Below are 56,788 nucleotides of genomic sequence, written 5' to 3'. Positions count from 1 at the left end.
CGTCTACCGTGACAGCGGAAGACGGTTTGAACCCCAGCCGGATGGCTGGGGTTTCTTTTTTTGTGCGCTCCGCTGGGCCGGTGGCCTGACGGCGTGACAGAGCGGTGTCGACCCTGCTAGTCTGCCGGCCGCCAAGGGTGGCGTAGCGGAGCGGGCATGGCGGAGTTGACGGTCAACGGCAAGCGGATGCAGTACGAGGCGGAAGCCGACACGCCGCTGCTCTGGGTGCTGCGCGAGCAGCTGGGCCTGACGGGCACCAAGTACGGCTGCGGGGTGGCGCAGTGCGGGGCCTGCACCGTCCACATCGACGGCGCGCCCGTGCGCAGCTGCGTGATGCCGGCCTCGGCGCTGACGCCCACCCAGAAGGTGACCACCATCGAGGGCCTGGCGCCGAACGCCTCGCACCCGCTGCAGAAGGCCTGGGATGCGCTCGACGTGCCGCAGTGCGGCTTCTGCCAGAGCGGCATGCTGATGGCCGCCGCGGCGCTGCTGAAGGCCAAGCCCAAGCCCACCGACGCCGACATTGATGCAGCGATGACCAACATCTGCCGCTGCGGCACCTACAACCGCGTGCGCGCCGCCATCCACCTCGCCGCCGGCCAGGTGCAGCGCAAGCAGATCCCCATCGTCATCGACGGAGCCAAAGCATGAGCGCCGCCGTTCTGAATCGGCGCGGTTTCCTGCATGCCACCTCGGCGGCGGCCGGTGGGTTGATGGTCGGCTTCCATGTGCCTGGCCTCGCGCAAACGGCGGCTGCCGACACGCCGGAGCTGAACGCCTGGGTGCAGGTCCTCCCGGACGAGACCGTCGTCATCCGCATCGCGCGCTCGGAGATGGGGCAGGGCACGCTGACCGGCCTGGCCCAGCTGGTGGCCGAGGAGCTGGAGTGCGACTGGACGCGCGTGAAGACCGAGTACCCGACGCCTGGCCAGAACCTCGCCCGCAACCGCGCCTGGGGCAGCATGAGCACCGGCGGCAGCCGCGGTGTGCGCGAGTCGCACGAGTACGTGCGCAAGGGCGGCGCGCTGGCGCGGGCGCTGCTGATCCAGGCAGCGGCCAACCAGTGGGATGTGCCGGTGGTGGCGTGCACGACGGCTGCGGGCTGGGTCCAGCACGCGGGCAAGCGGCTGAGCTACGGCCAGCTCGCCGCCGAGGCTGCCAAGCTCGCGGCCCCCGCCGACATCCAGCTCAAGCCCGTCAAGGACTGGCAGCTGGCCGGCCGCCCGATGAAGCGGCTGGACACCAAGCCGAAGCTCGACGGCTCGCAGGTCTACGGCATGGACCTGCCACTGCCCGGCATGCTGAACGCGGCCATCAAGGACTGTCCGGTCTTTGGCGGCAAGCTGAAAAGCTTCGATGCCACCGAGGTGGAGAAGCGGCCGGGTGTGAAGAAGGTCGTCAAGGTGGGCGACTCGGCCGTGGCGGTCGTCGCGGACACCTGGTGGCGCGCCAAGACCGCGCTGGATGCACTGGCCATCGTTTGGGACGAGGGCGCCAATGCCACGCAGAACAGCGTCGACACGGCGGCCACGCTGAAGGCCGGGCTGGACGCCGCCGATGCGGCCGTGGGCAGCAGCCAGGGCGATGCCCGCACGGCGCTGGCCAGTGCGGCGAGGACGGTCGAGGCGATCTACAGCTACCCGCACCAGAACCACGCCACGATGGAGGTGATGAACGCGACCGCCCTCATCACGGCTGCAACGCCCGGGACGCCCGAGCGTTGCGAGGTCTGGACGCCGACGCAGAACGGCGAAGCGGCGTTGGCCGCCGCGGCCGAGGCCTCGGGGCTGCCGCCGTCGCAATGCGAGGTCTACAAGCTGCACCTGGGCGGCGGCTTCGGGCGGCGCGGCGCCGTGCACGACTGGGTGCGCCAGGCGGTGGCCATCGCCAAGGAGCTGCCCGGCACGCCGGTCAAGCTGATCTGGAGCCGCGAGGAAGACATGACGCATGGCCGCTACCACCCGGTCACGCAGTGCAAGCTGACGGCGGGCCTGGACGCGGCCGGCAAGCTCACCGCGCTGCATATGCGCATCTCGGGCCAGAGCATCGTCGCGGGCATCTTTCCGCAGAACATCAGGGACGGGAAGGACCCCGCCGTCTTCCAGGGCCTGAACGCCAGCGGCGCGGAAGGCGTGCTCGGCTATGCGGTGCCCCACCTGCTCATCGACCATGCGATGCGCAACCCGACGGTGCCGCCGGGCTTCTGGCGCGGCGTGAACCTGAACCAGAACGCGGTCTACCTGGAATGCTTCATCGACGAGGTGGCCCACGCCGCCAAGCGCGACCCGCTGGAGCTGCGCCGCGAGTTGCTGGCCGGCTCGCCCAAGCACCTCGCCGTGCTGAACGCGGTGGCGGCCAAGGCCGGCTGGGGCAAGCCCAGAGCCAAGGGTCGGTCCCTGGGCCTCGCGCAGATCATGGGCTTCGGCAGTTATGTGGCGGCCTGCGCGGAGGTGTCGGTCAGCAAGGCGGGTGAGCTGAAGATCCACCGCATCGTCGCCGCCACCGACCCTGGCCATGCCGTCAACCCGCAGCAGATCGCGGCTCAAGTGGAGGGCAGCTTCGTCTACGGCCTGTCGGCGGCGCTGTTCGGCGAGATCACGGTCAAGGAAGGCCGTGTCGAGCAGCAGAACTTCGACACCTACCCGGTCATGAAGATGGAACACATGCCGGCCGTCGAGACGATCTGCATGCCGTCGGGCGGCTTCTGGGGCGGCGTCGGCGAACCGACCATCGCGGTCGCGGCACCGGCGGTGCTGAATGCCATCTTCGCCGCGACCGGCAAGCGCATCCGCGACCTGCCGCTGGCCAGGCACAAGCTCGCCTGATGCGCGCGTGGCCGGCCCTGCTGCTCGTCGCAGCCAGCGCTCATGCAGGCGACGTGGAGCGCGGCCGGGCGCTGGTGGCCGACCGCACGCAGACGCTTTGCCTGCTGTGCCATGCGCTGACCGCCGCGGGCGATGCCAACCAGGGTAACCTCGCGCCACCGCTCGCCGGCATCGCGACGCGACTGGATGCGAAGGACCTGCGCGATCGCATCGCCGACATGCGCCGCTTCAACCCGGCCACCGTCATGCCGCCGTTCCGCTCGACGGCAGGCTTGCGCGACGTGGCGCCGGCCTGGGCCGGCAAGCCGGCGCTGACCGAGCAGCAGCTCGACGACATCGTGGCCTACCTCGGCACGCTGGCGAAATGAAACGGCGCGAATTCATCGTCGCGAGCGCGGTGTTCGCGGCGCTGCCCGAGGCGCAGGCCAGCGACGACGCGATGCGGGCGGCCATCCGCGCCTGGGCCGGCCGTGAGCCCCAAGTCCAAGGAAACGGCGCGTTGAAGATCGAGATCGCCGAGCTGGTGGAGAACGGCAACGCGGTGCCGGTGCGCGTCGTCGCCATCGAACCGGTCACCGGCCTCGCGCTGTTCACGCCACTGAACCCTGAGCCCGAGGTCGTGCATGTCGCCTTCAGCACCGCCAGCGGCAAGCCGGAGTTCAGCACCCGCATGCGCCTGGCGCGCAGCCAGCGCATCGTGGCGGTGGCCCAAGCGGCCGATGGGCGCTGCTGGCAGACGGGTGTCGAGGTCGTCGTGACGCTCGCCGCCTGCGTGGAGCCCTGAGCCATGACGCGCCCACGCTCGCTTCGCGCACTGTCCCCCGCGGCGGACAGCGCGCTCTTGGCGCGATCCGGCGGGCGCTGATGGTCACGCGCGCCGTCATCACGCTGCCCACGGTCATCGTGGCGGGCGAGCCCTTCGAGGTGCGCGCCACTGTCGCCCACGCGATGGAGACCGGCTACCGCACCAGCGACGGCGGCGCTCGCCTGTCGCGGGACATCGTGCGGCGCTTCGAATGCCGGCTCGATGGTGAACTAGTCTTCGCGGCCGACCTGTTCGCCGCGATCTCGGCCAACCCCTATCTCGCCTTCTGGCTGCGCGCCAGCAAGTCCGGCGAGCTCGCCTTCAGCTGGCGCGGCGACAACGGCTTCGAACACCGCGAGACGCGCCCGCTCACGGTCACATGAAAGCCGCGCTGCTGCTTCTCGCCGTCGCGCTGGCGGCCCATGCCGACGAGCGCCGCTCCGGCCGCGACACCATGAGCCCGGCGCTGCGCACACTGCAGGCCGACGACGCCCAGCACCCCGCGCAGCTCGCGTTGGCCCTGGGCCGTGAGCAGTGGCGCGCCGGCCCCAAGGCCTGCGCCAGCTGCCATGGTGAGCCCGAGACCTTGCGCGGTGCCGCCGCGCGCTACCCGGCCTGGGACAACGGTCTTGTCGATCTGCCCGCCCGCATACAGCGCTGCCGCGTGCGGCACCAGCAGCAGCCGGCGTGGGCGCCCGAGGCCGAGCCGCTGCTGGCGCTGTCGGCCCTCGTCGCGCAGCAGTCGCGCGGCCTGCCGTTGCAGCCGCCGCGTGGCCCAGAGCTGGACGCGGCGGCCAAGCGCGGCGAGCGTCTCTACACGACCCGCATCGGCGCGCTCAACCTGTCGTGCGCGCAGTGCCACGACGAGCGTGCCGGCCTGCGCCTGGGCGGCAGCCTGATCCCGCAAGCGCATGTCGACGACTATCCGGTCTATCGCCTGGAGTGGCAGTCGTTGGGCAGCCTGCAGCGCCGCCTGCGCGGCTGCCTGAACGGTGTGCGCGCCAAGGTGTGGGACTGGGACAGCGCCGAGCTGCTGGCGCTGGAGGTGCACCTCGCACGCCGCTCGGCCGGCATGGCGATGCAGCCGCCCGGCGTGCGCCCTTGACGCCTTCAAGTCAGTCGCTTCCGCCCAGGTCCATGACCGCTGTCTCAAGCTGCTGATCGAGCACGCCGCTCGGTCGCCGCTGCCTGGGACCTTGAACTCCGCCTCAGCGCTGTTGCGCCTGCCGCTGGCCGAACAGCGCTTCCCGCGCCTTCTCGTCCGTCAACGGCTTGCGCGCCCGCGCCAGCACCTCGACACCGCGCTGCACCGCCGGGCGCTTGGCGATCTCGTCGAACCAGCCGCGCAGGTGCGGGTAGTCGCCCATCTCCACGCCCTGGTTCTTCCAGGAGCGCAGCCAGGGGAAGACGGCGATGTCGGCGATGCTGTAGTCGCGCCCGCCGAGATAGGTCGAATGCGCGAGGCGCTTGTTGATGACCGAGTACAGGCGCCTGGCCTCGTTGGTGTAGCGGTCGATCGCGTAGTCGATCTTCTCGGGAGCATAGATGCGGAAGTGATGCGCCTGCCCGAGCATCGGTCCGACGCCGCCCATCTGGAACATCAACCACTGCAGCACCTCGTATTTGCCGCGCACGTCGGTGGGCAGCAGCTTGCCGGTCTTGCCGGCGAGGTAGAGCAGGATGGCGCCGCTCTCGAACAGCGAGATCGGCGCGCCGTCGGGCCCGTCGGGATCGGTGATGGCCGGGATCTTGTTGTTGGGGCTGATCGCGAGGAAGTCCGGCGCGAACTGGTCGCCGGCGCCGATGTCCACGGGATGCACCCGGTACGCAAGGCTGCACTCCTCCAGCATGATGTGCACCTTGTGCCCATTAGGTGTAGGCCATGAATACACTTCGATCATTCGTCGCCTCCATCCGGTGCGCCGCAGCGTAGACCCCATTCTCAGACTTCTCACGACTCATGGTGGTAAAGCAGGTCAAGCACTGGCTCGTGACGCGCGCCAACGCAGCACGCTGGCGTCCGATCCAGGAATGGGCCGAGGCGCGCGGCGCCGAGTTCACGCTGACACGGGACGGCCTAGGCTTCCAGATTGATCAACCCACGGCCCAGCCCGGCCGGCTGCGCATCGAATGGGGCGTGTCGCAACGCAGCTATCTGCCCGGCTTCGAATTGCGCATGCGCTGCGAGATGGGGCTGCACCAAGACCTGCAACTGATGGTGTTGTGCCGCGCGCTGATGGAGAACCTCGAGCGCGCCGTGTTCGAGGCCTACACCGACACGCTCAAGACCCGCGTCGACACCGACACGCCCGAGGAGATGCGCTGGCTGGTGATGTTTCCGAAGTTCAACAACGCGACCTCACAGATCGTGCGCCAGCGCTACGGCATCGTCGGCGTGACGAAGGACCTGGCCGGCGCCTGGATCGACGGTGAACTCAGCGAGGCACTGGCGCAGGCGAGCCAGGACCTGCTGCCCGAGGGCCATCCCTTCGTGCTGATGAGCATGCGCGGCAACCTCTACCTGCGCACCGAGATGGCCGAGGCCGACCTGCCCAGGCTGCAAGCGCTGGTGCGCCTGCTGGAGATCGCCGCGCGCGAGGCGCTGCGCGTGGCTGCGCGGCTGTCGGACAACGGTGTCTGGCCGACCACCACCTCGATCGCCTGGACACCGTCCACCCGCCCGGGGGACGCGAGTTAGGCCTTCTGCGCGAAGCTCCAGGCCAGTTGCGACAGCGGCCTGGCGCTTGCCGCCGTCTCCCTGGCCTGCGAGCTAGAGGCCGTGCCGTCCTCGACGCGCTTGGCGATGCCCTGCACGATGGCCGCGATGCGGAACATGTTGTAGGCCATGTAGAAGTTCCAGTCGGCCATGACGGCCTCGACATCCGCGCGCCCTGTGCGCTCGCAATAGCGCTGCACATACTCGCGCTCGCCCGGGATGCCCAGCTCGACGAGGTCCTTGCCGCCCAGGCCGCGCGCAGCGCCCGAGGTCTGGATGTGCCAGCTCATGCAGTGGTAGCTGAAGTCCGCCAGCGGATGGCCCAGCGTCGACAGCTCCCAGTCCAGCACCGCGATGATGCGTGGCTCCGTGGGGTGGAAGACGACGTTGTCCATGCGGTAGTCGCCATGCACGATGCTGATCTCGCGCTCGTCACGCGCGGTTGCGGGGATGTGTGCCGGCAGCCAGGCCAGCAGCGCGTCCATCGCCGCGTTGGGCTCGGTGACCGAGGCGAGGTACTGCTTGCTCCAGCGGCCGATCTGGCGCTCGAAGTAGTTGCCCGGCTTGCCGTAGTGCGCCAAACCGGCAGCGTTGAAATCGACCTGGTGCAGCGCCGCGATGACGCGGTTCATCTCGTCGTAGTGCGCGCGCCGTTCGGCCTGCGTCATGCCCGGCAGGCTCTGGTCCCACAGCACCCGGCCCGGCATGAATTCCATGACGTAGAAGGCGCGACCGATGACGGCCTCGTCCTCGCACAGCGCCCGCATCGCCGGCACCGGCACGTCGGTGCCGGCCAGCGCGCCCATGACCTGGAACTCGCGCTCGATGGCATGCGCCGACGGCAGCAGCTTGGCCACCGGCGCCGGCTTGCTGCGCATCACGTACTTGGCGGCCGGTGTCGTCAGCAGATAGGTCGGGTTGGACTGGCCACCCTTGAACTGCTCGATGTCCAGCGGCCCGGCAAAGCCGTCGACATGCACGCGCAGCCAGGCTTCCAGCGCCGCAGTGTCAAGCGGCTGGGCGAGGGGGCGGGTGCCGGTGAATGCTTCCATGGATGTCGTTCTCTGGGGCGCAAACTCATCCATTGTGAGAGCCGGCCGCCGCGCGCCGTGTCGCGGCAGCGTCAGCGGGCGGCGGCGGCGAGCAGCTTGTCGCGGCTCAGCACGACCAGGCGCGTCGGCTCCACGCGCACCGCGCCTTCGCGCTCGAAGGCCTTCAGCTCCTGGTTGACGCGCTGGCGCGAGGCACCAAGCAGCTGGGCCAGGTCTTCCTGCGCGAGCTGCAGGCCGATGCGGATCTCGTCGCCTTCCTGCACGCCGTAGGAGCGCGCCAGCAGCAGCACCTGCTTGGCCAGGCGCGCGGCCAGCGGCCGGGTGTTGAGGTCCTCGATCATGTCGAACATCAGGCGCAGGCGGCGGCAGTTCAGGCGCAGCAACGCGTCATACAGCTCAGAGTGCGCCTGCAGCAGGGCGCGGAAGTCGGCCTTGCGCACGCACAGCAGCGTGGTCTCGCCATGCGCATAGGCATCGTGCGTGCGCGGCAGGCCGTCGAAAAGGGCGATGTCGCCGAACCAGGTGCCGGGCTCGACATAGGTCAGCGAGATCTGCTTGCCGGCCAGCGACACCGAGCTGACGCGCACCGCGCCCTTGGCGACCGCGCTCCATTCCTCGGCGGGCTCGCCGCGGTGGGACAGCATGGTCTCGTCGGGCAGGCGGCGCACGTAGGCGCGCTGCAGGATGTCGTTGCGCAGCGGCTCGGACAGCCTGGAAAACCAGGGGCCCTGGTCGATCTGCTGCCGTTCGGCGGGGGTGAGGCTGAGTGCATTCATGGCGTGGGCGGCATTGTGCCGCTCGCCGCCGCACTGGCCGCGCATATCCCCATGCTAGAGTGATCCGCGCAGTCACAACCCCTCTCTCAACCGCATCTCTAGCCGCCCGCCGTCAATGCCCTTCACGGCCCTGCGCCCGACGTTGCTGGGTGCCTTCACTCCCGCCTTGGCTCTGCTGCTTGGCCTGGCGTCTTCCGGCGCCGACGCCCTCGGACTGGGCCGGCCGCAGGTCCACTCCGCGCTCGGCAAGCCGCTGGATGCCAGCGTGCCGCTGACCCTGGCCGACGGCGAACAGCTGACGGACGCTTGTGTGCGCGGCGAGGTGACCGCGGGCGAGGCCCGCGTGCCGGCCGGCTTGTTGCAGCTGCGGCTGGAGGGCGACGCCGGCCAACGGCGCATCCGGGTGCAAAGCCTGGTACCCATCGACGAGCCGGCCTTGCGCATCACGCTGGCGCTGGGCTGCCCGCTGCGGTTGACCCGCGAGTTCAGTGCCTTCGTCGACCCGCCGGCCAATGCGGCGGCGGTGTCGATGCCGGCACCTGTGCCTGCGCCGCCGCAGGCGGCCGAGCCTGCATCTCGCCAGCTCGCCGAGGCCAGCCCGCCGCCCGCGCCGGCCGCCAAGCCCCGGGCGCGCCCGAAGCCGCGTGCGACGGGGCCGCGTCTGGTCTTGGAGCGGCCCGAGGTGCTCGTGGCCGAAGCGCCGCGCCCGGCCAAGCCGGCCGCCAGCGCGCCCGAGTTGGAGTTGACGCCGGAGCTCGAAGCCCAGATCGCGCAGCTCGAGCAGACCGTCGCCCGGTTGCGCGCCGATATCGAGGCGCGCCAGCAGGCGGAAGCTGCTGCGGCCGCAATCCCTCCCGCAGCTGCGCCGTCCCAGGCCGTGCTGCCGCCCGCCCCGGTGCAGGCCACGCGGGCTTCGCCCTACCGTGACCCGATGACCTGGCTGCTGACGCTGGGGCTGAGCCTGCTGGCCGGCGCGGCGGCCTTTTACTTCAGCGGCTGGCGTGACCAGCGGGCCCGCCGCGAGCTGGCCTACTGGCGTGCCTTGCACGCGGCAGAAGGCGCCGGCGTGCCGCCCCCGCAGCAGCCCGTGTCCCCCGGCATGGCGCCACCGGTGGTGGGCAACGCTGCGGTGCTGCCCGACGAGGGCCAGCACCAGATCACGCGGCCGCAGCCGCGGCCCTTGCCCTGGCCGCCCGGGTCTCCGCCGCCCGTTGCGCCAGCGCCGTTGTCCATGCAGGCGACGCAGCCCTTGCCGGTCCAGGCGACGCCGCTGCCGTCCGACGAACTCACGGTGGCCGACGAATTGCTGGACCTGCAGCAGCAGGTCGACTTCCTGCAACTGCTCGGCCAGCATGAGGCCGCCGCCGACCTGCTGGCGACGCAGGTGGCGCGGGGCGGTGGCGGCGCCATGCCTTATCTGCTGCTAATGGAAATCTGCCAGCAGCGCAGCGAGCCCGACGTGTTTGCCGAACTCGCCAAGCAGTTTGAACAGCAGCTGCGCACGATGGCGCCGCAGTGGACCCAGAGCCTGACGCGCGGCCGCGGCCTGGATGCCAGCCCCAGCGTCATTGCGCACCTGCAGGTCGTCTGGTCCGACCCGGCGTCGGCGATGCACATGCTGCAGGAGCTGCTGGCGCGCGGCGCCGGCCCCGGCACGCCGCATTTCGAGCTGCCGGCCTACCGGGACCTGCTGATGCTCTACAGCGTCGCGCGCGACCTTTTCGAGGCCGGGCTGCGCAGCGACGAGGTGGACCTGATGCTGCCGATCGATTGAGCTTCGGCACCTGGCCCAGCCGGGCTACATGCCGAAGTCTGTGGCGTCGCCGTTCATCGCTTTTTCGATGAGCTTGCGGCTCAGGCGCTCCGACAGCAGCTCGGCAAAGCTGTACACGTAGTTGCGCAGGTAGGCGCCGCGCTTGAAGGCGATGCGGGTGACATTGCTGCCGAGCAGCGAGCCCAGGGGTCGGGCGACGAGGTCGCTGCCTGGCGGCTCCTCGCGCATCGCCATCTCGGCGACGATGCCCACGCCCATGCCGAGCCGCACGTAGGTCTTGATGACGTCGGAGTCGATCGCTTCGAGCACGACGTTGGGCGTGAGGTGACGCGCGGCGAACGCCTTGTCGATGCGGGTGCGGCCGGTGAAGCTGGGGTGGTAGGACACCAGCGGCTCGGAGGCGATCTGCTCGAGGCTGACGCGTTCGACGCTGGCCAGGGGATGGTCGCGCGGCACGACCATGACGTGCTGCCACTCGTAGCAGGGCAGGGTGACCAGCTCGGGATACTGGGCCAGCGATTCGGTCGCGAGCCCCAGGTCGGCGCTCTCGTCGAGCAGCATCCGGGCGACCTGGTCGGGGCTGCCCTGGTGCAGGCTGATGCGCAGCTGCGGCAGGTTCTTGCGCAGCTGGGCCACCGGCGCGGGCAGCACGTAGCGGGCCTGCGTGTGCGTCGTCGCGATGGAGAAGGTGCCGCTGTCCTGGCGCGAATACTCCTCGCCGATGCGCTTGAGGTTGCCGACCTCGCGCAGGATGATCTCGATGCAGGCCAGTACCTGCAAGCCCGGTTCGGTGATGCGGCGCAGCCGCTTGCCATGGCGCGAGAAGATGTCGACGCCGAGCTCCTCCTCCAGCTCGAGGATGGCCTTGGAGACGCCCGGTTGCGACGTGAACAGCGCCTTGGCCGTCTCGGTCAGGTTGAGGTTGCGGCGGGCGGCTTCCTGGACGAAGCGGAACTGATGCAGATTCATTCGAGGACGGCCAGGCAGGCCAGGCTGATCGCTTGGAGCACGGCTTCCTGCTCGCCGAGCGGCGCATGCAGCAGCCACTCGATGGCGTCGCCATGCTGTTCGCGCAGGCGGTCCAGCAGCACGGGCACGTCGCGCCTGACGTGGCCGCCGGTGCCGAGGAAGAGGGGTAACACGTGCACGCGCGTGCAGCCGGCGGCGGCAAGCTGGGCGGCGGCCTCGTCCATGTCGGGCGACATGAACTCGAGAAAGGCCATCGCCAGCGGCGTGTCGGGCCGCGCGGCGCGCAGGCGCTGCGTCACGATCTCGAAAGGCCGTGCCCAGGCAGGGTCACGGGCGCCATGGGCGAACAGCAGCAGGCCTTCGGTCATCGGTATCTCACCAGCCAAGTGAAGGCCGCCATCGACAGGCCCAGGTAGATCAGGCTGGGCGTCGCCGCGACGGCCCAGGGTGTCCAGTCCTTCAGCAGGCCGAGGTGGCCCGCCACGTTGTTCAGCAGCACGAAGCTGATGCCCAGCATGATGCCGCCGAAGACCTTGATGCTGATGCCGCCCGAGCGGCCATGCAGGTAGGCGAAGGGCAGGGCCAGCGCGACCATGACGAAACAGGCGAACGGGTAGAAGGCCTTGCGCCAGAACTGGATGTTGTGCGCCTGGGCCGACTGCTCCTGCGCGGACAGATGTTCGGTGTAGCGGTAGAGCTCCAGCGTCGACATCGACATCGCCGGCAGCACGGCCGCGGCGATGACGCCGGCATGCAGGGAGCTTTGCCAGTCCAGCTTGTCGAGCTGCTGCTCGCTGACGACGATCTCGCCCACCGAGCCGGCCGCCGTGGCCGCGCCGGGGTTCCAGACGGTGCGCCGGACGGCCTGCAGATGCCAGACGCCCTGGCCGTCGACATCCACCTTGCCGGCCTCGGTGCGCGACATCAGCCGGCCCTCGGGGTCGAATTCATAGATGCGGACGTCCTCCAGCTCGCCGCTGGTGCCGACGCGGCCGACCTTGACCGAGTAGCTGCGCTCCTGGCCGTCGACGGTCTGGTGGTCCTTGAGCCAGGCGCCACGCTGTGGTGCGTTGGCGCTGCGGCTGAAGCGGGCGCGCATGTCGTCGCCGTGGCGCTCGAACTGGGGCGCGACGTAGTCGCCGATGACGAAGGTCATCACCGCGAACACGGCAGCCAGACCGGCGAGCAGGCTCAGCGCCCGCGCCGGGCCCAGGCCGCCGGTGCGCAGGATGGTGAACTCGCTGCTCTGGGCCAGGCGGGCCAGGGCCATGATCGAGCCGATCAACACGGCGATGGGGAAGAGCTCGTAGAAATGGCCGGGCAGGTCCATCACCGCAAGCAGCGCGGCCTGGGCGCCGCCGGCACCGATGCGCGTCATGCGGTCCAGCTCGTCCACGAAATCGATGAAGAAGAACAGCGACAGGAAGGCCAGCGCGACGAGCACGACCGAGCCGGCGATGTCCTTGTAGAGCAGGCGGCGGACGGTCCTCATGCGGGCGCTCCCGTCAGGCGGCGCCGCAGGCCGAAGCGGTTGGCGTTGTCGCGCAGCCAGATGATGGCCAGCGACAGCACCAGCGCGCTGCCGTGGACGCTGAGCAGCGCGCGTGCCAGCGAGGTGCGGCCGTTGCCGACCCAGGACTGCGACAGGTTGATCAGGTTGAAGTAGACGATGAAGGCCAGCAGCGCAAAGAGCAGGTTCCAGTTGTTGGCACGGCGCGGGTTGGACGCCGCCAGCCCCACGCCCAGCAAGGCCATGTTGATGCCGCCGAGGATCATGCCCAGGCGCCAGGCCAGCTCGCCCTGGTTTTTGGGCGTCGGCAGGCGCAGCAGGTCCAGCGTCGCCATCGCCTTGGGCGGCAACTGGTTGGCGTTGGCCAGCACCTGGGTGTCGGTCAGCACCTTGTACTGCTCGAAGCGCGCCAGGCTCTTCTCGCCGGTCTTGAGCTGCGTCTCGTTGCGCTGGCCATGGTCCAGCACGAGGAAGCGGTCGTCGCCGTCCATCTGCAGGTGGCCGCGTGACGAGGTCGTCACGGACTCACGGTCGTTCTGGTTGGCCAGGATGAAGACGTTGCGGCCGGTTGCGGGGTCCTCGCCACGCTCGATGAAGAAGACGCGGCTGCCGTCGCGCGAGCTCTGGAACTGGCCGGGTGCCACCCGCGACAGGTCGCTGCGCTTCTGGTAGCGGTCGCGCAGCTCGGCGCTGTTCTGGTTGCCCCAGGGCCAAACGACGAGTTCCAACACGACGACGGCCAGCAGGATGGGCCAGGCCATGCGCAGCACCGGCCGCACGAAGCGCGACAGCGGGATGCCGCTGGCAAACCAGATCGTCATCTCGGACTCGCGGTAGGAGCGCCCCAGCGTGATGACGACGGCGATGAAGAGCGACAGGATCAGCATGGTCGCCAGGTGGGCGATGGTCGCGTAGCCCATCAGCAGCACGACGTCCTGCGGCGCGACATTGCCGCCAGCCGCCTGGCCCAACGTGCGGATCAGCGTCGACGTCAGCATGATGGTCAGCATGACCACCAGCGTGACGCCGAAGCTCTTGGCCAACTCTGACCGCGTGGACGAATCGAATAACATCAAACGCACTTCTATCTACTTCTGGTCATTATGGACTTCAAGGTTCAAACCACAGAGCTGAACGCACTCGCTACCGCGGGCACGGATGCGCTCATCGTGGTGCTGGGCGGCGACTCGCTGCCCCAAGGTCTGGATGCGGTCGTCGCAAAACACGCGCAGGCCGCGATCAAGCTCGGTGACTTCGCGCTCAAGGCCGGCCAGGCGCTGACGCTGACGCATCCCGACGGCTTGAAGGCGGCGCGCCTGGTGCTTGCCGCCAGCGGCAAGACCTCGCTGGCGGCCGCGCGGGCGGCACTGTCGGCCGGACTGGCGCAAATCAAGTCGCGCGGCGTGGCCAACGCCGCCGTCGTGTTTGCCGGCTTTGACGCCGGGCTGGCCGAGTCGCTGGCCGAGCAGGCGGCGCTCGCCGGCAGCGACGCGGTCTACCTCTACCGCCACACCAAACCCAGTGCACCTGCGGCGCCCAAGCTGGCGCGGTTGACCCTGCTGGTGGACAAGGCGGCGCAGAAGGCGGTCAAGGCCGGCCTGGCGCGCGGTGAAGCGATCGCGGCCGGCGTCGAGCTGGCGCGCGAATGCGCCAACCGCCCCGGCAACCACGCGACGCCAACCTACCTCGGCCAGGTGGTTCAGGAGTTGGGCAAGACCCACGGCCTGAAGGTGGAGGTGCTGGACCGCAAGGCCGTCGAGAAGCTCGGCATGGGCAGCTTCCTGGCTGTGGCCCAAGGCTCGGACGAGCCGCTGCGCTTCATCGTCGCTCGCTACGAAGGCGCGGCCAAGACGGTCGCGCCTGTCGTGCTGGTCGGCAAGGGCATCACCTTCGACACCGGCGGCATCTCGCTGAAGCCGGGTGCCGAGATGGACGAGATGAAGTTCGACATGGGCGGCGCGGCCAGCGTCATCGGCACGCTGCGCGCGGTGGCCGAGTTGAAGCCCAGGCTCAACCTCGTCATGATCGTCGCCGCCTGCGAGAACATGCCCAGCGGCCGCGCGGTCAAGCCCGGTGACGTGGTCACGTCGATGTCGGGCCAGACCATAGAGATCCTGAACACCGACGCCGAGGGCCGTCTCATCCTCTGCGATGCGCTGACCTATGCGGAGCGCTTCAAGCCGGCGGTCGTCGTCGACGTCGCGACGCTGACCGGTGCCTGCGTCATCGCGCTCGGCGGCGTGCGCAGCGGCATGTATGCCAGCGACGATGAACTGGCAGCCTCCCTGACTGCGGCCGGAGATGCCGCGCTCGACCCCTGCTGGCGCATGCCGCTCGACGACGACTACGCCGAAGGCCTGAAAAGCAACTTCGCCGACGTGGCCAACATCGCCGGCCGCGCGGGCGGTTCCATCACGGCGGCCAAGTTCTTGCAGCGCTTCGCGGGCAAGTACCGCTGGGGCCATCTCGACATCGCCGGCACGGCCTGGAAGGGCGGCGGCGCCAAGGGCGCGACCGGCCGGCCCGTCGGCCTGCTGACGCACTTCGTGCTGAGCCAGGCCAAGTAGGCGTGGCGGTTCAGGTCAGCTTCTACAGCGACGCGGCAGACCCGCTGCATTTCGCGTGCCGGCTGATCCGACGCGCCCTGGCGTCCGGCAAGCCGGTCGGCGTCTGCGTGCCGCCAGCCGAGGCGGCACGGCTGGATCAACTGCTGTGGAGCTTCGATGCGGCCGAGTTCATTCCCCATCGGCGCTGGGATGGCACGACGCCACCCGCGCCGGGCGAGGTGCTGTTGGTCGACGAGGCCGCGCAACTGCCCCACCGCGGGCTGCTGCTGAACCTCGGCGATCCGATGCCGAGTGACGCTACCGCATTCGAGCGGGTGCTCGAGGTCATCGGAAGCGACCCCGCGCGCGTTCAGGCAGGGCGTGCGCGTTACCGCGTCTACCAACAGTCCGGTGCCAAGCTGGACCACTTCTCTGCGGCCGGTTGACAACTTTGCGTCCACGCTTTCCCGAATGAGAGCCCCCCGGATTTCGGGTATGTTCATTTGGTTGAAAACTCAACGGTTGTTTGTTTTTCTTTCTCTTCCAAACTGGAGTTGATCCATGCAAGTCAAGTTGAATGTGGTAGTGGGTGCAGTCGCTGCGCTGCTCAGCGGTGCCGCAGTGTCCCAGGACATGGTGGTCAAGATCGGTCACGTCGGCCCGACCAGCGGCCAGATCGCTCACCTGGGCAAGGACAACGAACTCGGCGCCCGCCTGGCCATCGAGGACCTGAACGCCAAGGGCCTGAGCATCGGGGGCAAGAAGGTCAAGTTCGAACTGCTCGCTGAAGACGACGCCGGTGATCCGAAGCAAGGCACGGCTGCCGCCCAGAAGCTGGTCGACGCCAAGGTCAATGGCGTCGTGGGTCACCTGAATTCGGGCACTTCCATCCCCGCCTCCAAGGTTTACAGCGATGCCGGCATCCCCCAGATCTCGCCGTCGGCCACCAATCCGAAGTTCACCCGCAACGGCTATAAGACCACCTTCCGCGTCGTCGCTGACGATGTGCACCTGGGTGGCACGCTGGGCAAGTACTCGGTCGCACAACTGAAGGGCAAGTCCATCGCCGTCATCGACGACCGCACCGCTTACGGCCAGGGCGTTGCCGACGAGTTCGAGAAGGGCGTCAAGGGCGCCGGCGGCAAGGTCGTCGGCCGCGAGTTCACCAACGACAAGGCCACGGACTTCACCGCCATCCTGACCTCCCTGAAGAGCAAGAAGCCCGACGTCGTGTTCTTTGGCGGCATGGACGCCGTCGCCGGCCCGATGCTGCGCCAGATGAAGCAGCTCGGCATCGAGGCCAAGTTCATGGGCGGCGACGGCATCTGCACGGGCGAGCTGCCCAAGCTGGCCGCTGGCACCATGGGTGACGGCCAAGTCGTCTGCGCCGAAGCCGGCGGTGTCGAAGGCGAAGCGAAGAAGTCCATGGACGACTTCCGGGCCAAGTTCAAGTCCAAGTTCAACGTCGACGTGCAGATTTACGCGCCGTACGTCTATGACGCGGTCAATGTGCTGGCTGCCGCGATGGTCAAGGCCGGTTCCGCCGAACCCGCCAAGTACCTGCCGGTGCTTGCCAAGACGGCCGGCTACAAGGGCGTCACGGGCACCATCACCTTCGACGAGAAGGGTGACATCAAGAATGGCGCGCTGACCCTCTACACGTACAAGGGCGGTGCCCGCGAACAGATCGCCGTCGTGCGCTGATCGCCACGGTTCGCTGCAACGCCCGCCATTCGGCGGGCGTTTTTTGTTTTTGGATGCCAATTGAATTAGGCATAAATGGCCGGAAAATGAAATTGACCCGCGGAGGCGCGAATCGAAAATAAAAGCGCGGCGTCAATAATCGGCCGTGCAATATTCACGTCCGCGCCGACCACGGCCGCGATGAGGTGCGGCGGGACGTGCCCATCGAGCGGGTTTCGTTGGATTTCAAAGAAAGGCTCGTGCACTTCGCACGCTTTGCCCTGGCATGTCACCGGCGTGTCGCTGACTTTCGGGTCTACTGCCGGCCGGTTGTGAAAATGACCGTCAGCGCCGGCTTCGGAAGTCGCTGTTGGGCGAGGCAGATTCAAGGGTCATGCACCCTCTAAACGGGGGGCTTTCAAGCCCAGGGGCCGAAGGCATGATGCCGGCGCGATCAAGGCCGGGTCAGCATTGTTCATGGCGGATTTGTGTCCTCCCGAACAGGCAGCCGGCCCCGCGGTCTCAACCGACCCATGGTGACCAGACCGGCGGTGGACAAGGCGATGTGGCGGGCGGCCTCTGCGCCAGATGAACGGAGTATCGAAACTGATTCGAATTTCGTTGATCGGATTGAAATGCGGAAAAAGCGCCAGGCACAAGTGATCGGGGGATGTCAATGATTCGAATATTCAACCATTACCTGCACAAGCAGACCCTGCTTCAGGTCTTCTTTGACCTTGGGCTCATCGTTTTTGCCGTCATCGCCGTCGTGCTGAGCCAAGGCGAGGCCGCGCAAACCGTGTTGCCGTTTGCTGCCTCGCATGGTCTCTCCCTGGCTGGCTGCATGTTCGTCATCAACTCCGCCACGGGCTTCTATCAGCACGTGCACAACCGTTCCATCACCGAGTCCTGCGCCCGCGCGCTCTTCGGGCTGCTGTTCGGTCTGCCGCTGGCCTACGCGATCTTCAGCCTGGTGCCTTCGGACACCAGCCATCGCGACCTGCTGACCCTGGTCGCAATGGCCGCCGTTGCTGCCGTCATGGTGCATCGCGTGTATGCGGCGCATTCCGGCACCCAGGCCCGCCTGCGCAGCCGCATCCTCATTTTCGGCACGGGGCCGGCTGCACGCACGGTCGCCAACACGTTGCGGGCTTCCGACCCGCTGGCGCAGATCGTCGGCTACTACGCCGGCCCGAACGAGGAGCAGCACGAGGTGCCGGCCGCGGAGATCATCAACGACGGCGCCAACCTGACCGAGGCGGCACTCCGGCACAACGTGGACGAGATCGTGGTGGCCTTGAGTGAGCGCCGCGGCGGCAGCATGCCACTGCGCCAGTTGCTCGACTGCAAGCTGTCGGGCGTGCGTGTCGTCGACATCGCGACGCATTTCGAGAAGACGCTGGCCCAAATCAACATCAAGCATGTCAACGCCGGCTGGCTGGTCTTCGGCGATGGCTTCAGTCAGGGCATGGCGCGCGCGGCGGTCAAGCGCGTGTGCGACGTGATATTCGCAGCCTTGATCCTGGCCGTCTCCTGGCCCGTCATGCTGGCCACGGCCTTGTTGATCCGCCTTGAATCGCGCGGCCCGGTGCTGTACCGCCAGGAGCGCATCGGTTTGAACGGCGTGCCCTTCAAGGTCATCAAGTTCCGCAGCATGCGCACCGATGCGGAGAAGGATGGCAAACCGCGCTGGGCAACCAAGAACGATGACCGTGTCACCCGCGTGGGGCGCTTCATTCGCAAGGTGCGCATCGACGAATTGCCGCAGCTCTTCAATGTGCTGGGCGGTGAGATGAGCATGGTGGGCCCGCGCCCGGAGCGCCAGTTCTTCGTGGACGAGCTGACCACCAAGATCCCGTACTACGCGGTGCGGCACAGCGTGAAGCCGGGCGTGACGGGCTGGGCCCAGGTGCGCTACGAATACGGCTCCACGATCGAGGACTCGGTCGAGAAGCTGCAGTACGACCTCTACTACGTCAAGAACCACTCCCTCTTCCTTGATCTTTTGATCATGCTGGAGACCGTGGCCGTCGTGCTGACCGGCAAGGGCGCCCGCTGACGGTGCCGTCTCGGCGTAAGCGCCGATGCCGCGGGCGGGTGGGGCATGCTTGAATCTCCCATGCCCCGAGCCGAAATGGACTCCGTTTCAGGTGCCTTGCTGCAGGCGCTGGTCCCCTTTGCATCCTTGAGCACCCTGGGCGACGTGATCTGCTGCGCAGCCTATGGGCTGTTCGCGATCTTCTTCGCGCAGCGCCTGCTGCGGGGCCGCTTGCCTGTGACGGCGCTGGCCCTGGTATTCCTGGCGGCGCTGGCGACCAGTGCGGTCTGGGCCGGTGTCGCGCTGCTCGATGGGCTGAGGCATTGGTCCGACCATCTGCCAGCCTGGGTCGTGCTCAGTATCGACCTGCTGCGCTTCGCGCTCTGGTTCGCCTTCCTGGCGATGCTGCTGCCGCCAGCGCGCGGAGGGGGCGGGCTGGGTTGGGTGCGCCCGGTGGCCAGCATGGCGGTGCTCGGCCAACTGGCGCTGATCTGGGTCAGTGAGGGCGAAGCGCCCGGCAACATGACTCGACCGCTGGCTTTCGGCGCACTCATCCTGGCGGTGATCGGTCTGGTGCTCGTCGAGCAAATGTTGCGCAACTCGACGGCGGATGCGCGCTGGAATGCCAAGCCGGTCTGCCTGGGGCTTGGCGGCATTTTTGTCTTTGATCTTTTCATCGGCTCACAGGCAGCGCTGTTCCAGAACTTCGACGGCGACGCGGTCAGCGTGCGCTCCCTCGTGCATGCGGCTGCGGTGCCATTGCTCTTCGTCGCATCGCGTCGGCAGGGCGACTGGCTGGGCAAGCTGCATGTGTCGCGCGCGGCGGTCTTCCATTCCGCCGCGTTGCTGCTGGTCGGTGCCTATTTGCTGATGGTTGCTGGCGTGGGCTATTACGTGCGCTACACCGGCGGCCATTGGGGACGGGCGCTGTCGGTGGCGCTGGTCTTCGTCGCGCTGGTGGCGCTTGCGCTGCTGGTCGCGTCGGGCTCGATACGCGCCCGGTTGCGGGTCTACATCAGCAAGAATTTCTTCAGCTATCGCTACGACTACCGTGAGGAGTGGCTGCGCTTCACGCAGCTGCTGTCGAGCAGCGCCGAGCCGCAGCACACGGCGGAAACGGTGGTGCGGGCCCTAGCCAACCTGGTGGAGAGCCCCAGTGGCATGTTGTGGCTGCAGCGTGCCGCGGATGCCGATTTCATCCAGGCTGCGCGCTGGAACCTGCCGGCCCAGCCGGGCAGCGAGCCGCGGGACGGCACGCTGGCCACGTTCTGGCGCGAGCGTGCCTGGATCATCGACGTGGATGAGTGGCGCGAGCGGCGCGAGGCCTATCCGGGGCTGGAGCTGCCCGCCTGGCTGTCGGACGAGCCGCGCAGCTGGCTCATCGTGCCGTTGCTGGTGCGCGAGGCATTGATTGGCTTTGCGGTACTGGGCCGGCCGCGCACGGTCGTTGAACTGAACTGGGAGGTGCGCGACCTGCTGCGCACCGCAGCCAGCCAGGCCTCCGGCTATCTGGCGCAGGCACAGGCGACCGAGGCGCTGCTGGAGGCTCGCAAGTTCGACGCCTTCAACCGCATGTCCGCCTTTGTCGTGCACGACTTGAAGAACATCGTCACGCAGTTGTCGCTGATGATGAAAAACGCCAAGCGTCTGCGCGACAACCCGGAGTTCCAGCAGGACATGCTGGACACCGTCGAGAACTCGCTGGAGAAGATGCGCCAGCTGATGCTGCAGCTTCGGGAAGGCGACAAGCCCCATGGCGTCACCAGCGGCGTCGACCTCGAGCAGATCGCCAGGCGCCTGGCGGTGGCGGCATCGAGCAAGGGCAGGGCACTGGAACTGGAACTGCAGCCCGGCGTCAGCACCCGTGGCCACGCCGAGCGCGTCGAGCGCGTGCTGGGGCATGTCGTCCAGAACGCCTTCGATGCCACGCCGGCCAGTGGCAGCGTGCGCCTAACGCTCGATGCCCAGGGCAGCCAAGCCCGCGTTCGAGTGCAGGACAGCGGCTGCGGCATGAGCGAGGATTTCATACAGAATCGGCTATTCAAGCCGTTCGAGACCACCAAGGCCAGCGGCATGGGCATCGGTGCCCACGAGAGCTATCAATACGTGCAGGAATTGGGAGGCAAGATCAGCGTGCAAAGCGAATTGAACCGGGGCACCACGGTGACCCTGCTGCTGCCCTTGTTCCACGCCCAGGCCGATGCGCCGCGGGCTGCGCTCGAGGTTCGATGAGCACGCCCCGCCACGCGCCGTTGCTGATCGTCGAGGACGATTTGGCGCTGCAGAAGCAGCTCAAGTGGTCGCTGGATCGCTTCGAGTCGGTCACGGCAGACGACGTCGCCAGTGCCGTGTTGCAGTTCCGCCGCCATAACCCTGCCGTCGTGACGATGGATCTCGGTTTGCCGCCCGACCGGGACTCGGTCTCGGAAGGCTTCAAATGCCTTGAGAAGCTGCTCGAACTCGACCCCGGCGCCAAGGTCATCGTGCTGACCGGCCAGAACGACCAAGAGAACGCGCTGCGCGCCATTCGCATGGGGGCTTACGACTTCCTCGCCAAGCCTGTCGATCCGGACGTGCTGGCGCTCACGGTGGAGCGTGCGTACCGGCTCTACGAGCTGCAACAGGAGAACCGCCGCCTGCAGATGCAGCAAAGCAGCGACGTGTTCTCGGGGCTCGTCACGCGCGACCCGGGCATGCAGCGCGTGTGCCGCATGATCGAGAAGGTCGCGCCGAGCGACGCCACCGTGCTGCTGCTCGGCGAGAGCGGCACCGGCAAGGAGGTGCTGGCCCAGGGCCTGCACGATGCGTCCAAGCGCAAGGGCCGCTTCGTCGCGATCAACTGCGCCGCCATCCCCGAGACCCTGCTGGAGAGCGAGCTCTTCGGATACGAGAAAGGCGCCTTCACCGGCGCCAACAAATCGACGCTGGGCAAGATCGAGACGGCCAACGGCGGCACGCTGATGCTCGATGAGATCGGCGACCTTCCTATGCCGCTGCAGGCCAAGCTGCTGCGCTTCCTGCAGGAGCGGGTCATCGAACGGGTCGGCGGCCGGCAGGAGATTCCCATCGATGTGCGCGTCGTCGGTGCGACCCACCAGGACCTCAAGGCCCGCATCGCCGATGGCCGGTTCCGCGAAGACCTGTTCTACCGTCTCGCCGAAATCGTCGTCGACATTCCACCGTTGCGCGACCGCGTGGGTGATCCGGTGCTGCTGTCGCACGCCTTCGCGCGGCGCTTCGCGACCGACATGCGCCGCCCCGTGCCGACGCTTGCCGACGACGCCGTGCGCGCGCTGGAAACCCACCGCTGGCCCGGCAATGTGCGCGAGCTCCAGAACATCCTCAAGCGCGCAGTGATCATGGCCGAGGAGGATCGCATCACGGCGGCTGACCTTGGCCTGCGCGCTGCGCCGGAGGCTGGTGGCGATGCGACGACGCTGGACCTGCGCACGGTGCGCGAGAGCGCGGAGCGCCAGGCCGTGCTCACGGCGCTGGCTCGCACCGACGGCAACATCGTGCGTGCAGCTGAATTGCTCGGTGTCAGCCGGCCCACTCTTTACGACTTGATGAGTCGCTTGCAGATCAAATCATGAGCAATATTTCCAAGTCGACCCTGCTGGTCTGCGCCTTGGCGGCTTCCGTCGCATTGACGGCTTGTTCCGGCAAAAGTCCGGCCCAGTTGCTGGCGTCCGGCAAGGCGTCGATGCAGAAGAGGGACTTCAACGCCGCGACCATCGAATTCAAGAATGTGTTGCAGCAGGACGCGACGAACGCTGAGGCGCGGTTCCTGCTCGGCAAAAGCCTGTTCGAGATGGGGCGTCCGTCCGAAGCGCTGGTCGAGCTTGGCAAGGCTCGGGAGGCCGGTTATCCGGTTGGCGAGCTGGCGCCCATGGTCGGTGCGGCCATGATGCTGCGTGGCGAGGCTGACAAGTTCATCGCGGAATACGCTGCGGCAGAGGTGTCTGAGCCCAAGGCCAAAGCCGAGGTGAAGGCGGCATTGGCGACGGCCTATGGCGTGAAGGGCAAGTACCAGCAGTCCCGTGAGGCGGCTGAGGCTGCCTTGCAGGCCGATCCAGGCAATGTCACGGCACAGCTGCTGATCGCGCAATTGCTGCGCGTTGCTGGTGATTACGCGGGCGCGATGGCGCAGATCGAACGGACGATTCAAACCGCCCCGAAATCTGGTGCGCCCTGGTTGGCCAAAGCGGAGCAATTGGTCCAGACCAACGGGGACGCGACCAGCGCTGTCGCGGCCTATCGTGAAGCGCTTCGGCTGATGCCCGACAACCTGCGGGCGCATCTGGGGCTGATCCAGGAGCTGATCCGCCAGCGCGATTTTGACGGCGCACAGCGTCAACTGGCGCTGCTGGAAAAGCTGCAGCCCAAAGGCTTGCAAGGACGTTACTTCGCGACGATGTTGGCTTATGAGCGTCGCGACCTGAAGACGGCATTCGAGTCGGCGCAGGAATTGCTGCGGGTCGCGCCAGACAACGCGCGCTTCCTTCAGCTCGCGGGCGCGATCGAGTACGAGCGCGGCAGCTATCTCCAGGCGATCGCCCATTTGGGCAAGGCCTTGCCCAGCTCCCCCTCGCCCGTCGCGGTGCGCGTGTTGATGAGCCGCGCCCAGCTGCGGGCCGGCGACCCGGCGAAGGCATTGAGCTTCCTGCAGCCCCTGCTCGATGGCGACCGTAGGGCGCCGGCTGAGGTCTATTCGCTGGCTGCGGACTGCTATTTGCAGCAGAACGATGGCGAGGCTGCAAAGAAGATGTACGCCAAAGCCGTCGAGCTCAACCCGGACGACGCGCGCGGGCGGACGGTGCTGGCTTTGTCGCAGCTGAACGAAGGGCGTTCCGAGCAGGGCATGGCCGACTTGAAGTCGATCGCCGGTTCGACCGCGGGTGGCGAGGCAGAGGTCGCGATGATCACCGCCCATATCCAAGGCAACCGCCTGGATGAGGCGCTGACTGTCATCGACGCTCTGGAACGCAAGCAGGCGGACAAGCCTCTGGCGCCGTATTTCCGCGGGCGCGTCCAACAACTGCAGGGGCAACGCGACAAAGCGCGCGCGTCCTTTGAACAGGCGGTCGCGCGTCAGGCCTCCTATGCGCCGGCCGTCACCGCACTGGCCCTGCTCGACCTGGATGACGGCAAGCCAGCCAACGCCGCCGCCCGCTACGAAAAGCTGGTCGCGGCGGCACCTCAGGACGTGGGCGCGCGGCTCGGGCTGGTTGCCGCTCGCGCGCGTGCAGGCGCGAAGCCGGAGGAAGTACGCAACCAGCTCGAAGAGGCCGTCAAGCTCTTCCCGGAATCCGATTTGCCGCGTCTCACGTTGGTGGGCACGCTGCTGGATCGCGGGGATTTCAATGCGGCGCTGAAGGCGGCCCAGGATGGCGTGGCGCGGTTTCCCAAGAGCGCCGGACTGATACAGGCGCAAGGGTTGGCTGAGCTTGCGCTGGGCAGCCACAACCAGGCCGCCCAGTCCTTCTCCAAGGCGGCCGCGCTGCAGCCGAACTCGGTCGACCCGCTGATGCACATGGCCAATGTGCAGATGGCTCGCAAGGACATGCCCGCCGCGATCGCCCAACTGCGAAAGGTGCTGGCCATGAAGCCGGACCACCTGCCCGCGCAAGCGCGGCTGGTGACGCTGCTTGCCCGTTCAGGCAAAGCCGACGAAGCCATGAGCGTGGCCAAGAACGTGCAGAAGCAGCTGCCCAACGAACCCAGCGGCTGGCTTCTCGAAGGCGACCTGTTGGCGATGAAGGGCAACCGGACCGGCGCCGTCGTGGCGCTCAAGACCGCGTTTGCCAAGCGCGCGTCCGACGAGACAGCCATCAAGCTCCACAACGCGCTGATGGCCGCGAGCCAGACGGCAGAGGCCGACAAGCTTGGTGCCGACTGGTTGGCGAAGCGGCCCCAATCGCCGGCATTCAACTTCTATCTGGGCGAGCAGTCCATCGGCCGTCGCGACTACGAACGTGCCGAACAGTACTACCGCACGGTGATGGCGACGCAGCCCGACAATGCCGTCGTGCTGAACAACCTCGCATGGCTGCTTCACCGGTCCGGCAAGCCGGGGGCGCTGGAGATGGGCGAGAAGGCATTGGCCCTGGCGCCCGATTCCGAGGCGGTGCTAGACACGGTGGCCGAGATCCACGCTGGCGCCGGGCGGATGGACAAGGCGCTCACGCTGCAAAAGCGTGCCGTGGAGCGCAGTCCGGCCATGCCGGTGCTGCGCCTGCACCTGGCGCAGTACTTGATCAAGAATGGGCATAAGAGCGAGGCGCGCGCAGAGCTGGACCGCTTGACTGCCATGGGCAGCGGCTTTGCAGCTCAGGAAGAAGTGCAGAAACTGCTAGCCTCTCTCTAACCCATCAATCGAGCGGCGAGCTACTTTCACGAGCCAATCTGATGCAGATCAAGCAAGCGAGCCTCCGCAAGCGGATGCACCAGGGACTCAGGACGGTCTTTTCCTGGCTCCCTCGGGACGTTCGCTTCAGCATCTTTCGGGAGATGATCGATTGCGATCCGGCGCCGGACCCGCGCCTGGAGCTGAAGGTCGCAGAGACCCAGCAAGACCTCGAGGACTGCTTCCGGATCTTGCACGACGCCTACGTCGCCAGCGGCTTCATGAAGCCGTCGCCCTCGAGCCTGCGCGTCACCATCTATCACGCATTGCCGACGACGACGACGTTGTGCGCGAAGTATGACGGCCGGGTCGTCGGGACGATGTCGATGATCCGGGAAGGCGTCTTCGGCTTCCCACTGCAGTCGGCGTTCGACCTGACCGACGTTCGCGCGAGGCAGGGGCAGATTGCCGAGATCTCCGCGCTGGCGGTGCACCCGGACTTTCGCAAAACGGGTGGCGCAATCCTGTTCCCGTTGATGAAGTTCATGTACGAGTACTGCACGCGGTATTTCGATACGCGGCACCTCGTCATCGCGGTCAACCCGAACAAGATCGAGTTGTACGAATCGCTGTTGTTCTTCGAGCGCCTGCAGGAGTCGGTCGTCGACAGGTACGACTTTGCCAACGGCGCGCCGGCGGTGGGCGCCACGCTCGACCTTCCTGTGGCGAAGGAGATCTTTCGCCGTGTCTACGGCCGCCGCAAGCCGCGCAAGAACCTGCACGACTATTTCGTCAACCTGCGGCTGCCGAACATCCGACTGCCACACCGACGCTACTTCACCACCAATGACCCGGTGCTGACGCCGGCGACGCTGGACTACTTCTTCAATCAGCGGACCGATGTCTTTCGGGAGCTGGATGACAGGAAACGAGCGTTGTTGTGGTCCATCTACGACCAGCCGGAGTTCCGTACCGTGCTTCCGATGCTGGTCGGCACGGATGAGTCCTGGCAATCGATGCGGCGCCACCAGCGCTTTTCGCTGCGTTGCCCGGCCGAATTGCAGATCAAGACCGATGGTGACGAGCGGTTGGTGGTCATCACCGTCATCGAGATTTCACTGTCCGGCTTTCAAGCCCAGTCGCAGCTCGACATCCCGGTGGGCAGCCATGGCATCGCGCGCGTGGAACTCGGGGCGGAGGACCGTGCGACGCTGCCCGTGACGGTCACGCGCCGTCATGGCCATGGTCAGTTTTATGGCTTCCGCCTTGAGGAGGTCAATGACGTCTGGCGCAACTGCGTCAGCGCACTGGAAACCAGCCACGTCGCCACGGAACTGTGAACCCAATGAATCGCCGATGGGTTGGCATCTTCGTTGTGGCGATTGCAGCATGGGGCCCTGTCGTCGCCGACCCGCTGCCTGACCTGATCGCCAAGGCGAAGCCGTCGGTCGTGCTGGTGGGAAGTTACGGCCTCCTGGACAGCCCGCGCTTTGGCTTCAGGGGCACAGGGTTCGTTGTTGGCGATGGCCGTACCGTCGTGACCAACGCGCATGTCCTGCCACCAGAGATCACGGGCCGGGTGGACCGACGGCTCGCAGTCCAGGTGTGGAGCCCGCAGAGTCAATGGCAGATGCGGGAGGCTCGGCTGCTGGTCAGCAATCCGTTTCGCGATCTGGCGTTGCTGCATATCGACGGTCCGCCGCTGCCTCCGTTGGCTTTGGCCCGCGATGAACCGCGCGAGGGGCTCGCGATTGCGTTGATGGGTTTTCCGCTTGGCGGCGCGCTCGGTTTCACCCATGTCACGCACAAGGGAATCATCGCTGCCCGAACCGGCATAGCGGTCGCGGCCAACAACTATCAAGGGCTCAATGAGCGCAGCGTGCGGCAGTTGCGGGAGGGGGCTTTTGAAGTGCTGCAACTGGACGCCAACGCCTACCCTGGCAACAGCGGCGGCCCGGTGTTCAGCATTGATGACGGGGTCGTGGTGGGCGTCGTCAACATGGTGGTCGTGAAGGGCACCAAGGAGGCTGCGCTGGGAGCAGCCAGCGGCATCAGCTATGCAATCCCGGCTCACGAGATCAAGGCGCTGCTCGACAAGCTACCGGTGTTACCGGCGTCGGGCTCTTGAGATCGGCCTGGCAGGCTGTCGAGATTTCTTACACCGGGCCGCCGACCTAACCTTGCTGTTGACGGTTTTTTCTTTGTTTTCAACGGGTTGGCGCTGTTCTTCGGAGTTGGCACGATGCTTGCGAACTGTTCGTCGACCCCATTCAATGTCAACCATCAGGAGCACACCATCATGTTGACCATGAAGCAAACTTTGAAGGCCGCTGTCGCCGCAATCGGCGTGGCTGGCGCAATGTCTGCCAACGCATTCGTCGTCGGTGGCATCGACTTCGGCTCGGCGCTTAACCTGAGCCACCTCGAGACGGCCACGATGGCCCAGACCTTCATCAACGGCAACGGCCAGACGGCTATGTCGTACGGTTCGGTGTCGACCGTCAACGGCAGCAACAGCTACTGCGCTGGCGGCGGTTCCTGCGGTCTGTACTACGTCGCCTCGTTCGGCAACTCGCAGAACTTCACCGGCGGCTACGTTGAGTTCACGACGGCGACCATCTCGGTGTTCTACACGAACACCAACGTGAATCTGCTGACCCAGAATTCCGTTCAGAACCTTGCCACCATCCAGGCGATGACCCCCTGGCTGACGTTGACCGGCCACAACAACCTCGGCGGTGGTGCGGCTCCGAACGCTGTGCTGAACGGCACCGGTTCGTTCTCCGGCCAAGTTCTGAACGGTTTCGGTGGCGGTCTGTTTGACGTCTCCGTCGCAGGCCCGGGCGTGGCTGCAGTTGCTGCCGCCTTCAACACCAACACGGTGGCCGACGCCGCAACCGGCTTCGCCGACGTGCAGTTGACCTCCTCCTTCAGCAACTTCGTTCTGAACGCCAACGACGAAGCCGCCGGCCTGGCTGCTGGTTGCAAGACCGGTACGGCTGCTGCAGGTGCATGGTGCTATCAAGGCACGACCAACCTGCGCGGCACGCTCCAGCCGCTGCCTGAGCCGGCTTCGCTGGCCCTGGTTGGCCTGGGCCTCGGCGTCGCCGGTGTCCTGAGCCGTCGTCGTCGCACGGTGTCGAAGTAAGCAACTCACTTTCCGCCGCTTTGCCGCGGCGGGAGTTCAAAAGCGCCCTTGTAGGGCGCTTTTTCATTTCTGGTTTTGCCGGCGGTCAAAGGCGCAAACCGGTGCTTATGCAGCGGCCACGGGCAGCCGAACTGCTGGCCGCGCTACTCAGCGGTCTTGCGGGTGCCGGCCGGCATATCGTCCAGGCGCGATCAGATCCAGCGGGTCCAAGGCTTGGCGCAAGCGTGAAGCCACGCTGGCGTTCTCGGTCTGCCTTGCCAGGTGAGCGGCTTGGCTCTGGACATGCAGACGATAGGGATAAAAGCCCAGCCGTCGTCCGGCCTCAATGAGGTGTTCAAGACCCGTACTGGCGGCGGTTGAAGCAGTGCTGTCGCCCTTGTCGAAGAGCAGTGGCACAGTGCTGTCAAACAGTCGGTCGCCTTGGCTGGTCAACGTGATCAGCGGCTCCATGCCCAAACGCGGAAGCTCGTGCCGCGCGAAGTTGACGAAACGTCTGACGTCCGCGGGACGCATCGGAATCAACGGTGCATACCAAAGCAAGCCGCAGCCATCTGCCGCCGGGTTGCGACCGGCCGCCGGCTGGGGCAGCCGTGCACGCCAATACGCCAGCGGCAGGGCGGTTTCATTGGGCCGGCCCTGAACCAGTTCCAGCGAGGAATTGAGCGTCGTTGCACTGCGCCCCAGCCGCTCCCCCATGCCGCCGGGCAGGCGGCGGGCCAATGCGGTGAGCCACCCGGCCTGTCGAGGCGACAGGAAGAGCAGCCGGCTACCGACTCCCTTGAACGCGCGGCGAATCTCTTTCTGCGCAGCGGCGACGACACTGCGTCGGCCATAGAGGGTGGCAAACCCCGTCCATGGGGCGATCTGATACGCGCGCCCCAGTTGCTCGACCAGGTCCGGCGGCATCAGCCCGTGCGCGTCCAGTTGGCTGGCATCGGGGTAGGGTGCCGTCATGGCCAGCACCCGGTGCCTGTTCATCAGATTGACGCCACCCAGCGTTCCCGGCAACTCAACGAGCAACCGCCTCACCCTTTGTACGGCCGCTTCCAGCAGCTTGTCGTCCGCCAGACTGAACAGGCAGACCTTGGCGCATTGCGGTCGCCGCACCAGGACGATGCTCATCTTCGTGACGATGCCAAAGCCGCTCTGTGAAAACAGGCCGGTGAAATAAGGGCCGATCCCCCACTTGAACAGCCGAGCAAGTTCCGGGCTGCCAGCTTCGGCGAGTGCGCTGCGATGGATGCTGCCATCGGCAAGCACGGCTTCCAGGTCGGTGACGGCCGAGAAATGGTCGGCATGCGGTGTGATGCCATAGCCGCGTTCCAGCGCATTGGCCAGCACGCTGCAGTTCGGCCCGGCGCCAGTCACCGGGACCATGTAGTCGTGGCCGCCACGGTCCAGGAAGTCGGCGAGCATGCCTTGGGTCACGCCGGGCTCCACCGTCACCACGCCGAGCTCGGGATCGAAATCCACGATGGCCTGCAACGCGCCGAGATCGATGAGTGTCACGCAGTCCGAGGTAGGCAGCGCGCTGCCATAGCCCCAGTTGTTTCCCGTACTGATGGGATGCACTGCGAGGCGGAACTCCGCGGCGATGCGCATCAGTCCAGGCAACTGAGTCGCTGCAGCCACCCGAAGCACAGCGGCGGGCCGCTGTGGGCTATCGCTGGTGTCCTGGCAATAGCGTTGCGGGATGGCTCCATCCGTCAGCACGTTCTCGGCGCCGAGGAGCTGACGCCAGGCGTCCAGGGCGGGCAGTGGAGGTCTTGGCATGGCGTCCTTCGATCAGCGGGGTGCGCGGCCCATCTTTCGGTGAACATTGTCATTCACTCGCGGGGTCCCGGGGCGGCGACTCGGCATGCCTATGGCATCATGTTCTGCTCACTTGCGCCTGCCGGCGGCGGCGCTGGATGCAGGCCGGCCGTCGCCGCCCTAGAACCCAATGGAGTTGCCCTTGAAGCGCTTTGTCTCTTCGATGATCCGTGCCCTGTCTGCCAACCACCTGATCGATGGCAAGCGTCTGCTGATCGCCAGCGCCGCGCTGTGGTTGTCGGCCTGCTCTTTGATGCAGTCAAACAACACACCAGCGCCGGCACAAGTGGCGACCGACGACTACAGCTACGTCATCGGCGCCGGTGACAACCTCAACATCATGGTTTGGCGCAATCCGGAGCTGTCGATGTCGGTGCCGGTGCGTCCCGACGGCAAGATCGCTGCCCCGTTGGTTGATGAGATGCTGGTGCATGGCAAAACCTCGGTACAGGTGGCGCGGGAGATCGAGAAAGCGCTCGGCAAGTATGTGCGCGACCCGGTCGTCACTGTCATCGTGACGAGCTTCGTCGGCCCGTACAGCGAGCAGATCCGCGTCGTCGGCGAGGCGGCCAAGCCGCAATTCCTGCCCTACAAGCAGAAGATGACGGTGCTCGACGTGATGATCGCCGTCGGCGGCCTGACCGATTTCGCGGCTGGCAACAGCGCGACCATCCTGCGCACGGCCGAGGGCAACAAGCAGTATTCGGTGCGGCTGAAGGACCTGATCAAGCGCGGCGACGTGTCGGCCAATGTCGAAATGCGGCCTGGCGACATCCTGATCATTCCGCAGAGCCTGTTCTGAAATTGAGGGCGGCGGCCGCGAGGCGCCTCTCTCCCCTGATCGATACAACCGAGACTGTTCCCGATGGAAGTTCTCATTGCCCAGCTGCTGATCATTGTTCGGCGGATGTGGAAGTACCGCTGGGTCGGTCTGGTCGTCGCGTGGGTGACGGGGCTGGTCGGCGCCGTTGTCGTGTTCGTGCTGCCGGATCGCTACGAGGCCAGCGCCCGCATCTACGTGGACACGCAGTCCATCCTGAAGCCGTTGATGTCCGGCCTCGCCGTGCAGCCCAACGTCGAGCAGCAGGTGACGATGTTGAGCCGCACCTTGATCAGCCGGCCCAATGTCGAGAAGCTGGTCCGCATGGCCGACCTGGACCTGAAGAACCAGTCCAAGGCCCAGCAGGAAGCCACCATCGAGACGGTGACGAGCAACCTCTCCATCCAGAGCAGCGGCCGCGACAACCTCTACATCCTCGGCTACCGGGACAGCGACCCCGAGACCGCCAAGCGTGTCGTGCAATCCCTGGTGTCCATCTTCGTGGAGTCCAGCTTGGGGGCTACGCGCAAAGACACGTCGACGGCGACGACCTTCATCAACGAGCAGATCAAGAACTACGAGAACAAGCTGGAAGAAGCGGAGACGCGTCTGAAGGAATTCCGGCTGAAGAATCTGTCGAACATGGCCGGCGACGGCAAGGATTCGGCGGCGCATATTTCCGAGATCAGCGCCCAGCTTGAACGGGCCCGCCTGGAATACCGCGAGGCAGTCAACGCCCGTGATGCGGCCAAGGCCCAGCTGGATGCCGAGAAGACGCGCGGCGGCCAGAGCACGCAGCAGAGCCTGATGCAGGAAGCCAATGCGGCCGTGTCGACGCCCGAACTCGATGGGCGCCTGGCCGAGTACCGGCGCAATCTGGACTCCCTGCTGCAGCGTTTCACCGATCAACACCCCGACATCATCTCGACGCGCAAGCTCATCAAGGATCTGGAAGAGCAGCGCAAGCGTGAGATCGCGGAATTGCGCAAGGCGGCCGCAGCGATGCCGATGGTGGGCATGGGCCAGGGCGGTGGCGGTAGCCCCGCGTCGCAGGAGCTGGTACGGATCCTGGCCACCACCGAAGTCCAGGTCGCGTCACTGCGTGCACGGGTGGACGAGTATTCCAGCCGCTATGCACAGGCGATGGCCGCGCTGAAGACGGCACCGCAGATCGAAGCCGAAGCGGCTCAGCTCAACCGCGACTACGCCATCCAGAAGAAGAACTACGAGGATCTGGTGCAGCGGCGCGAGCAGGCTTCGATGTCGGGCGAACTGGACGTTGCTTCGGGCGTGGCCGACTTCCGTGTCATCGACCCGCCGCGCGCCAACCCCAAGCCGGTCGCGCCCAACCGCCTGCTGCTGCTGGCCGGGTCGATGGCCGCGGCGCTGGGCATCGGCCTTTTCACGACCTTCGCGGCCAGCCAGCTGCGGCCGGTCTTCCATGATGCCGACGACCTGCGCACGCGTGTGGAACTGCCCATTCTGGGCGTCGTAACCCGCCTGGTGACCGATGCCGACCGGGTTCGGCAACGCGTCGACCTGATCCGCTTCTCCGCGGGCGCGGGTGGGTTGTTGGTGATGTTTGCCGTCGCATTGACGGTCTTGGCCGTGCAACTGAGCCGGCAGGTGATCTGACATGACCAGCTTGATCGAACAGGCCGCACAGCGGCTAGAGCAACTGCGCCAAGCCGGCGTGGTGCTGCCGGGAGACGAGCAGATCGTGTCTGCCGCTCAGCCGGCTGCCACGCCGCTACCCACCGCTGCTGCCGGGGTGCCTGCCGCCCCTGCATCCGCCGACGCCCCGCGCCCGGTTGGCATCTCGCTGGTTGATGATGGCCCCCATCCGTCGTCCAAGCGCGTCGAGCTCGATGTGGTGGCGCTGGCCGCCCAGGGTTTCCTGATGCCGCACATGCCGCGCTCGCAGACGGGCGACCAGTACCGCGTCATCAAGCGGCCGCTGATCAAGAACGCGATGGGCAAGGGCGCTGCGACCATCAACCACGCCAACCTGCTGATGGTGACCAGCGCGCTGGCCGGCGAGGGCAAGAGTTTCACGTCCATCAACCTGGCGCTCAGCATCGCGGCCGAGTTGGACAACACCGTCATGCTGGTGGATGCCGACGTGGCGCGCCCGTCGGTGCTGCGCATGCTGGGCCTCCCCCAGGGCCCAGGCCTGCTCGACGTGCTGGAGGAGCGTGTCGACATGTCCGAGGTGCTGCTGCGCACCAATGTCGAGAAGCTGACCATCTTGCCCAGCGGCACGCCGCACCCGCGGGCCACGGAACTGCTCGCCAGCGATGCGATGAGCCATTTGCTGGACAACATGGCCAAGCGCTACCCCGACCGCATCATCATCTTCGACTCGCCGCCGTTGCTGCTGACAACGGAGTCCCGCGTGCTCGCCTCGCACATGGGTCAGATCATCATCGTCGTCCATGCAGAGAAGACGGCGCAGAGCGCCGTGCAGCAGGCGCTGGCCACCATCGAGAGCTGCCCGGTCAAGATGATGCTGCTCAACCAGGCCAGCCCGAATGCCGCCGGCGGTTATGGCTACGGGTACGGCTACGGTTACGGATATGGCTACGGCTATGGATATGGCAGCAATGACTCGGCGCAGAGCTGAGCCGCGCTGTCTTGCCTTTGCCGCCGCCGCCTGGGCGATGGCCGCGCATGCCCAGCAAGGCCTGACCGCTGCTCCGGCCGGGAGCATGATCGTCCAGCCTCGCATCGGCGTGATGCAGACCTGGACAGACAACCTGCGCCTTCAGGAACACGACAAGGATGCAGCGTTGATCACGACGCTGTCGCCGGGCATCCGCATCCTCAGCAACAGCGGTTCGTTGCGCGGCAGCGTGGACTACACGTTGAACGGCATCGCTTACCTGAAGAGCGACCAGCCGGCGCGGTTCCAGAACTCGCTGGTTGCCAATGCCCAGGCCGAGTTGATCAGCCGCACGCTGTTCGTCGACATGCGGGCCAACATCGGCCAGCAAAACGCGTCAGCCTTCGGTCAGCAGAGCGCGCCGACGCTGGGCTCGCAGGGCGCGGTGAACAACCTGGCCAACCAAAACCAGCATGAAACCGGCACGCTTGCGATAGCGCCGTCGCTGCGCGGCATGTTGGGCGGCGTGGCCACCTACGACCTGCGCAGCGAGTTCACACGCACCGAGGCGCGCGGCACCAGCCTCGGCGACAGCCGCGGCAGCAGTGGCACGCTGCGCATTGACCAGTGGAATGCGGGCATGCTCGGCTGGTGGCTACAGGCCAACACTCAGCAGGTCAAGCCCAAGACCGCGCGGTCCAACCGCAGCGAAACCTTGAAGGCCGGCGTGAACTACCGCCCCGACCCGGACTGGTTTTTCACGCTCGATGCCGGCCGGGAGCGCAACGACTTCCTGGGTTCTGGCACGCAGGACGGCCCGACTGGCGGCGTCACCGCGGAATGGACGCCCACGCCGCGCACCCGGATGGGCGCCAACTGGCAGTACCACGACTACGGCAACAGCCATGGCCTGACCTTCGAGCACCGCATGGCACGCTCGGTCTGGCGTTTTGCCGACATGTCGACGACGACGCTCGGCAACACCGGCGCGCCCGGTGGGGTGCGCACCTATTACGACCAGTTCTTCCTGCTGTTTGCTTCGGTGGAGCCCGATCCTGTCCAGCGCGATATCCGCGTGCGGCAAGAACTTCAACGGCAAGGCCTGTCGCCGGATGCGCCATTGGCCAACGGGTTCCTGTCGACCGGTCCGAGCCGGCTGCGCAGCCAGCAACTCGGCGTCACGCTGCAAGGCGTGCGAAGCAGCCTGTCCGCGCAGCTCAGTCGTTCAATCACGCGGCGTCTGGGCAGCAACCTGAACCAGGGCGATCTCGCCAACACCTCGCGCGTCGAGCAGCGGTCCTATGCACTGACCGCCAGTCACCAGCTGACGCCGCTGTCGGGCGTCTCGCTGACCGCCTCGCGCCAGGAATCCACGGGCGATTTCGCCAACCAGGCCATCCAGCTGACCAGCTGGATCGCCAGCTGGAATGCCCGGCTGGGGCCGCGCCTCAATGGGCAGCTCGGCGCGCGTCACAGCCGCTTCGAAGGCGCCGCGCCGTACACCGAGAATGCGGTCTACGCCAATCTGACCCAACTGTTCTGACATGAAACGACTCCCACGCTCGCACTGCTCGCTGCCCCCCAAGCGGGCGCGTCGGTGTTTCCGGGCGGCCGGGGACCACTGACATGTACGAAGCCTTCTACGGCTTGAGCAGCAAGCCTTTCCAGCTCAGCCCTGACCCGAACTTCTACTACGGCAGCAAGCAGCATCGCCGGGCCAAGGCCTACCTGGACTACGGCGTGCTGCGCAATGACGGCTTCATCGTCATCACCGGCGAGATCGGCGCCGGCAAGACGACGCTGCTGCGCGGCCTGCTGGACAGCCTGAACCGCAGCAACGTCGTCATCGGCAACGTCGTGACGACCCAGCTCGACGCCGAGGACACGCTGCGCATGGTCGGCGCGGCCTTCGGCGTGCGCGTCAAGGACGCACCCAAGTCCGAGCTGCTGATGACGCTGGAGGCCTTCTTCGTCAACCAGGTCACGCAGGGCAAGCGTTGCCTGTTGATCGTGGACGAGGCGCAGAACCTGACGGCACGCGCGGTCGAGGAACTGCGCATGCTGTCGAACTTCCAGTTCAGCAACCAGTCGCTGCTGCAGACCTTTCTCGTCGGCCAGCCGGAATTCCGCAGCATCCTGCAGAAGCCGGAGATGGAGCAGTTCCGCCAGCGTGTTGCGGCCACCTGCCACATCGGCCCGCTGGACGAGGACGAGACCCAGCGCTACATGGAGCACCGCCTGAAATGCGCGGGCTCCACCGGCAAGCCGACCTTCGACCACGACGCCTTTCCGGCCATCCACAAGGCCAGCAACGGCATCCCGCGGCGCATCAACCGGCTGTGCGACCGACTGCTGCTGCTGGGCTTCATGCAGGGCCGCTCGCACCTGACGCTGGCGGACGTGAAGGAGGTGCTGCGCGACATCGCGCAGGAGAGTGAGGCGCCGCGCAACAGCGACCTCGGTGCGCTGGACAGTGCGCCCTCCAAGCTCCCGGACAGCCGTCCCGGCGCGCTCGACAGCGCGCCTGGCGCGCTTGACGTGTCGCGACTGAAGATGAGCCTCGCCGAGGTGGACGGTCTGTCCAGCGAGATCGCCGCCCTCAGCGCCGACCATCACACCGACCGCCTGCAGCGCCTGGAGCGCAGCATGATGCGCTTGGAGCGCATCAACCTGCAGACGCTGGCCCTGCTGCAGAAGCTGGTCGACGCGGTCAAGCAGCATTGAAATCCAACGAGATCGCCATGCTGATGCCCACCCAGACCCCGGCCCTGCGCAATGCGATGAGCATCGACGTGGAGGACTACTTCCAGGTTTCGGCTTTCGCGCCCTACATCCGCCGCGACGACTGGAACGGCCTGGAGTGCCGCGTCGAGCGCAACATCGACCGCATCCTGGCGCTGCTGGCCGAGAAGAACGTGCGCGCCACCTTCTTCACGCTGGGCTGGATCGCCGAGCGCTATCCGCAGGTCGTCAAGGCCATCGTCGCCGGTGGCCACGAACTGGCCAGCCACGGCTACGGCCATGAACGCGCCAGCGACCTGAGCCCCGCTGCCTTCCTCCAAGACATCGCCAGCGCCAAGAAGCTGCTGGAGGACCTCGGCGGCGTGCCGGTCGTCGGCTACCGCGCGCCGAGCTTCTCCATCGGCAAGGCCAACCTCTGGGCCTTCGACGTGCTGCGCGACGCGGGCTATCGCTACTCCAGCAGCGTCTATCCCATCGCCCACGACCACTACGGAATGCCCGATTCGCCGCGCTTCGCCTACCCGGTGCGCGAGGGGCTGCTGGAGATCCCCGTGACCACGCTGCGCGTCGGCTCGCGCAACCTGCCGAGCAGCGGCGGCGGCTACTTCCGGTTGCTGCCCTATGCGCTGTCGCGCTGGATGATCCGCCGCGTCAACGAGACCGATGGCGAGCCGGCGGTCTTCTACTTCCACCCCTGGGAGATCGACAGCGAGCAGCCGCGCATCGCCGGCATTGACGCCAAGACGCGCTTCCGCCACTACGTCAACATCCCGCGCACCCATGACCGCATCGCCCGCCTGCTGGGCGACTTCCGCTGGGGCCGGATGGATGAAATCTTCCTCGGCCGCGAGGCCAGCCCGCGCGCGAACGCGCCCTCGCTGAGCCCGGCCTGAATGACCAGCCCTCTTCGCATTGCGCGCCTGGCCGCGCAAGACCAAGCCTTGTCCGCGCGCTGGGACGCCTTCGTGCTGGCCCACCCGCAGGCGACCTTCTTCCACCGCAGCGGCTGGCTGCGCGTCATCGAACGCAGCTTCGGACATCGCGGCTTCTTCCTGTACGCCGAGCGTGACGGCGTCATCGAAGGCGTGCTGCCGCTGGCGGAGGTCAAGAGCCGGCTGTTCGGCCACTCGGTGGCCAGCCTGCCGTTCGCGGTCTACGGCGGCGTGGCCGCGCTGAACGACGAGGCGGCGGCGGCCCTCGAAGTCGAGGCCGAGAAGATCGCCAGAGGGCAGGGCGCCGAGCATCTCGAGTACCGCAACCTCGGCGCCACGCGGCACGCCGACTGGCCGCGCCAGGACCTCTATGTCACCTTCCGCAAGGAAATCCTGCCTGATGAAGAAGCCAACATGCTGGCCATCCCGCGCAAGCAGCGGGCCATGGTGCGCAAGGGCATCAAGAACGAGCTGAAGGCGGAGGTCGACGCGGGCGTCGACCGCTTCTTCGACCTCTATGCCGACAACGTGCACCGGCACGGCACGCCGGCGATGCCGAAGAAGTACTTCCAGGCTTTGCTTGACGAATTCGGTGCGGACGCCGAGGTACTGACCGTGACCGGCCCGGATGGCAAGCCGCTGTCCTCCGTGCTGAGCTTCTACTTCCGCGACGAGGTGCTGCCCTACTACGCCGGCGACGACGAGGCCGCGCGCGACCTGGCCGCCAACGACTTCAAGTACTGGGAGCTGATGCGCCGTGCCTGTGCGCGCGGCCTGAAGGTCTTCGACTACGGCCGCAGCAAGCAGGGCACGGGCTCGTTCTCGTTCAAGAAGAACTGGGGCTTCGAGCCCCAGCCGCTGAGCTACGAATACCGCCTCTTCAAGCGCGACGCGATCCCCCAGAACAACCCGAACAACCCGAAATACCAGCTGCTGATCAAGACCTGGCGCAAGCTGCCCATCGGTGTCGCGAACTGGCTCGGGCCCTTCATCGTGAAGAACCTCGGCTGAGAAGGCGGGTCAATTGAAGATGCCCCCACGCTCACTTCGTTCGCTGCCCCCCCGAGGGGGCGCGTCAGCGCTTTCGGGCGGCCGTGCGGCGCTGACATGAAGGTCCTCTACCTCGTCCACCGCCTGCCTTACCCGCCCAACAAGGGCGACAAGGTGCGCTCCTACCACCTGCTCAAGCATCTGGCGGCGCGGCACGAGGTGCATCTCGGCAGCTTCATCGACGACCCCGACGACGAACAGCATCTGCCGCGCGTGCGCGAGCTGTGCGCCGGCCTGCACGTGGCCAGGCTGCACCCACGCACCGCCAAGCTGCTGAGCCTGCGCGGCCTGGCAAGCGGCGAGCCCTTGAGCCTGCCCTACTACCGCGACGCCGGCCTGCAGGCCTGGGTGGACGAGACGGCCGCCCGCGTGGGCTTTGATGCCGTGGTCGTATTCAGCGGCGTGATGGCCCAGTACACGCGTGGCCTGAAGGGCGTGAAGACGCTGGTGGATTTCGTCGACGTGGACTCCGCCAAGTGGCGCGACTACGCGCCCGAGCATGCGTGGCCGATGTCCTGGCTCTACCGGCGCGAGTTCACCAAGCTGCTGGGCTTCGAACAGCGCGTCGCGCGCGAGGCCGAATGCAGCTTCTTCGTGACCGACAACGAGGTCGCGCTGTTCCGCGAGCTCAGCCCCGGCCAGCCGTTGCGCCTGGCGGCCCTGGGCAACGGCGTCGATGCCGACGTCTTCGCGCCCGACCCTGCGCGGGCCAGCCCCTTCGCAGCTGGCGAGCTGCCACTGGTCTTCACCGGCGCGATGGACTACTGGCCCAACATCGATGCGGTGACCTGGTTCGCCACCGACATGCTGCCAACGCTGCGCGAGCGCTTCCCGGCGCTGCGCTTTCACATCGTCGGCCGCAGCCCCGCGCCGGCCGTGCGCGCGCTCGCTGGCGATGCCGTCAACGTGACGGGCACCGTGCCCGACGTGCGGCCTTACCTGCAACATGCGGCCGCCGTCGTCGCGCCGCTGCGCCTTGCGCGCGGCATCCAGAACAAGGTGCTGGAGGCCATGGCCATGGCACGGCCGGTCGTTGCCGCCGGCAGCTGCGTCAAGGCGATCACGGCCGATGCCTTGCCGGGCCTGCTGCCTGCCGACGCTGCGGCCGGTTATGTCGAGCATGTCGCCGCCTGGCTGGCCGATCCTGCTGCTGCCGACATGGCGGGCCGCGGCGCGCGCGACTTCGTGCTCGGCGCCTACAGCTGGGACGCGCACCTGGCCGGGCTGGACCGCCATTTGGAGGCTGCATGATCGACCTGCCCCGGCCCTGGAGACTGCCGCTGCTCGGCCTGGCGCTCGCCTGGGGGCTGCTTGCGGCCCTCTACTGGGACACCGGCGCCGCCATGGTGGTCATCTGGAACCGCTCGGAAACTTTTGCCCACGCCTGGGTGGTGCCACCCATCTCGGCCTGGCTGGTCTGGCGCCGGCGCGCGGACCTGGCCGTGCTGGTGCCCCGGCCCGCGTTGCGCTGGCTTTGGCTGATGCTGCCCTTGGGCCTGCTGTGGCTGCTGGGCGACCTCGCGGCCGCCAACGCGGCGACGCAGTTCGCGCTGATGGGGATGATCGCCGTCATGGTGCCGGCGGTGCTCGGCACGGAGGCGGCGCGGCGCATCGCCTTCCCGCTCGGCTTCCTGTTTTTCGCGGTGCCCTTCGGCGATTTCCTGACGCCCTGGTTGATCGACCGCACCGCCGACTTCACGGTGCTGGCCTTGCGCGTCACCGGCATCCCGGTGTTCCGGGAAGGGAACCAGTTCGTCATTCCCACCGGCTCCTGGTCGGTCGTGCAGGCCTGCAGCGGCATCCGCTACCTGATGGCCTCGTTGATGGTCGGCACGTTGTTCGCGTACCTGAACTACCGCAGCTACCGCAAGCGCTGGGCCTTCGTCGGCGTCGCCATCGTCACACCACTGATCGCGAACTGGCTGCGCGCCTACATGATCGTCATGCTCGGCCACCTGTCGGGCAACACGCTGGCGGTCGGGGTGGACCACATCATCTACGGCTGGGTCTTCTTCGGCCTCATCATGCTGGCCATGTTCATGATCGGCGCACGCTGGTCCGACCCCGATCCCGACGCGCAGCCCGCGCCGGCCAACGCGGCCACGCAGCCGGCGTCCGCCGCACGCTGGTCCGGCGCCGTGCTGGCCGCGATGCTGCTGCTGGCGCTGCCGCAGGTGCTGCGCTCCCAGGCCCAGGGTGCAGCGGCTCAGGGTCAGCCCATGCTGGCAGCGCCCGTGCTGCCGGGCTGGCGCTGGCAGGACGAGCCGATGACCAGCTGGCACCCGCACTTCCAGAACCCGGCCGGCGTGCTGCACGGCCGCTTCGAGCCCGAGGCGGGCGGCCCGGCCATCGGTGTCTACGTGGGCTACTACCGCGACCAGCGCTATGGCCGCCAGCTCGTCACGTCGGTGAACCGGCTGGTCAATGACGGGGCCGACCAGGACTGGTCGCAGACGGCCGGCGGGCGGGCGACGCTCGACGCGCCCGGCGCGCCGCCGGCCTGGCTGACCGCTGAACTGCGCGGGCAGGCCCTGGGCACCATCAGCGGCGACGGCAGCAGCGCGCCGCGCCTGCGCGTCTGGCAGACCTACTGGATCAACGGCCGCCCCTTCATCAGCGATTGGCAGGCCAAGCTCTACGGTGCCTGCATGGGCCTGCTGGGGCAGGGCGACGATGCCGCCGTCGTGCTGGTCTATGCCGACAAGGCCACGGTCGGGGCCGACGACGCGCGGCTGCGTGAGTTCCTGCGTACGAACTGGGCCCCGCTGGACACCGCTTTGCGTGGGGTCCGCGACCGCGGCGCCGTGCACAAGCAGTGACAATCACGCGCCTTCAAGACATCACAGCAACGAGAAAACGACCATGAGCACGCTCGCAGTCATCGGCCTCGGCTACGTGGGCCTGCCCCTGGTGGTGGAGTTCGGCAAGCACACCCGAACCATCGGTTTCGACATCGCCCGGCATAAGGTCGAGGCCTGCCAGCGCGGCACCGACCCGAGCCGCGAGCTGACCAACGAGGAAGTGCAGGCCGCCAAGCATGCCGTCTATACGGACGACCCCAAGATGCTGGCCGAGGCCGACCTCATCATCGTCGCCGTGCCCACGCCGGTCGACGAGGCCCACATCCCGGACTTTCGCCCGCTGATCGGCTCCTCCACCAGCGTCGGCCGCCACATGAAGAAGGGCGCCATCGTCGTCTACGAGAGCACCGTCTACCCCGGCGCCACCGAGGAGGTCTGCATCCCGGTGCTGGAGCGCGAATCCGGCATGAAGTGGAAGCAGGATTTCTTCGTCGGCTACAGCCCCGAGCGCATCAACCCGGGCGACAAGGAACACACGCTGACCAAGATCCTGAAGATCGTCTCCGGCGACACGCCCGAGACGCTGGACACGGTCGCCAAGGTCTACGAGATGATCGTCGAGCCCGGCGTGCACCGCGCCTCCAGCATCAAGGCCGCCGAGGCTGCCAAAGTCATCGAGAACACGCAGCGCGACCTCAACATCGCACTGATGAACGAGCTGTCCATCATCTTCGACAAGCTCGGCATCGACACGACCGAGGTGCTCGAAGCCGCCGGCACCAAGTGGAACTTCCTGAAGTTCAAGCCGGGCCTCGTCGGCGGCCACTGCATCGGCGTGGACCCCTACTACCTGACGCACAAGGCCGACATGCTGGGCTACCACCCGCAGGTCATCCTGGCCGGCCGGCGCATCAACGACGGCATGGGCAAGTTCATCGCCGAGCAGACGATCAAGCACATGATCGCCAGCGGCAGCTACATCAAGGGCGCCCGCGTCAACGTGCTGGGCCTGACCTTCAAGGAGAACTGCGGCGACCTGCGCAACTCCAAGGTCATCGACATCATCAACGAGCTCAAGACCTACGGCGTCGAGGTCTTCGTGACCGACGCGCAGGCCGAGGCCGAAGAGGCGATGCATGAGTACGGCGTGCGCCTGATGCCCTTCGACGACCTGCCGCGCGCCGATGCCATCGTGGCGGCGGTGTCGCACCGCGAGTACGCCAACCTGTCGGTCGAGGAGATCGGCAAGAAGCTGGTCAAGGGTGGCGCCTTCATCGACGTGAAGGCGGCATTCGACGCAGCGGCGCTGCAGGACGCGGGCTTCCGCCTCTGGCGCCTGTGACCGCTGCGGGCGAGGACCAGCGCCCGCTGGTCGTCCACCTGCTGCACCGCTTCGACACCGGCGGGCTGGAGAACGGCGTCGTCAACGTCATCAACCACCTGCCAGCCTTCCGGCATGCCGTGGTGGCGGTGACCGAGATCACCGCGTTCAAGGAGCGCGTCAAGGCGCCGGGCACGCAGTTCATCGCGCTCCACAAGCCGCCGGGGCAGGGCTTCTGGCTCTACCCGCGCGTCTACCGGCTGCTGCTCGAGCTGTGCCCGGCCGTCGTGCACACGCGCAACCTCGGCGCGATGGAGTTCCAGCTGCCGGCCTGGGCCGCGCGCGTGCCGCTGCGCGTGCACAGCGAGCATGGCTGGGACACCAACGACCTGGGCGGCGTCAGCCGCGCCAACCAGCGCCTGCGCCGCGTCTACGGCGTGGGCACCCATCGTTTCGTCGCGCTGTCCAGGGCGATCGAGTCCTACCTGACCGGCCCGGTCGGTTTCGCGCAGGACCGCGTGCTGCGCATCTGCAACGGCGTCGACACGCAGCGCTTCGCACCCGCCACGGCCGCGCCCGCGGCCTGGCCCTATCGGCGCGGCGAGCATCTCGTCATCGGCGCGGTGGGCCGCATGCAGGCCGTGAAGGACCCGCTCAACCTCGTCGACGCCTTCCTGCGCCTGCGCGCGCTGTGCCCTGCCGCCTGGCCGCGGCTGCGCCTGGTGATGCTTGGTGGCGGCCCGCTGCTGGAGGCGGCGCGCGAGCGCCTGGCCCAGGCCGGCGCGGCCGATCAGGCCTGGCTGCCGGGCGACCGCAGCGACGTGGCCCAGCTGTTGCCGCACTTCGACATCTTCGCCTTGCCCTCGCAGGCCGAGGGCATCAGCAACACGCTGCTGGAGGCCATGGCCTGCGGCTGCGCGCCGGTCGCCACCGACGTGGGCGGCAACCCGGAGCTGGTGGAGGACGGTGCCAACGGGCTGCTCGTGCCGCCGCAGGACAGCGCGGCATTGGCCGCCGCGCTCGCCCGCCTCATCGGCGACGTGGCGCTGCGCCAGCGGCTGGCCGAGGCGTCGCTGGCCCGCGTGCGCAGCCAGTTCAGCCTCGACGGCATGATGGCCGCCTACGGCGCCTTGTACGCGTCCGCGGCGCGCGGCCGCAGCTCGTAGGCCGGGAAACCGCCCGCGTCGACCGGGCCGCTGATCGCATAGCGCGCCGCCAGGTGTTCGCGCAGCTTGGCGCGCGGCAGGCCGGCCAGCGCCACCTGCATGACGGGCCCGCGCCAATCCTCGTCATCCAGCGCGCGGAAGACCAGCACACGCCCGCCGCGCGCGAACGCCGCGGCCACCCTCTCGTCCAGCCTGGCCAGCAATGCGCCCACGTCGGCCTTGGTCTCGTTCATCTGCACGATGTCGATGTTGAAGCGCTCGACGCCGGGCGTATCGAACAGGCTGCTGTCCGGCTCACCGGGGTAGGCGGCAAAGCCGATGTAGAGCCCCTGTGGACCGAGAGCGGCCTGCAGCGCCTGCTGGCGCTCGGCGAGTGCGAAGCGCGCCTTGGGGATGCCGTAGCCGGCGAGGTTCACGACCAGCAGCACCGGCAGCGCGACGCCCAGCAGCAGCACGTCCAGCCAGCGCTGGCGCAGTTGCAGCGCCAGCAGCGTGACCGGCAGCGTGAACTGGAACCAGTGCTCGGGGTCGTTGAGGTTGTAGTAATACGAGAAAGCCGCCGCGCCCAGCACGAAGGCCCAGGGCGACAGCAGGCCGGGCTCGCGGTTGCGCAGCGCCTGGCGCGCACCGACGACGGCGATGGCCAGCAGCAGGCCGCCGATCAGCGCCGCCAGCAAGGCCTGGCCCAGCAGCGACGGCAGCACGGCCTGGACGTCCGGCAGCCAGCCCCACATCCAGGCACGGCCCAGCGTGCCCAGCGACGGCAGGAAGGCGAAGTTGTTGATCAGGCTGAAGGCGAAGCGCAGCGGCATCTCCTTCCAGGAGACCAGCCAGTTCTGCAAGGCCTGCTTTTCCTTCAGGCCGCCCAGCGTGAAGCCCAGCAGGTCCTGCGCCTGCGTCGTGCCGGTCTGGCGCGCCATCCCGTAGGCCGCCAGCAGCAGCGCGAAGCCGACGACGGCCAGCGTCAGCGCATAGGGCAGCAGATGGCGGATCGCCTTGACGAGGCCTTGCCGGCGCGCGCCGCGGATCAGCATGAACAGCGCCAGCAGCAGCGCCTGCGGCAGTACGCTGACGAGCAGGTTCACGCCCACCGCCGACCAGGCGGCGCTGGCGATCATGTCGCGCTGGCCCGATTCGCCGGCCGCCTCGGCCCGCTCCCAGCGCATCGCGTGGTGCAGCGCCAGCGCCAGCGCCGGGAACACCATCAGCTTGATGTGCGCCGTCGGGCCCAGCGTGATCAGGTTGAAGCTGACGGCGACGAAGGCAACGGCGGCGACGCTCTTCAGCACCGCATGGCCGGCCTCGCGCAGCGTCGCGAAGAACACGGCACAGCCGATCGCCACCGAGATGACGTTGATGGCCTCCAGTGTGTGGTTGACGCCGAGCACGCCGCCGCTGGCGCGGTAAAGCAGCATGGCCAGCGGCTGCATCCACAAGTGGCCCAGGTCCCAGAAGAAGCTGTTGGCGCCCAGTTCGTGCCAGTAGCGATCGACGTCGTCGACCTTCAGCGCCGAGCACAGCAGCGCGTAGGCGATGGCGACGGCGATGCCGACCGCGGCGACGTGCAGCGGCCGGGCGCGATCGAGCACAGCCCTCATGGCTGGCCCCAGTGGCCGGTGATGGCCTCGACATGGAAACGCGGCCGCTGCTTGCTGGCCTCGTAGACCTTGGCGAGGTACTCGCCGATGACGCCCAGGCTCAGCAGCTGGATGCCGCCGAGCAGGTACATCGGGATCACGGTGGACGCCCAGCCGGGCAGGGCCACCTCGGTGAACAGCCGGACGAACAGCGCCCACAGGCCCAGCGCCACGCTGATCACCGACACGAAGGCGCCCAGGCCGGTGATGGCCCGCAGCGGCGCGGCCGAGAACGACGTGACGCCGCGCCAGGCCAGGCTGAGCATCTTGGACAGCGGGTATTTGGACTCGCCGGCAAAGCGCTCGGCGCGGTCGAAGGCGACGACGCTGCTGCGATAGCCCAGCTGCGGGATCATGCCGCGCAGGAACAGATGGGTCTCGCCATAGCTGCGCAGGGCTTCCAGCGGGCGGCGGCCCATCAGGCGGTAGTCGGCATGGTTGAAGACGACCTCCACGCCCATCGCCGCCAGCACCTTGTAGTAGCCCTCGGCCGTGAAGCGCTTGAAGAAGGTGTCGGTGTCGCGGCGGCGGCGCACGGCGTAGACGAGTTCGTCACCGTTGCGGAAGGCGCGGATCATGTCCGGGATGATGGACAGGTCGTCCTGCAGGTCCGCGTCCAGGCTGATCAGTGCGTCGCCGCCCACCGACATCAGCCCGCACAACAGCGCGTTCTGGTGGCCGCGGTTGCGGCTGAGCTTGATGCCGCAGGCGTCGCCGCGCTCGCGGGCCAGCGTCTCGATGAGCGCCCAGGTGCCGTCGCGGCTGCCGTCGTCGATGTAGTAGGCCGAACTGGCCGGCGCGATCAGCCCTGCAGCCTTCAGCTCGCCCAGCAGCGTGCCCAGGCGGCTGGCGGTCTCGCGCAGCACCGCTTCCTCGTTGTAGCAGGGCAGCACGAAGTTGACGACCGGCGGGGCGCCGGTGGCCCAGCTGGCGCGGGGGAAGCGGGTGGGGTCGATCAGTTCCATGGTGGGACGTCGGTCAAGGTCTGCGGAACACCCAGAGGCGGCTGAGCATGAAATTGCTGGCCAGCACACCGGCCGTGGCGATCAGCTGGCCCAGCACGGGATGCAGGCCCAACGCCAGCGCAATGCGCAGCAGGCCGGCGTTCAACGCGCAGCCCAGCGCCACCATGGCGGCGAAGCGCAGCTGCTGCGAACGGCTGCCGGCGTGGCTGCCCTGGGCGGCGAAGGTCAGACGGGCGTTGGCCCAGTAGTTGAAGGCGGCGCTGATCAGGAAGCCCACGGTCGAGGCCGCCACCAGCGGCAGCCAGCCCGCCAGCACGAAACCGGCCGTCAGCAGGTACTGCAACAGCGTGGCGAGCACGCCGACGGACAGGAAGGAGAACAGCTGGGCGATCAAGGGGAGGGCCGGCAGGGCGGTGGGAGGCGCCGAAGTATCGGCGTTGCCGTGCGACCGCAACCCCCGCGGCTTGCAGGCCCTTCATCCCCCGGACAGGGGGTGAACCCGTGCGCCACGTCACGCACGGCGGCGTCATGGCCGGGCGGCGCCACCAAGCTCGGTAAGAATCCGCCTTTCCCCGCGCCGGGCCGGCATGGGGCTTCTCCAATGACTGGAACCAGGTCCACCCATGTGCGGCATCACCGGATTGTTCGATACCCGCGGCCAGCGCCTGCCCGAGCGCGAGCGCCTGCACCGGATGAACGAGTCCCAGCACCACCGCGGGCCGGACGAAGGTGACCTGCACATCGAGCCCGGCGTGGGCTTCGGCCACCGGCGCCTGTCGGTCATCGACATCGCGACCGGCCAGCAGCCCATCTTCAACGACGACAAGTCGGTGGCGCTGGTCTTCAACGGCGAGGTCTACAACTACCTCGAGCTGATGGACGAGCTGCGCGGCCACGGCTACGTGTTCCGCACCAAGAGCGACTCCGAAGCCATCGTGCGCGCCTGGGAGCACTGGGGCGAGGACTGCGTGCACCACCTGCGCGGCATGTTTGCGTTCATGGTCCACGACCGCAAGCGCGACTGCCTGTTCATGGCCCGCGACCGCCTGGGCGTGAAGCCGCTGCACTATGCGATGACCGAGGACGGCTGGCTGCTGTTCGGCTCCGAGCTGAAGAGCCTGATGGCCCACGGCGGCCTGCGCCAGGAGATGGACCCACGCGCCGTGGAGGCTTATTTCGCGCTGGGCTATGTCCCCGACCCCTGGACCATCTACCGCCACGCGCAGAAGCTGGCCCCTGGCCACCGCCTGCTCGTCAAGCGCGGCCAGCCGCTGGGCGAGCCGCAGCGGTACTGGGACGTCAAGTTCACGCTCGACGCCAAGATCGGCGAGGAGGAGGCCGCCGAGGAGTTGCGCCGGCGCCTCTCCGAGTCCGTCAAGCTGCGCCTGAAGGCCGAGGTGCCGCTGGGCGCCTTCCTGTCGGGCGGTGTCGACTCCAGCGCCGTCGTCGCGGCGATGGCGCAACTGGACGACCAGCCGGTAAACACCTGCTCCATCGGTTTCGACGATCCCAAGTTCAACGAGACCCAGTTCGCGCAGCAGGTGGCGGACCGCTACCGCACCAACCACCGGGTGGAGGTCGTCAACAGCGACGACTTCGGCCTGGTCGACCTGCTGGCGCACCTGTACGACGAGCCCTATGCCGACTCGTCCGCCATCCCGACTTATCGCGTCTGCGAGCTGGCCCGCAAGCATGTCACCGTGGCCTTGAGCGGCGATGGCGGCGACGAGAGCCTGGGCGGGTACCGCCGCTACAAGATGCACATGATGGAAGAGCGCATGCGCAGTGCCTTCCCGCTGGCGCTGCGCCGCGGCGTGTTCGGCCCGCTGGCGAAGCTTTATCCGAAGGCCGACTGGGCGCCGCGCGTGTTCCGCGCCAAGACCACCTTCCAGGCCATCGCCCGCAACTCGGTCGACGCCTACTTCAACACCATGGGCCTGGTGCGCGACCCGCTGCGCAACGAGCTCTTCAGCGACGCCTTCAAGCGCGACCTGCAGGGCTGGCACGCCAGCGAGGTCTTCCACCACCACGCCCGCCGCGCCAACACCGACGACCCGCTGGCGCTGATCCAGTACCTGGACATTCACACCTACCTGCCCGGCGACATCAACACCAAGGTCGACCGCGCCAGCATGGCCCACAGCCTGGAAGTGCGCGAGCCGCTGATGGACCACAAGCTCGTCGAATGGGTGGCCACGCTGCCGTCGGACCTCAAGCTGCGCGGCCAGGAGGGGAAGTACCTCTTCAAGAAGGCGCTGGAGCCGATGCTGCCGCACGACGTGCTCTACCGGCCCAAGATGGGCTTCGCCGTGCCACTGGCGCGCTGGCTGCGCGGTCCGCTGCGCGAGCAGACCCGCCAGGCGCTGCAGCAGGGCGCTCTGGCGCAGACCGGCTGGTTCAACCAGAGCACCATCGCCCGCCTGCTGGACCAGCACGAGCGCGGCGTGATGGACCACGCCCAGCCGCTGTGGGTGCTGCTCATGTTCGACGCCTTCCTGCGCAATGCGGGCCTGGGCACCGCCACGGCGCGCGCCGCTGCTTGATTTCGACAAGGACAACAAGATGAAGGTTTCGGTTTTCGGCCTCGGCTACGTCGGCGCGGTGTCATGCGCCTGCCTGCCCGAACTCGGCCACGAGGTGGTGGGCGTGGACATCAACCCGCTCAAGGTCGAACTGATCGCCTCCGGCCAGTCCCCCGTCGTGGAGGAGGGCATCGAGGAATTGATCGGCGCCGCCGTCAAGGCCGGCAAGCTGACGGCCACGCGCGACGTCGCTGCCGCGGTGCGCGACACCGAGATCTCGCTGATTTCCGTCGCCACGCCGTCGCTGCCCAACTACATGCCTGACCTGACCGCGCTGGACGCCGTCGTCGGCCAGATCGGCGCCGAGATCGCCAAGAAGGACGGCCCGCACACGCTGGTCATCCGCAGCACCGTGGCACCCGGCACGACGCGCGCGCGCATCGCGCCGCTGCTGGAGAAGGCCGCCGGCCGCAAGATCGGTGACCGGCTGTCGCTGGTCTTCAATCCCGAGTTCCTGCGCGAGGGCTCGTCGGTGGCGGACTTCCACAACCCGCCGCAGACCATCGTCGGCAGCCTGGACGAGGCCGGCGTCGAGGTCATGAAGCGTCTGTACACCGGCGTGCCGGGCAACTTCGTCGCGGCCGACGTGGGTGTGGCCGAGTCGGTCAAGTACCTGTGCAACGTCTTCCATGCGCTGAAGATCGTGTTCGCCAACGAGGCCGGCGCGGTGCTGAAGGAGACGGGGCTGGACTCGCGCGACGTGCTGGAGCTGTTCTGCCGCGACACCCAGCTCAACATCTCCAAGGCCTACCTGCGCCCCGGCTTCGCCTTCGGTGGCTCCTGCCTGCCCAAGGAGGTCAAGGGCTTCCTGACCATCGCCCGCGAGCGCGGCGTCGACATTCCCGTGCTGGGCTCGCTGCTGGACAGCAACGACGCCCACATCGGCCGCGCCTACGAGCTGATCGCCGCCGCCGGCCGCAAGCCGGTCGCACTGTTCGGCCTGGCCTTCAAGCCGGGCACCGACGACCTGCGCGACTCGCCGCTGGTCGTGCTGGCCGAGAAGCTGCTGGGCAAGGGGTTCGACCTCGCCATCTACGACAAGTTCGTCAAGATCGCGCGGCTGCTGGGCAAGAACAAGGAATACATCGACCGCGAGATTCCCCATCTCGACAAGCTGCTGCACGAGACGCCTGATGCGGCCCTGGCGCGTGCCGAGGTCGTGGTCGTGGGTCATGCGGACGCCGAGACGCGCCGACGCATCATCGCGATTGCCAAGCACGCGCGTGTCGTGGACTTGAACGGTTATGCCGACCTGCGTGACGCTGGCTTCGCGCAGTACGAGGGCATCTGCTGGTGAGCCGACCCGAGCGCCCCCTGAAGGTCGCGTTCATCTCGCCGGTCTTCCTGTTCCCGGCCGACGCCGGCGGCAAGATCCGCACGGGCAACATCCTGCGCGGGCTCAAGGAAAGCAGGCTGTTCGACATCACGCTGCTGTCGCCGGCCACACCGGAGCAGCAGCGCGAATGGCAGGGTGAACTGGACCGTCAGTGCGACCGCTTCGTCGGCTGGGCACCGAGCGCGCCGCGCCCGCGCTGGCAGCGCGCACCGGACCTGCTGTCGTCACTGCCCATCAATGTCGTCGCGGACCGCACGCCGGCCGCGGTCGCCGCCGTTGAAAAGGCCTTGGCGGCCGAGCGTTTCGACGTGGTCGTCTTCGACTTCGTCCACGCCGCAGTGCTGCGTCCCGACAACCTCAACGGCGCGACGGTCTGCTTCACGCACAACGTCGAAGCCGAGATCTTCGAGCGCCATGCCAAGACGGCGGCGAGTGCACCGCTGCGCTGGCTGTGGGCCTCGCAGGCCGCCAAGATGCGCCGCTTCGAGCGCGAGGCGCTGGCGCGTTTCACACGCGTCGTTGCCGTGTCGGAGCGCGACGCGAAGAAGTTCGCCGCCGAGGGCCTGATGACGGCCCGCGCCATACCGACGGGCGTCGACCTCGATTTTTTCTCCTGGCAGGCGCCGGCCGATGGCGCGCCGGTCGTCGTCTTCACCGGCTCGATGGACTGGGAAGCCAACGTCGACGGCATCCGCTTCTACATCGAGGAGGTCTGGCCGCGTGTGCGCGCCCAGGTGCCGAACGCGCAACTGCGCGTCGTCGGCAAGAACCCGCCGCAGTCGCTGGTGCAGCGCAACGTGCCCGGCGTGAGCTTCACTGGCTTCGTCGACGACGTGCGTGACCATGCGCGCGACGCGCAGGCCTTCGTCATCCCGCTGCGCGTGGGCGGCGGCACGCGCATCAAGGCCTTCGAGGCCATGGCCATGGGCCTCCCGGTCGTGTCGACCACCATCGGCATCGAGGGCCTGGATGTGGACCATGGCACCCACTTCTTGCGCGCCGATGGCGCCGAGTCGCTGGCCGATGCGACGCTGAAGCTGATCGCCGACGGTGCGCTTCGCCTGAAGCTGTCACGCGCCGCGCGCGGTCTGGTGGAAGACCGCTTCGGCCACCGCGTGGCGGCCGACGTGTTCGGCCGCATCCTCATCGAAGCCGTCGAGGCTGCGAAGTGAGGGTGCTGAAGGTCCTGACTTTCTCGACGCTGTTCCCCAGCAGCGTGCGGCCCAGCCACGGCATCTTCGTCGAGACGCGGCTGCGCGAACTGCTGAAGAGCGGCCGCGTCGAGTCGCGCGTCGTCGCGCCGGTGCCCTGGTTCCCCTCCACGAACCCGCGCTGGGGCGAGTACGCGAAATTCGCCGCCACCCCGGCGCGCGAGCAGCGCAACGGCATCGATGTGCTGCATCCGCGCTACCTGCTGGCTCCGAAGGTGGGCATGACGTCGGCGCCTTTGACGCTGGCCCTAGGCGCGAAGGCGGCGGTGCGAAAGCTGATCGACGAGGGCTTCGACTTCGACCTCATCGACGCGCACTACTACTACCCCGACGGCGTCGCCGCCGCGCTGCTGGCCAAGTGGTTCGACAAGCCGCTGACCATCACCGCCCGCGGCACCGACCTGAACCTGATCCCGCAATACCCGCTGCCCAGACGCATGATCGAGTGGGCCGCCCGGCGCGCCGCCGGCTCCATCGGCGTCTGCGCCGCGCTGATGGACGTGCTGCGCGGCTGGGGCCATGACCCGGCCAGGCTGCACACGTTGCGCAACGGCGTGGACCTGGAGCGCTTCCGGCCGCTGCCTCAGGACCAGATGCGCGCCGAGCTGGGCATCGGCGGCGACCCGTTGCTGCTGTCGGTGGGGCATCTGATCGAACGCAAGGGCCACCATGTCGCCATCGAGGCACTGGCCGCGCTGGCCCGCCAGCGGCCCGGCGCCCGCCTCGTCATCATCGGCGAGGGCGAGGAGCGCGCAGCGCTGACGGCGCTGGCCGCGCGGCTTGGCGTGGCCGACAGGGTACGGCTGACCGGCTCGCTGCCCAACACCGAGCTGCTGAAGTGGTACAGCGCCGCCGACGTGCTGCTGCTGTGCTCCAGCCGCGAGGGCTGGGCCAACGTGCTGCTCGAGTCCATGGCCTGCGGCACGCCGGTCGTGGCCACCGACATCTGGGGCACGCCCGAGGTCGTCGCCGCGCCGCAGGCGGGGCGGCTGGTGGCCGAACGCACGGGCGCGGCTTTCGCATTGGGCATCGAGAGCCTGCTGGGCGCGGGCGTCGACCGGGCCGCCACGCGCAGCTACGCCGAAGGCTTCAGCTGGCAGGCGACGACGGAGGGGCAGCTGGACCTGTTCCACGCCATCCGGCGGGAGGCTGCCCATGCGTGATCTCGCGCTGCTCGCCATCCTCGTCTGGATCATCGTCCAGGCCTTCAAGCGGCCGTGGATCGGCATCCTCGGGTGGACCTGGCTCAGCATCATGAACCCGCACCAGCTGACCTGGTCGCTGCGCACGATGCCTTTCGCAGCTGCCATCGGCGGCGCGACGCTGATCGGGCTCTTCATCACCAAGGACAGGCGTGACTATTCGCTCAGCCGCGAGAGCATCACGTTGATGATCTTCATGGCGTGGATGTGCATCACGCTGCCGTTCTCGATGATCTTCGACGAAGCCTTCGAGCTCTGGAAGCGGGTCATGAAGATCGACCTGATGATCCTGGTGGCCATCGTGCTGCTGCACAGCAAGCGCCACATGATGCTGCTGACCTGGGTGCTGGTCTTCTCGATCGGCTTCTTCGGCGTCAAGGGCGGTGCGTTCACGCTGCTGACCGGCGGCAGCTACAAGGTCTGGGGGCCGGAGAGCACTTACATCGAAGGCAACAACGAGATTGCGCTGGCGGTCGTCATCGTCATTCCGTTGATGCGCTTCCTGCAGATGCAGATGCAGGCCAAGTGGGCCAAGACGACGATGACCGTCTGCATGGTGCTGATGGCGATGGCGGCGCTGGGCAGCCACTCGCGCGGCGCGTTGCTTGCCATTGCGGCGATGGCGCTGGTGCTGTGGTGGCGCAGCAAGAACAAGCTGATCGGCGCCCTCGTCATGGTGGTGGTCGCCGCGGCGTTGCTGTCGGTCATGCCGGCGGAGTGGTGGGATCGCATGAACACCATCAAGACCTACCAGCAGGACGAGTCGGCGATGGGCCGGATCAATGCCTGGTGGATGGCCTGGAACCTGGCCAAGTCCAACTTCTTCGGCGGCGGGTTCTTCATCTGGACCGGCAGCATCTTCTCCATCTATGCCCCCGACCCCAACGACGTGCATGCGGCGCACAGCATCTACTTCATGGTGCTGGGCGAACAGGGCTTCGTCGGCCTGTTCCTGTACCTGACGCTGTTCACCATGGTCTTCTTCACGGCCGGCACGCTGCGCATCAAGGGCCGGGCCCAGCCGCAGACGCAGTGGCTGTCCGACCTCGGCGGCATGCTGCAGGTCAGCCTGGCCGGCTATGCGGTGGGCGGCGCCTTCCTGAGCCTCAGCTACTGGGACCTGCCCTACAACGTGCTGATCCTGGCCGTCGTCGGCAAGCGCTGGCTGGACCGCAAGGATTGGCTGCGCGAGAAGGAGGAGCCGGTCATCTACTGGCCGGCGTTCCTGAAGAAGCGCTTCGAGAAAAAGAATCGCGTGCCCAACCTGTGATGAAACCGCTCTTCAGCCTCCTGTCCCCGGCTGGCCCGGGCGCACGCCTGACCGTGCTGATCTTCCACCGCGTGCTGCGCCAGCCCGACCCGCTGTTTCCCGACGAGGTCGATGCGGCCCGCTTCGACGAGCTGCTGGGCTGGGCCAGGTCCTGGTTCAACGTGCTGCCGCTGGACACGGCGATCCGCCAGCTGCACGACGGCAGCCTGCCCGCGCGCGCCGCGGCGCTGAGCTTCGACGACGGCTATGCCGACAACCACGACGTGGCGCTGCCGCTGCTGCAAAAGCATGGCCTGCCGTGCAGCTTCTTCGTCGCCACCGGCTTCCTCGACGGCGGCCGCATGTGGAACGACACGCTGATCGAATCGGTGCGGCTGAGCCAACTGCCGGCGCTGGACCTGCGCGGCCTCGTCGATGGGCGCGGCGAGGACCTCGGCCAGCATGTGCTTGGGGATGACACCGGCCGCCGCGCGGCGCTGGGCCGCTTGATCGAGCGGGTCAAGTACCTGCCGCCGGAGCCGCGTGTGGCCTGCGTCGACGCCATTGCCGCACGCGCCGAGGTGACGCCACCCGGCGACCTCATGATGAGCAGCGGCCAGGTGCGCGCGCTGCGTGCCGCGGGCATGCAGATCGGCGCCCACACCGTCAGCCATCCCATCCTGGCCAAGCTCGATGCGCAGCGGGCGGCGGACGAGATCGGCCGCAGCCGCGACGTGCTGCAGTCGCTGCTGGGTGAGCGCGTGGGGCTGTTCGCCTACCCGAACGGCAAGCCCGGCACCGACTACCTGCCGGACGTGCACCCGGCCATCGTGCGCGAGCTGGGCTTCGATGCTGCGGTGTCGACGCGCTGGGCCGCCGCGCGGCGCACGGACGACGTTTTCCAGATCCCGCGCTTCACGCCCTGGGACCGCAGCCGCCTGAAGTTCGGCATGAGGCTGGCGCGCAACCTGATGGGCTGATGCCGTTTGGTGCGGCTCGGGCGGCGAACTGCCGACAATGCCGCCCAGAATCGACAGCTCACTGGTGAACCGCATGCAACAGTCCCGCCCCCCCGTCGCCGGCCACCCGGTCCGCTTTGCGCTGATCGGCTGTGGCCGCATCGCCCAGAACCACATGGAGGCGATCAAGAAGCACGCCGAGCGCGCCGAACTGGTGGCCGTGTGCGATGTCGACCCCGCGGCGCTGCAAGTCGCCGTCGCCAAGACGGGCGCGCGGGGCTTCGCTTCGCTGACCGAGCTGCTCGCCGCCAAGGCTGAGCTTGGCGTCGACTGCATCGTGTTGGCCACCCCCAGCGGCCTGCATCCCCGCCAGGTCATCGAGACGGCCCGGGCCGGCCTCGACGTCATGACCGAGAAGCCCATGGCCACCCGCTGGCAGGATGGTCTCGACATGGTCAAGGCCTGCGACGACGCCGGCGTGCGCCTGTTCGTCGTCAAGCAGAACCGTCGCAACCCGACGCTGCAGCTGCTCAAGCGCGCGATGAGCGAGGGCCGCTTCGGCCGCCTGTACAACGTCGCCGTCAACGTCTTCTGGACCCGTCCGCAGGCCTACTACGACAGCGCCGAGTGGCGCGGCACCTGGGAGTTCGACGGCGGCGCCTTCATGAACCAAGCCAGCCATTACGTCGACCTGCTCGACTGGATCTGTGGCCCGGTCGAGAGCGTCATGGCCTACACCGGCACGCTGGCGCGCAACATCGAGGTGGAGGACAGCGGCGTGGCCGCGCTGAAGTGGCGCAACGGCGCGATGGGCACCGTCAACGTCAGCATGCTGACCTATCCCAGGAACCTCGAAGGCTCCATCACGCTGCTGGGCGAGAAGGGCTCGGTGCGCGTCGGCGGCCTGGCGGTCAACGAGATCCAGCATTGGGAGTTCGACGCCCCGCACGAGATGGATGGGCTGATTCAGGACGCCAGCTACCAGACCACTTCGGTCTACGGCTTCGGCCATCCGCTGTACTACGACAACGTCATCCGGACGCTGCGCGGTGAATCGCATGCGGAGACCGACGGCCGCGAGGGCCTGAAGTCGCTGGAGCTGCTGATCGCGATGTACATGAGCGCGCGCGATGGCAAGCGCATCAACCTGCCGCTGAATTACTGACATGCCCCCACGCTCACTTCGTTCATTGCACCCTGCGGGGGCGCTCGCGCCCTCGGGGCGGCCCGGCGGGCGCGACTGATGGCCACCACCATCCATCCCTCGGCCATCGTCGACGACGGCGCCCAGCTCGGCGATGGCTGCCGCGTCTGGCACTTCGTGCACATCAGCGCCGGTGCGCGCATCGGCGCCAGGTGCTCCTTCGGCCAGAACGTCTATGTCGGCAACGACGTGCGCATCGGCGACAACGTCAAGATCCAGAACAACGTCTCCGTCTACGACGCCGTGACGCTGGAGGACGACGTCTTCTGCGGCCCGAGCATGGTGTTCACCAACGTCTACAACCCGCGCTCGGCCGTCACGCGCAAGGACGAATACCGCCGCACGCTCGTGAAGCAGGGCGCCACGCTGGGCGCCAACTCGACCATCGTCTGCGGCACCACCATCGGCCGCCACGCCTTCATCGGCGCGGGCGCCGTCATCAACCGCGACGTGCCCGACTTCGCGTTGATGGTGGGCGTGCCGGCTCGGCAGATCGGCTGGATGAGCCGCTTCGGCGAGCGGCTGGCGCTGCCCGTCAGCAGCCCGCAGCCGATCGACATCACCTGCCCGAACACCGGCGACCGATACCGCCTCGTCGACGACCAATTGAGCCTGATCTGATGGACTTCATCGACCTCAAGAGCCAGTACGCGGCGCTGCGCGACAACATCAACGCCCGCATCCAGGCGGTGCTCGACCATGGCCAGTACATCCTCGGCCCCGAGGTCAAGGAGATGGAGGCCGCGCTCAACGCCTACACCGGTGCCAGGCACTGCATCAGCGTCGCCAGCGGCACCGAGGCCCTGCTGATCTGCCTGATGGCGCTGGACCTGCAGCCGGGCGACGAGGTCATCACCAGCCCCTTCACCTTCGCGGCCACGGCCGAGATGATCGTGCTGGCCGGCGGCGTGCCTGTCTTCGTCGACATCGAGCCCGACACGGCCAACATCGACGCAACGCTGATCGAAGCCGCCATCACGGCCCGCACCAAGGCCATCATGCCGGTGAG

The 56,788-nt window shown here is 67.5% G+C and carries 50 protein-coding genes (1 of these 50 running past the window's edge); 38 read left to right on the top strand and 12 right to left on the bottom strand.

Annotated features, from left to right (window positions below; genetic code table 11):
- The first annotated feature begins 156 nt into the window (after positions 1-156).
- The 6 genes from ASD35_RS21205 to soxA all read left to right on the top strand — a co-directional run bounded on the left by ASD35_RS21205 (position 157) and on the right by soxA (position 4,735).
- Positions 157-651 (top strand): (2Fe-2S)-binding protein, encoded by a 495-nt coding sequence (locus ASD35_RS21205; protein WP_056876921.1) that lies wholly within the window; start codon positions 157-159, stop codon positions 649-651.
- Positions 648-2,825, top strand: coding sequence for a xanthine dehydrogenase family protein molybdopterin-binding subunit (locus ASD35_RS21200; protein WP_056876920.1), 2,178 nt, complete (start codon positions 648-650; stop codon positions 2,823-2,825). The genes ASD35_RS21205 and ASD35_RS21200 overlap by 4 nt, the downstream gene beginning before the upstream one ends.
- Positions 2,825-3,193: a sulfur oxidation c-type cytochrome SoxX gene (gene soxX / locus ASD35_RS21195; protein WP_056876919.1), complete on the top strand. Its 369-nt coding sequence runs from the start codon at positions 2,825-2,827 to the stop codon at positions 3,191-3,193. Before ASD35_RS21200 ends, soxX begins: the two co-directional genes overlap by 1 nt.
- The gene (locus ASD35_RS21190) at positions 3,190-3,609 is read left to right on the top strand and encodes a thiosulfate oxidation carrier protein SoxY (protein WP_056876918.1); all 420 of its coding nucleotides are present in this window, start codon (positions 3,190-3,192) and stop codon (positions 3,607-3,609) included. Before soxX ends, ASD35_RS21190 begins: the two co-directional genes overlap by 4 nt.
- 80 nt (positions 3,610-3,689) lie before the next feature.
- Complete coding sequence (locus ASD35_RS21185; RefSeq protein ID WP_056876917.1) at positions 3,690-4,013, top strand: thiosulfate oxidation carrier complex protein SoxZ; 324 nt, start codon at positions 3,690-3,692, stop codon at positions 4,011-4,013.
- A complete protein-coding gene (gene soxA / locus ASD35_RS21180) occupies positions 4,010-4,735 on the top strand; it encodes a sulfur oxidation c-type cytochrome SoxA (protein WP_056876916.1) in 726 nt (241 codons plus the stop codon). The genes ASD35_RS21185 and soxA overlap by 4 nt, the downstream gene beginning before the upstream one ends.
- Before the next feature lie 103 nt (positions 4,736-4,838).
- On the opposite strand, the gene ASD35_RS21175 is transcribed toward soxA, so the two are convergent.
- The gene (locus tag ASD35_RS21175; protein ID WP_056876915.1) at positions 4,839-5,531 is read right to left on the bottom strand and encodes a glutathione binding-like protein; all 693 of its coding nucleotides are present in this window, start codon (positions 5,529-5,531) and stop codon (positions 4,839-4,841) included.
- A 59-nt stretch (positions 5,532-5,590) separates the two neighbouring features.
- Between ASD35_RS21175 and ASD35_RS21170 the strand changes: the two genes are divergently transcribed.
- Positions 5,591-6,328 (top strand): hypothetical protein, encoded by a 738-nt coding sequence (locus ASD35_RS21170; protein WP_056876914.1) that lies wholly within the window; start codon positions 5,591-5,593, stop codon positions 6,326-6,328.
- Here ASD35_RS21170 and ASD35_RS21165 read toward each other — a convergent pair.
- Positions 6,325-7,398, bottom strand: coding sequence for a phosphotransferase (locus ASD35_RS21165; protein ID WP_082580327.1), 1,074 nt, complete (start codon positions 7,396-7,398; stop codon positions 6,325-6,327). The two genes, ASD35_RS21170 and ASD35_RS21165, sit on opposite strands and share 4 nt — an antisense overlap.
- 71 nt (positions 7,399-7,469) lie before the next feature.
- Positions 7,470-8,174 carry a Crp/Fnr family transcriptional regulator gene (locus ASD35_RS21160; RefSeq protein WP_056877465.1) on the bottom strand — a complete coding sequence of 235 codons (705 nt, stop codon included), beginning with the start codon at positions 8,172-8,174 and terminating at the stop codon, positions 7,470-7,472.
- A 166-nt stretch (positions 8,175-8,340) separates the two neighbouring features.
- On the opposite strand from ASD35_RS21160, the gene ASD35_RS21155 reads away from it, so the two are divergent.
- Positions 8,341-9,948, top strand: a complete 1,608-nt coding sequence (locus ASD35_RS21155) for a FimV family protein (protein WP_157275691.1) — start codon at positions 8,341-8,343, stop codon at positions 9,946-9,948.
- Between the two features lie 24 nt (positions 9,949-9,972).
- Here ASD35_RS21155 and ASD35_RS21150 read toward each other — a convergent pair whose 3' ends face one another.
- Genes ASD35_RS21150 through lptF form a run of 4 tightly spaced genes read right to left on the bottom strand, consistent with a single transcriptional unit; the run spans position 9,973 to position 13,500 of the window.
- On the bottom strand, positions 9,973-10,917 hold the full coding sequence (locus tag ASD35_RS21150) for a CysB family HTH-type transcriptional regulator (RefSeq protein WP_056876911.1): 945 nt from the start codon (positions 10,915-10,917) through the stop codon (positions 9,973-9,975).
- The gene (locus ASD35_RS21145; RefSeq protein ID WP_056876910.1) at positions 10,914-11,285 is read right to left on the bottom strand and encodes a sirohydrochlorin chelatase; all 372 of its coding nucleotides are present in this window, start codon (positions 11,283-11,285) and stop codon (positions 10,914-10,916) included. The genes ASD35_RS21150 and ASD35_RS21145 overlap by 4 nt, the downstream gene beginning before the upstream one ends.
- Positions 11,282-12,409: an LPS export ABC transporter permease LptG gene (gene lptG / locus ASD35_RS21140; RefSeq protein WP_056876909.1), complete on the bottom strand. Its 1,128-nt coding sequence runs from the start codon at positions 12,407-12,409 to the stop codon at positions 11,282-11,284. The genes ASD35_RS21145 and lptG overlap by 4 nt, the downstream gene beginning before the upstream one ends.
- A complete protein-coding gene (lptF, locus tag ASD35_RS21135) occupies positions 12,406-13,500 on the bottom strand; it encodes an LPS export ABC transporter permease LptF (protein WP_056876908.1) in 1,095 nt (364 codons plus the stop codon). Before lptF ends, lptG begins: the two co-directional genes overlap by 4 nt.
- 30 nt (positions 13,501-13,530) lie before the next feature.
- Between lptF and ASD35_RS21130 the strand changes: the two genes are divergently transcribed.
- The 3 genes from ASD35_RS21130 to ASD35_RS21120 all read left to right on the top strand — a co-directional run bounded on the left by ASD35_RS21130 (position 13,531) and on the right by ASD35_RS21120 (position 16,677).
- Positions 13,531-14,994, top strand: a complete 1,464-nt coding sequence (locus ASD35_RS21130; RefSeq protein WP_056876907.1) for a leucyl aminopeptidase — start codon at positions 13,531-13,533, stop codon at positions 14,992-14,994.
- Positions 14,995-14,996: 2 nt separating this feature from the next.
- Positions 14,997-15,419, top strand: coding sequence for a DNA polymerase III subunit chi (locus ASD35_RS21125; RefSeq protein ID WP_056876906.1), 423 nt, complete (start codon positions 14,997-14,999; stop codon positions 15,417-15,419).
- A gap of 115 nt (positions 15,420-15,534) precedes the next feature.
- Positions 15,535-16,677 (top strand): branched-chain amino acid ABC transporter substrate-binding protein, encoded by a 1,143-nt coding sequence (locus ASD35_RS21120; RefSeq protein WP_056876905.1) that lies wholly within the window; start codon positions 15,535-15,537, stop codon positions 16,675-16,677.
- 65 nt (positions 16,678-16,742) lie between these two features.
- Here ASD35_RS21120 and ASD35_RS27415 read toward each other — a convergent pair whose 3' ends face one another.
- The gene (locus ASD35_RS27415; RefSeq protein ID WP_157275690.1) at positions 16,743-17,045 is read right to left on the bottom strand and encodes a hypothetical protein; all 303 of its coding nucleotides are present in this window, start codon (positions 17,043-17,045) and stop codon (positions 16,743-16,745) included.
- Positions 17,046-17,326: 281 nt separating this feature from the next.
- Between ASD35_RS27415 and ASD35_RS21115 the strand changes: the two genes are divergently transcribed.
- The 7 genes from ASD35_RS21115 (at position 17,327) to ASD35_RS21085 (ending at position 28,188) form a co-directional block, all read left to right on the top strand.
- The gene (locus ASD35_RS21115) at positions 17,327-18,715 is read left to right on the top strand and encodes a TIGR03013 family XrtA/PEP-CTERM system glycosyltransferase (RefSeq protein ID WP_310341272.1); all 1,389 of its coding nucleotides are present in this window, start codon (positions 17,327-17,329) and stop codon (positions 18,713-18,715) included.
- A gap of 75 nt (positions 18,716-18,790) precedes the next feature.
- Positions 18,791-20,926, top strand: a complete 2,136-nt coding sequence (gene prsK, locus ASD35_RS21110; RefSeq protein WP_082580325.1) for an XrtA/PEP-CTERM system histidine kinase PrsK — start codon at positions 18,791-18,793, stop codon at positions 20,924-20,926.
- On the top strand, positions 20,923-22,287 hold the full coding sequence (prsR, locus tag ASD35_RS21105) for a PEP-CTERM-box response regulator transcription factor (RefSeq protein WP_056876903.1): 1,365 nt from the start codon (positions 20,923-20,925) through the stop codon (positions 22,285-22,287). The genes prsK and prsR overlap by 4 nt, the downstream gene beginning before the upstream one ends.
- Positions 22,284-25,061, top strand: a complete 2,778-nt coding sequence (prsT, locus tag ASD35_RS21100; RefSeq protein WP_082580324.1) for an XrtA/PEP-CTERM system TPR-repeat protein PrsT — start codon at positions 22,284-22,286, stop codon at positions 25,059-25,061. The genes prsR and prsT overlap by 4 nt, the downstream gene beginning before the upstream one ends.
- A 41-nt stretch (positions 25,062-25,102) precedes the next feature.
- Positions 25,103-26,380 (top strand): GNAT family N-acetyltransferase, encoded by a 1,278-nt coding sequence (locus tag ASD35_RS21095; RefSeq protein ID WP_056876901.1) that lies wholly within the window; start codon positions 25,103-25,105, stop codon positions 26,378-26,380.
- A 5-nt stretch (positions 26,381-26,385) separates the two neighbouring features.
- On the top strand, positions 26,386-27,168 hold the full coding sequence (locus ASD35_RS21090; protein WP_056876900.1) for a serine protease: 783 nt from the start codon (positions 26,386-26,388) through the stop codon (positions 27,166-27,168).
- Between the two features lie 171 nt (positions 27,169-27,339).
- A complete protein-coding gene (locus ASD35_RS21085; RefSeq protein ID WP_235538410.1) occupies positions 27,340-28,188 on the top strand; it encodes a PEP-CTERM sorting domain-containing protein in 849 nt (282 codons plus the stop codon).
- A gap of 147 nt (positions 28,189-28,335) precedes the next feature.
- Here the strand turns inward: ASD35_RS21085 and ASD35_RS21080 are convergent, their stop codons facing one another.
- The gene (locus ASD35_RS21080; RefSeq protein ID WP_056876898.1) at positions 28,336-29,961 is read right to left on the bottom strand and encodes an FAD-binding oxidoreductase; all 1,626 of its coding nucleotides are present in this window, start codon (positions 29,959-29,961) and stop codon (positions 28,336-28,338) included.
- Between the two features lie 292 nt (positions 29,962-30,253).
- Between ASD35_RS21080 and ASD35_RS21075 the strand changes: the two genes are divergently transcribed.
- The 11 genes from ASD35_RS21075 (at position 30,254) to ASD35_RS21025 (ending at position 43,434) form a co-directional block, all read left to right on the top strand.
- Complete coding sequence (locus ASD35_RS21075; RefSeq protein ID WP_369819240.1) at positions 30,254-30,802, top strand: XrtA/PEP-CTERM system exopolysaccharide export protein; 549 nt, start codon at positions 30,254-30,256, stop codon at positions 30,800-30,802.
- Between the two features lie 63 nt (positions 30,803-30,865).
- Positions 30,866-32,455 (top strand): XrtA system polysaccharide chain length determinant, encoded by a 1,590-nt coding sequence (locus ASD35_RS21070; protein ID WP_056876896.1) that lies wholly within the window; start codon positions 30,866-30,868, stop codon positions 32,453-32,455.
- Between the two features lies 1 nt (position 32,456).
- Positions 32,457-33,443, top strand: a complete 987-nt coding sequence (locus tag ASD35_RS21065; RefSeq protein ID WP_056876895.1) for an XrtA-associated tyrosine autokinase — start codon at positions 32,457-32,459, stop codon at positions 33,441-33,443.
- Positions 33,367-34,965, top strand: coding sequence for a TIGR03016 family PEP-CTERM system-associated outer membrane protein (locus ASD35_RS21060; protein WP_162254500.1), 1,599 nt, complete (start codon positions 33,367-33,369; stop codon positions 34,963-34,965). Before ASD35_RS21065 ends, ASD35_RS21060 begins: the two co-directional genes overlap by 77 nt.
- An 83-nt stretch (positions 34,966-35,048) precedes the next feature.
- A complete protein-coding gene (locus ASD35_RS21055; RefSeq protein WP_056876893.1) occupies positions 35,049-36,146 on the top strand; it encodes an XrtA/PEP-CTERM system-associated ATPase in 1,098 nt (365 codons plus the stop codon).
- Positions 36,147-36,163: 17 nt separating this feature from the next.
- On the top strand, positions 36,164-37,057 hold the full coding sequence (locus ASD35_RS21050; RefSeq protein ID WP_200956078.1) for an XrtA system polysaccharide deacetylase: 894 nt from the start codon (positions 36,164-36,166) through the stop codon (positions 37,055-37,057).
- Positions 37,058-38,107, top strand: a complete 1,050-nt coding sequence (locus ASD35_RS21045; protein ID WP_056876892.1) for a FemAB family XrtA/PEP-CTERM system-associated protein — start codon at positions 37,058-37,060, stop codon at positions 38,105-38,107.
- 96 nt (positions 38,108-38,203) lie between these two features.
- Positions 38,204-39,397, top strand: coding sequence for a TIGR03087 family PEP-CTERM/XrtA system glycosyltransferase (locus tag ASD35_RS21040; RefSeq protein WP_056876891.1), 1,194 nt, complete (start codon positions 38,204-38,206; stop codon positions 39,395-39,397).
- A complete protein-coding gene (xrtA, locus tag ASD35_RS21035) occupies positions 39,394-40,965 on the top strand; it encodes an exosortase A (RefSeq protein WP_056876890.1) in 1,572 nt (523 codons plus the stop codon). Before ASD35_RS21040 ends, xrtA begins: the two co-directional genes overlap by 4 nt.
- Before the next feature lie 43 nt (positions 40,966-41,008).
- Positions 41,009-42,289 carry a nucleotide sugar dehydrogenase gene (locus ASD35_RS21030; RefSeq protein WP_056876889.1) on the top strand — a complete coding sequence of 427 codons (1,281 nt, stop codon included), beginning with the start codon at positions 41,009-41,011 and terminating at the stop codon, positions 42,287-42,289.
- Positions 42,286-43,434 (top strand): TIGR03088 family PEP-CTERM/XrtA system glycosyltransferase, encoded by a 1,149-nt coding sequence (locus ASD35_RS21025; protein WP_056876888.1) that lies wholly within the window; start codon positions 42,286-42,288, stop codon positions 43,432-43,434. Before ASD35_RS21030 ends, ASD35_RS21025 begins: the two co-directional genes overlap by 4 nt.
- Here ASD35_RS21025 and ASD35_RS21020 read toward each other — a convergent pair.
- The 3 genes from ASD35_RS21020 to ASD35_RS21010 are packed head-to-tail and all read right to left on the bottom strand — an operon-like array spanning position 43,389 to position 46,430.
- A complete protein-coding gene (locus tag ASD35_RS21020) occupies positions 43,389-45,032 on the bottom strand; it encodes a hypothetical protein (protein ID WP_157275687.1) in 1,644 nt (547 codons plus the stop codon). The two genes, ASD35_RS21025 and ASD35_RS21020, sit on opposite strands and share 46 nt — an antisense overlap.
- The gene (locus ASD35_RS21015; protein WP_082580322.1) at positions 45,029-46,036 is read right to left on the bottom strand and encodes a glycosyltransferase family 2 protein; all 1,008 of its coding nucleotides are present in this window, start codon (positions 46,034-46,036) and stop codon (positions 45,029-45,031) included. Before ASD35_RS21015 ends, ASD35_RS21020 begins: the two co-directional genes overlap by 4 nt.
- A gap of 13 nt (positions 46,037-46,049) precedes the next feature.
- Positions 46,050-46,430 carry a GtrA family protein gene (locus ASD35_RS21010; protein ID WP_056876886.1) on the bottom strand — a complete coding sequence of 127 codons (381 nt, stop codon included), beginning with the start codon at positions 46,428-46,430 and terminating at the stop codon, positions 46,050-46,052.
- A 229-nt stretch (positions 46,431-46,659) separates the two neighbouring features.
- On the opposite strand from ASD35_RS21010, the gene ASD35_RS21005 reads away from it, so the two are divergent.
- The 9 genes from ASD35_RS21005 to ASD35_RS20965 form a co-directional block, all read left to right on the top strand.
- Entirely contained in the window at positions 46,660-48,579 is a 1,920-nt protein-coding gene (locus tag ASD35_RS21005; protein ID WP_056876885.1) for an XrtA/PEP-CTERM system amidotransferase, read from the top strand.
- A 19-nt stretch (positions 48,580-48,598) separates the two neighbouring features.
- Entirely contained in the window at positions 48,599-49,915 is a 1,317-nt protein-coding gene (locus ASD35_RS21000) for a nucleotide sugar dehydrogenase (protein ID WP_056877461.1), read from the top strand.
- Positions 49,912-51,126, top strand: a complete 1,215-nt coding sequence (locus ASD35_RS20995) for a glycosyltransferase family 4 protein (RefSeq protein WP_056876884.1) — start codon at positions 49,912-49,914, stop codon at positions 51,124-51,126. Before ASD35_RS21000 ends, ASD35_RS20995 begins: the two co-directional genes overlap by 4 nt.
- A gap of 5 nt (positions 51,127-51,131) precedes the next feature.
- Positions 51,132-52,328 carry a glycosyltransferase family 4 protein gene (locus ASD35_RS20990; RefSeq protein ID WP_056877460.1) on the top strand — a complete coding sequence of 399 codons (1,197 nt, stop codon included), beginning with the start codon at positions 51,132-51,134 and terminating at the stop codon, positions 52,326-52,328.
- Positions 52,321-53,637 (top strand): putative O-glycosylation ligase, exosortase A system-associated, encoded by a 1,317-nt coding sequence (locus tag ASD35_RS20985; protein ID WP_056876883.1) that lies wholly within the window; start codon positions 52,321-52,323, stop codon positions 53,635-53,637. Before ASD35_RS20990 ends, ASD35_RS20985 begins: the two co-directional genes overlap by 8 nt.
- The gene (locus ASD35_RS20980) at positions 53,637-54,596 is read left to right on the top strand and encodes a polysaccharide deacetylase family protein (protein WP_056876882.1); all 960 of its coding nucleotides are present in this window, start codon (positions 53,637-53,639) and stop codon (positions 54,594-54,596) included. The genes ASD35_RS20985 and ASD35_RS20980 overlap by 1 nt, the downstream gene beginning before the upstream one ends.
- Positions 54,597-54,669: 73 nt before the next feature.
- The gene (locus tag ASD35_RS20975; RefSeq protein WP_056876881.1) at positions 54,670-55,740 is read left to right on the top strand and encodes a Gfo/Idh/MocA family protein; all 1,071 of its coding nucleotides are present in this window, start codon (positions 54,670-54,672) and stop codon (positions 55,738-55,740) included.
- Positions 55,741-55,818: 78 nt separating this feature from the next.
- Positions 55,819-56,400, top strand: coding sequence for an acyltransferase (locus ASD35_RS20970; protein ID WP_056876880.1), 582 nt, complete (start codon positions 55,819-55,821; stop codon positions 56,398-56,400).
- Positions 56,400-56,788 carry the 5' end (the start) of a DegT/DnrJ/EryC1/StrS aminotransferase family protein gene (locus ASD35_RS20965; RefSeq protein ID WP_056876879.1) on the top strand. 709 nt of this gene lie beyond the right edge of the window, so the window shows 389 of its 1,098 coding nt (coding positions 1-389); it begins with the start codon at positions 56,400-56,402; the stop codon falls past the right edge of the window. Before ASD35_RS20970 ends, ASD35_RS20965 begins: the two co-directional genes overlap by 1 nt.

The organism is Pelomonas sp. Root1444 (assembly GCF_001426885.1).
Classification (GTDB): Bacteria; Pseudomonadota; Gammaproteobacteria; order Burkholderiales; family Burkholderiaceae_C; genus Pelomonas.
The sequence above is the reverse complement of the archived record's forward strand: the minus strand, read 5'-3'. Positions and strand labels throughout refer to the sequence as shown.

Coding starts and splice junctions, on each gene's coding strand:
- ASD35_RS21205 (WP_056876921.1), top strand. CDS start 157: ATGGCGGAGTTGACGGTCAACGGCAAGCGGATGCAGTACGAGGCGGAA.
- ASD35_RS21200 (WP_056876920.1), top strand. CDS start 648: ATGAGCGCCGCCGTTCTGAATCGGCGCGGTTTCCTGCATGCCACCTCG.
- soxX (WP_056876919.1), top strand. CDS start 2,825: ATGCGCGCGTGGCCGGCCCTGCTGCTCGTCGCAGCCAGCGCTCATGCA.
- ASD35_RS21190 (WP_056876918.1), top strand. CDS start 3,190: ATGAAACGGCGCGAATTCATCGTCGCGAGCGCGGTGTTCGCGGCGCTG.
- ASD35_RS21185 (WP_056876917.1), top strand. CDS start 3,690: ATGGTCACGCGCGCCGTCATCACGCTGCCCACGGTCATCGTGGCGGGC.
- soxA (WP_056876916.1), top strand. CDS start 4,010: ATGAAAGCCGCGCTGCTGCTTCTCGCCGTCGCGCTGGCGGCCCATGCC.
- ASD35_RS21175 (WP_056876915.1), bottom strand. CDS start 5,531: ATGATCGAAGTGTATTCATGGCCTACACCTAATGGGCACAAGGTGCAC.
- ASD35_RS21170 (WP_056876914.1), top strand. CDS start 5,591: ATGGTGGTAAAGCAGGTCAAGCACTGGCTCGTGACGCGCGCCAACGCA.
- ASD35_RS21165 (WP_082580327.1), bottom strand. CDS start 7,398: ATGGAAGCATTCACCGGCACCCGCCCCCTCGCCCAGCCGCTTGACACT.
- ASD35_RS21160 (WP_056877465.1), bottom strand. CDS start 8,174: ATGAATGCACTCAGCCTCACCCCCGCCGAACGGCAGCAGATCGACCAG.
- ASD35_RS21150 (WP_056876911.1), bottom strand. CDS start 10,917: ATGAATCTGCATCAGTTCCGCTTCGTCCAGGAAGCCGCCCGCCGCAAC.
- ASD35_RS21145 (WP_056876910.1), bottom strand. CDS start 11,285: ATGACCGAAGGCCTGCTGCTGTTCGCCCATGGCGCCCGTGACCCTGCC.
- lptG (WP_056876909.1), bottom strand. CDS start 12,409: ATGAGGACCGTCCGCCGCCTGCTCTACAAGGACATCGCCGGCTCGGTC.
- lptF (WP_056876908.1), bottom strand. CDS start 13,500: ATGTTATTCGATTCGTCCACGCGGTCAGAGTTGGCCAAGAGCTTCGGC.
- ASD35_RS21130 (WP_056876907.1), top strand. CDS start 13,531: ATGGACTTCAAGGTTCAAACCACAGAGCTGAACGCACTCGCTACCGCG.
- ASD35_RS21120 (WP_056876905.1), top strand. CDS start 15,535: ATGCAAGTCAAGTTGAATGTGGTAGTGGGTGCAGTCGCTGCGCTGCTC.
- ASD35_RS21115 (WP_310341272.1), top strand. CDS start 17,327: ATGTCAATGATTCGAATATTCAACCATTACCTGCACAAGCAGACCCTG.
- prsK (WP_082580325.1), top strand. CDS start 18,791: ATGGACTCCGTTTCAGGTGCCTTGCTGCAGGCGCTGGTCCCCTTTGCA.
- prsR (WP_056876903.1), top strand. CDS start 20,923: ATGAGCACGCCCCGCCACGCGCCGTTGCTGATCGTCGAGGACGATTTG.
- prsT (WP_082580324.1), top strand. CDS start 22,284: ATGAGCAATATTTCCAAGTCGACCCTGCTGGTCTGCGCCTTGGCGGCT.
- ASD35_RS21095 (WP_056876901.1), top strand. CDS start 25,103: ATGCAGATCAAGCAAGCGAGCCTCCGCAAGCGGATGCACCAGGGACTC.
- ASD35_RS21090 (WP_056876900.1), top strand. CDS start 26,386: ATGAATCGCCGATGGGTTGGCATCTTCGTTGTGGCGATTGCAGCATGG.
- ASD35_RS21085 (WP_235538410.1), top strand. CDS start 27,340: ATGTTGACCATGAAGCAAACTTTGAAGGCCGCTGTCGCCGCAATCGGC.
- ASD35_RS21080 (WP_056876898.1), bottom strand. CDS start 29,961: ATGCCAAGACCTCCACTGCCCGCCCTGGACGCCTGGCGTCAGCTCCTC.
- ASD35_RS21075 (WP_369819240.1), top strand. CDS start 30,254: ATGCAGTCAAACAACACACCAGCGCCGGCACAAGTGGCGACCGACGAC.
- ASD35_RS21070 (WP_056876896.1), top strand. CDS start 30,866: ATGGAAGTTCTCATTGCCCAGCTGCTGATCATTGTTCGGCGGATGTGG.
- ASD35_RS21065 (WP_056876895.1), top strand. CDS start 32,457: ATGACCAGCTTGATCGAACAGGCCGCACAGCGGCTAGAGCAACTGCGC.
- ASD35_RS21060 (WP_162254500.1), top strand. CDS start 33,367: ATGGCTACGGGTACGGCTACGGTTACGGATATGGCTACGGCTATGGAT.
- ASD35_RS21055 (WP_056876893.1), top strand. CDS start 35,049: ATGTACGAAGCCTTCTACGGCTTGAGCAGCAAGCCTTTCCAGCTCAGC.
- ASD35_RS21050 (WP_200956078.1), top strand. CDS start 36,164: ATGCTGATGCCCACCCAGACCCCGGCCCTGCGCAATGCGATGAGCATC.
- ASD35_RS21045 (WP_056876892.1), top strand. CDS start 37,058: ATGACCAGCCCTCTTCGCATTGCGCGCCTGGCCGCGCAAGACCAAGCC.
- ASD35_RS21040 (WP_056876891.1), top strand. CDS start 38,204: ATGAAGGTCCTCTACCTCGTCCACCGCCTGCCTTACCCGCCCAACAAG.
- xrtA (WP_056876890.1), top strand. CDS start 39,394: ATGATCGACCTGCCCCGGCCCTGGAGACTGCCGCTGCTCGGCCTGGCG.
- ASD35_RS21030 (WP_056876889.1), top strand. CDS start 41,009: ATGAGCACGCTCGCAGTCATCGGCCTCGGCTACGTGGGCCTGCCCCTG.
- ASD35_RS21020 (WP_157275687.1), bottom strand. CDS start 45,032: ATGAGGGCTGTGCTCGATCGCGCCCGGCCGCTGCACGTCGCCGCGGTC.
- ASD35_RS21015 (WP_082580322.1), bottom strand. CDS start 46,036: ATGGAACTGATCGACCCCACCCGCTTCCCCCGCGCCAGCTGGGCCACC.
- ASD35_RS21005 (WP_056876885.1), top strand. CDS start 46,660: ATGTGCGGCATCACCGGATTGTTCGATACCCGCGGCCAGCGCCTGCCC.
- ASD35_RS21000 (WP_056877461.1), top strand. CDS start 48,599: ATGAAGGTTTCGGTTTTCGGCCTCGGCTACGTCGGCGCGGTGTCATGC.
- ASD35_RS20985 (WP_056876883.1), top strand. CDS start 52,321: ATGCGTGATCTCGCGCTGCTCGCCATCCTCGTCTGGATCATCGTCCAG.
- ASD35_RS20980 (WP_056876882.1), top strand. CDS start 53,637: ATGAAACCGCTCTTCAGCCTCCTGTCCCCGGCTGGCCCGGGCGCACGC.
- ASD35_RS20975 (WP_056876881.1), top strand. CDS start 54,670: ATGCAACAGTCCCGCCCCCCCGTCGCCGGCCACCCGGTCCGCTTTGCG.
- ASD35_RS20970 (WP_056876880.1), top strand. CDS start 55,819: ATGGCCACCACCATCCATCCCTCGGCCATCGTCGACGACGGCGCCCAG.